Genomic DNA, 57,671 nt, shown 5'->3' with positions numbered 1-57,671 from the left:
GTCGCGGCCTGGGTCGCCATGACGGCAGCCACAGCCATGGCTATTCGGCGCAACGCCAGCGACGTTCTGCGCCGTTGACGGAGCACCCCGCCCCCCGCTCTTCGCTTCATCACTTCTCCCTTGCGGTAACACGCCTTACCCACTGAACATTCACATCACGGGTCACGTGATCGTAAAGGCGTGGACTGTCAGCGAACCGACGCGGCTCAACACGCAAGAAGGAAGCCCCGCAAGACTGTTACCTGCTCGTGTCCATCAGCGGCTTGACCTGCTCACATGTGGACCGGATAAACACCGGATCGACCGCGAGGTCACTCCCAGAAGTCACTGGACCACCGGGTGAACACGGGACATTCGGCCCAAACAGCAGGAGGCTCCACCCTCGAACTTCCTTGGAAAGCTCACAGGAAGCGATATCAATACGTAACCACACGACCCGCGGGAGGCATGGAAAAACGTGAGCATCGGCGTGTGGGCAATGTTGTCGCTCCCGCACTCGTGGCCGGACTCTTCCCCCTGAGTAACTTCCCGTCCTCCGGTCTGTCGCGTGTGCGGGAAGTTGTCGTTGGACGCCGTCGCACGGACGGGAGTGGGCGTGTGTGGTCGGTTGGGAACGCTGACGGTCACTTTCCGCGATCACGCCGGGCGCGCTTCTACCGTGAGGCAACGGGTCCGGTGAGGAGTCGGGCTCGTGCCCTGTGGTGGAAGGCAGGAGGGATGAGGATGCGGAGCAGCCAAGTCGGCGGTGCATATGAACCTCGCCTTTGGCAGTAGTGACTTGCTCCTCAGGGCTTCCCGGCGGTCGAGGCCGCTTTGACTGACTGGGCGTCGATCACGGTGGCCGCCCGCCAGGCCTCTGCCCATCTCACGGCGGATCCGCAGGGCAAGCTCATCGCCATCAGGCCGACGAACCTGTCAACGGCCATCCAGCGCGTCCGGCGGCAACTCGGCCGGCCGGACCTCTTCAACCGCCTCAGCAGAGACAGTCACGTCGCTCACCAGGTGCTACTTCCATGATCGGGAGTTACACCGAAGACCGTTCAGCCCCCCCTCCGCCGCCCTGCGACCGCGAAGACTTCCGCTGCGATGTCGGGCGCGCCATCCGCGCCTACACGCCGAAACGCGTCTCTCACTACAGAGCCATAGTGGTTCGCATACAACACGCTGAACGCCTGCGGATTCTGCACGAGCACTTCTCTAAATGGGCCATGCCCTCTTCTTGTCCGCCTGGCTCCTGCTTCTTACAGAGCGACTCGGACGAAGTTCCTTGCTGACTGTCGGACCGGTCACGTACGCCACCGATGACTGGCGCGTGGCGACGGGGCTCTTCAGGCCGACGAGCGCGCTCTCGTCCTGGTCCGCAAGGTGACGTTCCAACGCGCCGAGGCGGACCGCCTCCCGAGCCTCTCCCCCCGCACACCAGCACCAGAGTCGGCACGACAAGGCCCACACCCATACCGACCAGACCTTGTTCCCCTCCCGCGGCCACTCATTCCACGCGGTAGAAGGTCGGGTCCGGCAACGCTGCCCGAAACAGCGGGAGCCCCAGGGAGCACACGGAGCCGGCGAGCTCAGCCAAGAGGCACCGGCCGTATACCGCGAGACGGCCTCCGAGGCACACCCCCCTCAGGGCACTCACCCGTGCCCACAGGAAGACCGACGTGCTACCGCCGAGCCGATGAAGCAACAGGCATGAAACCGACGCCGGCGCCCCACGGCCTCTCCTCACGGCCAACCATCACCAGGACCGAGCCGAACATGAGAACTGTCCGAACCGGACAGCCTCGACAACGCTTCTCGTCCCATCGAAGACTGGTGGACCTCACCCATCACTCCAGGAGCAGCAAGCGCGCCTGGTGGAGTGTCACGCACGCCTGTCCACCGGTTGTCCACCGGGACCCTATGCGCCAACATGATCCATCCCCTCAAAGCAAGGAAAATGCCAGGTCAGGGCGTTAGGTCATCGACTTCCTACAGAAACCAAACCTCCGACCTACGCATTGCGATGCACCGGCGAGCAGTGCTCGATTTGCCCGAATTCCAAGGTCAAACTAAACGCGAAACCCCAGGTCAGAGGCCTGACCTGGGGTTCAAAAAAGAGCCGCCTTCGGGATTCGAACCCGAGACCTACGCATTACGAGTGTGGGGGCCAGGCGAGAGCGATCGGCCGCCTTCACGAACACTAACGACCCGACTTCCGCAAGCACGTGACGTACCATCGGATACTTCGCAGGCAGTCCTCGGCGAGAAGTCCCCGAGAAGTCCCCGACGCAGCTCAGGACGAGCTTGCCCACGACAAAGCTACAGGTCACGAGCATGATCAACAGCCGTCGACATATCCGTGAAGTACAAGGAGACGGCCCGGGGCGGGCTGGCGGTGAACATCATCGAGTGCTGAGGGGGCGGGCCCTGACCAGCACGTTCGTGTCTTTCAGGGCTGTCGGGCCTTCCCTGCTCACGTAACAGAGTCTCCACGCCCGTGAAGACAAGTCCCGGTGTGGACGGTGCAACCCTTTCCCCGGAGACGGTGTTTCTTCTGGTGATGGATGAGAAGGCCGAGCGGCAGCTGACGGAGCTCCTGGCTGTGGACCTCGACGACGGCTTCGCCGAGCTGGTCAGGGTTCACGAAAGGGCGGTGTACGCGTTTCTGCTTCGGGTCTCCGGCTCCGCGACCGAGGCCGACGATCTGGGGCAGGACGCGTTCCTGCGCGCCTACACGGCGTTACGCGAGTACGCCCCGGAGCGGCGTCGGGAGCTGAAGCCGCGTGCCTGGTTGATGACCATCGCGGCCAACGTATGGCGCAACCATGTGCGTACCTGTACGCGCCGTCCCACGGCGGCCTGGATGCCGGTGGAGGACGCCCTCGACGCGTGGACGGACCAGAGGCCGGGACCGGCGGAACACGCGGCGTTGGCCGACGACCAGCGGCGCCTGGTCGCGGTGCTGCTGGAACTGCCGCAACACCATCGGATCGCGGTGGTGCTCCGCCACATGGTCGGCATGAGCTACGCCGAAGTGGCAGAGGTGCAGGGGTGCGCGGTCGGGACCGCCAAGGCCCAGGTCTCCAGGGGCCTGAGCAGGCTTCGCCGACTGCTGGATCCGGAGACATCGGAGGAGTTGAAGGAGGTGACGACGTGAAACCGACCGACTCGGAGGCGATGCCTCCACGGGACCTGATCACCGACCTGACCAGGCTCGTCGCAGAGCCTCCCCAGGACTTCGCCACGCGCGTGCTGCAGCGCGCCGGTGTCCCGCGCGAAAGGTATGACACGTATGTCCGCCTGGACACGCCTGCCGGCGGTCTGTTCGTGGCGTCGGGCCCACGGGCGGTGACCGGCTCGGCGCTGGACTCGGCGGGTCTGACCGCGACGGCCTTCGAGACGCTGCACCGCGAACGGACCCATCGCTCGGCCGTGCGGTCGGGGAAGCCGTTTCCGGGGGTGGTCACGGCGCTGCGAACCGGGCGTGCGCGCAGACTGCCCATAGACCTGTCCGGTTTCACCCCGGTCGAGCAGGCGGTCCTGGAGGCCGTGCGGGCCGTTCCCGCCGGGCAGTTGCGTCCGATCAGCTGGATCGCCAGGGAGGCCGCCGTGCCGGCCGAGGTGGTCGCCGGCGCTCTGGCGATGAACCCGGCAGCCGTACTGATCCCCTCCCATCGTGTGACCTACGACAACGGCGCACCGTGCGACGGTGCGTTCCTTCCCGAACTGGGGGACGCGCTGCGCGCCGCGGAGGGAATCGACAGGGGCAAGACCGAGGAGCGGCTCCGCCAGGGAGTGATGTTCCTCGGCAGCGACACGACCCGTATCTACTGCCATCCCACGTGTGCGCACGCCCTCCGCATCACACCCCCCCACCAGGTGCCGTTCCGCACGGCGCGCGAAGCCGGCCGGGCCGGTTACCGCGCGTGCAAGAGCTGCCGGCCCGTCACCGTATGACGGTCTCCGACGGGAACGTCCAGGAAGAACATGGAGTTTCGCGATGCGCACCAACAGTGACCCCGCCGGTACCACCGCTGCCGTGACGGTCCACAGCACGCCGGTCGGCCCGCTCGTGCTGGCGGCGACGGACGACGCGCTCGTGCTGTGCTGTTACGGCCCGCCCGAGCACGCCCTGGAGCGCATGAGCAGGGCCGGTACCGACACGGTGCAGGAGAGCGAGGGCACAGCCGCCCAGCGGAAGGTGCTGGACGAGGCGCGAGGTCAGATCGACGCGTATCTCGGCGGTCGACGGCGTGACTTCACCGTGCCGATGGACCTGCGGCTCGCCACTCCGTTCAGTCGGCAGACCGTGCTGAAGCTGGACGAGTTCGTCCCGTACGGACGGACGGCGAGCTACGCGCAGCTCGCCGAGGCGCTCGACCGCCCGCGCGCCGCCCGGGCGGTCGGCACGGCCCTGGGCGCCAATCCGCTCTGTGTGGTGCTTCCCTGCCATCGGATCGTGGGCTCCACGGGCAGCCTCAACGGATACGCGGGAGGCCTGGAGGCCAAGCGATACCTGCTCGCCCTCGAAGCGCCCGAGGAGTGAGCGGTCCGTCCCCCTGACCGGTGGGCGTCGGCCGCAATCCCCCGTCGGCCGGCGCCCACCACCTTTCCCAGCCATCGGAAGTGGAGCACGTGAACGCGTACGAGACACCACAGCTGCCCGGCATCGTCGAGGAGGAACCGCCCGGCGCGCCCTGTCCGCCCGGCGTCTCCCCGCCCTTCTCCGAAGGCGCGCTCCCGGCGCTCAGCGGCCTCGACTGGGCCGCACTGAGCGATGAGCTGGACACGGAAGGGGTGGCCCTGACCCCGCCGTTGCTGACGGCCGAGCAGTGTGCGGCTCTTCGCGAGTGGTTCGACGACCCCACGCTGTTCCGCAGCACGGTGACGATGGCGAGGCACCGCTTCGGCGAGGGCCGGTACCGCTACTTCGCCCATCCGCTGCCCGAGCTGGTCCAGGGTCTGCGGCAGCAGCTCTATCCGCCCCTTGCCCGCGTCGCCAATGCATGGGCCGAGCGGCTGGGGGAGCCGGGTTTCCCCAGCAGTCACGGAGAACTCGTGGCGGCCTGCGCCGCCGCAGGACAGCAGCGCCCGACACCTCTGCTGCTCCAGTACGAGCGGGGCGGTTACAACTGTCTGCACCAGGACGTGTACGGCGAACTGACCTTTCCGTTGCAGGTGGCGATCATGCTGGACAGGCCGGACGAGGACTTCACGGGCGGTGAGAGCGTGTTCGTGGAGCAGCGGCCGCGGGCCCAGTCCCGCCCCATCGTGAAGCGGCCGGAGCAGGGCCAGGGATTGATCTTCGCGGTCAACAACCGTCCGGTTCGTTCGGTGCGGGGCTGGAGCCGGGTGATGCTGCGCCACGGTGTGAGTGCCGTGCACAGCGGGCGGCGCCATGTGCTGGGTGTGATCTTCCACGACGCCCGTTAGCCGGCCCGGTCGGCAGGTCGGCCGGCCCGCGTTGCCGTGTCGACGACGGGGGCGCCGGGATCAGCCGGTGAAACGTTCACGAAAACTGCCGGTAACTTCAGAGAAGGCCTGCCGGTCCTCGCATTTGCGCCGGTAGGCGTCGGCTTCCCGCACCCCGTTTCAGGGTGGGAGAACTGCCGCCCGGCCTGAAGAAGCGCCGAAGAACCACACCATCGCACCTTCGTACGATCGCCGTGCGAAGGTTCGAGAGCTCCTGCACCTCGGCCTCGCACCACGACCAACGGGCGATTCGGCGTGAGGAGCGGTGACTCACATGCAACAAGCGCACGACGGGGACGTCACGACAACAGGCCGAGGCCGTGACCAGGACGGTGCGGGTCTCGTGCCGACCAGGTCCCAGCACGGCTTGATCGCGGCCTCGCTGCAGTCCCTCGCCCAGGAAGTGAGGGACATCGCGGACCAGGCGTTCCACCTTCTGTCGGCGCCACCGGAGAGTCTGTCCGCAGACTCCGAGATCTTCTCGCGTATCGCGGGCAGGAACGTACCCCGCTGGCACTTCGCCATGCTGAACGACACCGATCGCAACGACGACCTCGTCGCCGCCCTCCAGGGGAGCATTCCGGCCGGGGCGAGCGTTCTGGACATCGGTTCGGGCAGCGGGCTGCTGGCGATGGCCGCGGCCCGGGCCGGTGCGGGAAAGGTGATCACCTGTGAGATGAACCCGCTGCTGGCCGAGGTCGCCCGGCAGGTGGTGGACGCGCACGGCCTTTCCGACACCATCACGGTGATCGGCAAGCCGTCGACCGCGTTGCAGGTGGGCCATGACCTCGACGACCGAGTGGACGTCCTGGTCTCGGAGATCGTCGACTGCGGCCTCATCGGCGAGGGCCTGCTGCCCTCCGTGCGGCACGCCCGGGAACACCTGCTGGCGCCCGGCGGGGTCATGCTCCCCTCCGCGGCGCGGCTGTACGGCCGGCTGGTCAGCAGCGAAGCCGTACAGCGGTTGAACCAGGTGACGACGGCAGGGGGGTTCGACGTCTCGCTCATGAACGTTCTCGCGACCCGCCGCCATTTCCCCGTCCGGCTGAGCACCTGGCCGCACCAGTTGCTGTCCGAGGCCACCAAGGTGCTGGAGTTCGACCTTGCGAGCGGTGACCTGGAGCCGGGCGAACGCCTGATCTCCCTGCCCGCGACCGCCGACGGGGAGGCACAGGCCCTGGTGGTCTGGTTCGAGCTGGACATGGGTGACGGCATCACCCTGCGCAACTCCCTGGAGGACACGCGGTCGCACTGGATGCAGGGATGGGTCCCGCTGGAGAAGCCGGTGCCGGTGAAGGCGAGGGACGCGGTGTCCCTGCGGCTTCGGTGGAGCGACTTCGTGCTCAGCGCGCACCTCTGATCCGCTCTGCCCCGGCCACGGCCGCAGGGCCGGTCTCCTGAACGCCGTTCGAAGAAGGAAAAGGAATCAAGCGATGAGCCAGGTCCCGAAGCATGTTCCGTTCGAACTCAGCGGCGACGAACTGCGCGATGCCGTCGTGCAGTACGCCACCAACCCCCTCTACCTCGACAACGAGGACTGGGAGAACCACGACAACCCCTATCGCCGCCAACTGCGGCCGCAGGTCCTGCCGCACCTGGACTTCGACAAGGTGCCGGGCCGGGAGAACATCCTCGACTACACGAGCCTGGCCGTGCAGCGACTGCTGACCTCCATCTACGAGGCCGACCTCGTCTTCTTCCCCAAGTCCGGGCTCGAGGGCAAGGAGGAGGACTTCAAGGCCTTCTACAGCCCCGCCAACCGGGCGCTGGGAGAAAGGATTCGCCCGGCCCTTGAGCGGTACGCCTTCGGTTTCCTCGACGACGAGGTCGAGACGTCCGGCAAGTGGACCCGGGCGAGCCTCGACACCTACCTGGACTCCCTCGACATGGGGGGCGGCGAGGAGCAGACGTCCGTGGAGGCGGCCATCACGGGGTCCAGCGACCCCGAGCGTGCCGCGCGCATGTGGCTGGTGCAGTTCGCGCCCGACTTCCTTTCCGAGGCGTCGCCGATGATGCGCAACGTCCTCGGCTACTACGGCCCGGCACAGTCCGAGTGGTTCAAGGTCGTCATCGACGAGTACGGGTACGGGGTCCACGAGACCAAACACAGCACCCTGTTCGAGCGCACCCTGGAGTCGGTCGGCCTGAAGTCCGACCTCCACCGGTACTGGATGTACTACCTCAACAGCAGCCTGCTGCTGAACAACTACTTCCACTACCTGGGCAAGAACCACGAACTGTTCTTCCGCTACGTGGGCGCGCTGTACTACACGGAGAGCTCGCTGGTCGACTTCTGCCGCCGTGCCGACCGGCTGCTGCAGGGCGTCTTCGGTGACACCGTGGACACCACGTACTTCACCGAGCACGTCCACATCGACCAGCACCACGGGCGGATGGCCCGGGAGAAGATCATCGCCCCGCTGATCGAGGCGCACGGCGAGGGCATCATCCCCGAGATCGTGCGCGGCATCGAGGAGTACCGGGTGCTCCTCGAGGTCGGCGACGCCGACTTCGCCGCGCAGATCGCGTGGATGGACGGCCAGCCGGAGTTCAAGAAACTGCACGGCCCCGTGTACGAGGCGCTGCAGGAGGGGCGGGTCCAGGCGCCGGTGGCGCACCTGGTCGAGCCGCGTGGCGAGCTCTCCAACACGCACTGCCACGAGGGCGACGAGCTGTGCCACATCGTGTCGGGTGTCATGCGCTTCGAGAGCGGCCTGGGCTCGTCGCTGTACCTGCGCGCCGGTGAGGGCGTCGTGATCCAGCGCAACAGGCTCCACGGCGCGAACATCGAGTCCGACGAGTGCGTCTACGAGATCCACTCAGTGGGGGACTACCGCAAGTGCCTGTCGTGACCTTCCCCGTTGGCGGCCGTGACAACTGCGTCGTTGTCGCGGGAGCGCCGTACGTGTACGCCACGGTGGGCGGCCGGGGGTTCGTGATGCGCGCGATGTGCCCCCACCGCGGCGGTCCCCTGCACCTGGCCGACGTGGCGCCGGACGCCACTCGGCTGGTGTGCCCGTGGCACGAGCGCAAGACGTCCGTGGCGCGCCTGCGCGCGGAGATTCCCGCGGTGCGGGTGGGCAACCTCGTCACCGCGGTCTTCCCCGAAAAGCCGCTCGCCCGGGGCTGGTCTCCCCCGCCGGACCCGGGCGCCGGGGTGACCCGGGAGCACCGGCCCCTCTCACCGGGCATCGCGCGTCCCCGTCAGGGCCGGGTGCCGTCGGCCGGGTGACGTCCTGCGCCCGAGGGACGACGGGCGTCGGCCCGGCGGTGCAACGGTCGCCGCCCGAGCGGTGTTCTACAGAGGCCGGTGCGTGCACCCCGGGCCGTCACGGACCGTGGGACGCGCTCCGGCCGGCCGAACGACAGATACGAGGAGTGCGGAACATGGCTTGGGACGGTGAGAAGCCGCTTCTGCTGCTGATCGGCAGCAGCGCCCGGCGCAGCAGGGAGTTCATACTGCAGGCGGTGAGCCGGCGCTACGCGCTGTGGCTTCTCCAGCCTGCCCCGACGACCTGGGAAGAGCCGTACGTCGTCGGCAGCACCGTGGTCGACAACACCCGTCCCGAGCCGCTGATCGAGGCCGCGCGCCGGGTGGCCGCCGAGCACGAGGTGGCCGGCGTGTTCTGCTACGACGAGGGCCTGGTCACCCCGGCCGCCCATGTCTCGCAGGCCCTCGGGCTGCCGGGCAACACCCCCGAGGCCGTCGCCGCGTGCCGGGACAAGAACGCCACCCGGACGGCGATGGAGGAGGCCGGGGTGGCCCAGCCGGCCTCGATCGGTGTGCGCTCCCTCAGTGAGGCCCGGGAGGCGGCGGAGAAGCTCGGCTTCCCGGTCGTCATCAAGCCCCGCGGACTTGCCGGCGGGATGGGCGTGCGCAAGGCCGAGGGACCCGAGGAGGTGGAGAGCGCCTACCGGGCCGCGTCCGGCGCCTCCTACCCGGGTGTCCCCGTGTTCGAGGTCTCGGTGCTCGTCGAGGAGTACGTCGACGGGCCGGAGATCAGCGTCGACGCCGTCTCCTTCGAGGGCGAGTGCGTCCCGCTGGCCGTGGCCCGGAAACAGGTGGGCCTGGCGCCGTTCTTCGAGGAGATCGGCCATGAGATCGACGCGGCCGACCCGTTGCTGACCGATCCGGGACTCCTGGACGCGCTGCGGCGCAGCCATGCCGCGCTGGGCTTCCGCACGGGCGTCAGCCACACCGAGTTCCGCCTCACCCCGAACGGCCTGCGGCTGATGGAGGTCAACGCCCGCCTGGGCGGTGACATGATCCCGTACCTCGGTCACCTGGCCACCGGCGTCGACATCGCGATGGCGGCGGCCGACGTGGCCGCGGGCCGCCGCCCCGACACCACCGCGGTCCACCGCAAGGTCGCGGCGATCACCTTCCTGTACCCCGAACAGGACATCGAGATCGAGTCGGTGACCGTGCACGAGGACCGCTTCTCGCCGGAGATCCACAGTGCGACCGTCATGGCCGACCCGGGCGCGGTGCTGCGTCTGCCGCCACGCGGCTACATCTCCCGCTACGCCCGGGTCATCGCGCTGTCGGACTCCGTGGCGGAAGCACGGGCCGCGCTGAGCCGCGCGCCGGAGATCGTCGAGCTCGTGGGCCGTCCGGTCGGGGAGCCGAACCGATGAGCACGACCGAACAGAGCTCCTCCGAACCTCCGAAGGCCGGCCGTCCCTCGATCGTCGAGACTCTCCGGGGCATCCCGGGGCCGATCTGGCTCGTGCTGGTCGGCATGCTGCTCAACCGGCTGGGCAACTTCCTGACGATCTACCTGGTGCTGTACCTCACCGACAAGGGGTTCAGCGCGACCGAAGCCGGCATCGCGCTCGGCGCCTACGGCGTCGGCTCCGTGGTCGGGGTGCTCCTGGGCGGTGCGGCGTCCGACCGGATCGGTTACGCGTGGACGATCATCGGGTCCATGGCGCTGGCCGGCCTGCTCACGCTGAGCCTGGTCTATCTGACCAGTCTGCCCGTGGTGATCGTGGTGGCCGCCGTCATCGGCCTGGTGGCGCAGGCCTACCGGCCGGCTTCCTCGGCGCTGCTGGTCGAGCGCACCCCCGAGGAACACCATGTGATGGTGTTCGCCGTCTACCGCATGGCGTTCAACCTCGGCACCACCGCCGGTCCGCTGCTCGGCGCCCTGCTGATCAGCTACTCCTACGACCTGATGTTCTACGTCGACGCGGTGACATCGGTCGGCTTCGCCGGGTTCGCCCTCTTCGCCCTGGTCCTGGGACGTTCCGACGCCGACACCGGGGCCGGGACCCTTGGAGTGGCGGAGGACGGCGTGGGCCGGTCCTACCTCACCGTGCTGCGGGACACCCGGTACCTGCTGTTCCTGCTGGCGCTGTTCCTCAACGCCGTCGTCTACATCCAGCACACGTCCGCGCTGCCCCTCCAGCTCAAGAGCGACGGCCACAGCGTGACCGTCTACTCCGCCCTGCTGTCGCTCAACGCGTTCATGGTCATCTGCCTGGAGCTCCTGTTCACCAAGTACGTGCAGCACCTGCCGGGCCGGGTCGCCGTGGCGCTCGGCATCGGCCTGGTGGGCGTGGGCATGAACCTGTACGTGGCCGGACCGGCCCTGGCCATGTACGTGGTGGCCACGGTGGTGTGGACGGTCGGCGAGATGATCGGCACCCCGACGGCCTCCGCATGGCCCGGCCGTGTCGCCCCCGAACACCTGCGGGGCCGTTACATCGCGGCCTCCGCGTTCCCCATGCAGATCGGTTACGCGATCGGGCCCGTGATCGGCGTCGCGGCCTGGCAGGCGTCGTCGGCGCTCGTGTGGTGGCTGTGCGGCGCGCTGACCGCGGTGGCCGTGATCGTCACGCTCATCGGCATGGCGGAGCCCCGACGTGACGGAGACACCGAGGGCGACGGGGCGGATGAGGAGACCGTGCCGCCGGTCGGGGAAGCGGCCGGGCGGACCGCCTCCTGACCGCCCGGCACTCTCCGACACCCGTCCGTCCTCCTGTCCCCAGACCGTGCCGCGCAATCGGGCACCCAGCGATCCGGAAGTGAGCGAGCAGCGCATGGCCTACGCAGATGGCATAGAGAAGTTCGTGGAGACGGTGAACAACGCTCTGCCGCCGGACTTCTACACCTATCCCGTCGAACAACAGCGTGTCCTGTACGACGGACTGACCGAGGCGCTCCCGATTCCCGTGCCGGACGGCGTCCGACACCGGGACGAGACCGTCACCCATGAGGGCCGTACGGCTCGGATCCGGATCTACGAACCCGCAGGACGCGGTGACGACGCCGTGCTGTTCTACATACGCGGCGGCGGCTTCGTCATCGGCTCCCTGCACAGCCACCACAGCCTGGTCGCCGAACTGGCCGACCGTACGGGCCTGGCAGTGGTCGCCCTGGACTTCGGCATGGCCCCGGAGAACCCGTTCCCCGGCCCGCTGGAGGACTGCTACGCGGGGCTGTGCGGCACCCTCGCGAACCTGACCGCGCTCGGCCTGGGGGGCATCGACCCGCAGAGCGCGGTGCTCTGCGGGGAGAGCTCCGGGGCCAACATGGCCGTGGTGCTGTCGATGATGGCGCGCGACCGGGGTGGCCCCCGGCTGCGCGGCCAGGCGGTGATCAGCCCGGTGCTGGACTTCACCCGCTGGCGGCACGGCGGCGAGGACGCACCGCTGCTGTCCGGTGGGGAGATGGAGTTCTACACGGCCTGCTACTGCCCCGAGGCCGCGCAGGCCGAACACCCGTATGTCTCGCCGCTCCTCGGGGGTGCCTTCGACGGCCTGCCGCCCGCCTACGTCGTCGGCTGCGAGATGGATTCCCTGTGCGTCGACGCCGAGAAATACACTGCCCTGCTGCGGGAGAACGGCACTCCCGTGACCTATGTCCGGGAAAAGGGCATGGTGCACGCTCCGGTGCGCGCCAGGCGGGTCAGCGAGCCGGCCGCGGAGTTCTTCGCGCGCTACTGCGCCGCCGTGGCCGAGCTGGCCGGCCGGGGAACGCGGCCGTGACGGGCCGTGACCTCCCGGCCGCGCCGGGAAGGGGTCCCTGCGTCGTCGTCGATCCCTACTCCTCCGGCGCGCTCTTCGCGGACGCGCTGGCCGCTCAGGGCGTACCGGTTGCGGCGGTGGTGACCTCCTCCCGCCCTCCGGAGGCGTACGCCTCCTCCTATCGGCCGCAGGACTTTCCCGACGTGGTCGTCTACGAGGGCGACCTCGACAGCGTCGTCCGCAAGGTACGGGCACTGGGGCCGCGGTGCGTCGTCGCAGGCTGCGAGTCCGGTGTCGAACTGGCCGAGCGGCTCGCCCCGCTGGTGCTGCCCGAGCTGTGCAACGTGCCCGAACTCGCCGAGGCGCGCAGGGACAAGAGCCGTATGGCGGCCGCCGTGGCGGCGGCCGGGCTGCCGGTCATCCCGCAGTTGTGCACCGCCGACGCGGCCGAGGCCGCGGCCTGGCTGGAGCGGGAGGGGCTGCTGGGCTCGGATCTCGTCATCAAGCCACCGAAGAGCGCCAGCACGGACGGCGTGATCAAGATCCCGGGCGGGGCGGACTGGCGCGCCGTGTTCGAGCGGCAGATCGGCCGGGTCAACCAGTTCGGGGAGATCGACGACCGCCTCATCGTGCAGAAGTTCGTCACGGGCACCGAGTACGTCGTGGACACCTTCAGCCATGACGGGAAGCACTCACTGGTCGACGTGTGCGCCTACCGCAAGGTCGACAACGGCCCGCACATGGCCGTGTACGACACGATGCGGTGGCTCCCTCCGGACGATCCGTCGGTGCCGGGCCTGACCGAGTACGTCTTCGACGTCCTGGACGCCGTCGGCTTCCGTTTCGGGTCGGCTCATGTGGAGGTCATGGGCACCGCGGACGGGCCGGTTCTCATCGAACTGGGTGCCCGCCCGCACGGTGGCGGCCAGCCGCGCTTCAATCGCAACGCCACCGGAGACAGCCAGATCGACCGGACCGTGCGCTGGCTGACCGGGGGCGAGCTGCCGCAGAGCTACGAACTGCTGACCCACCAGACGTGTGTGTTCCACATGGCCCCACGCTCGGGGACGGTCGGCAACACGGCGGTGCTGGACGAGATCCGTACCCTGCCCAGCCACCACTTCTCCGTGCAGAACCTGTCCGACGGCGACCACGTGCCCGTCACCAAGGACCTCGTCGACAGCCTCAACTTCGGGTTCGTGATCCTCTCGCACCCCGACGAGGAACAGATTCAGCGGGACTACCGGACCATTCGCGCGCTGGAACACCGCCTGGCCATCGGGGAGCGGCGATCAACACCGTCGCCTTCCTGACGAGTTCACTGGTGGTGATCATGGCGCCCGGTCCTGATCTGGCCCTGATGACCCGCCTGGTGCTGGACGGTCCGCAGCGCGCGGCGGCCGCCGCCGCTTTCGGAATGATCGCGGCGGGGGCCGCCCAGGCACTCCTGGGCGCGCTCGGTCTTGCCGCGTTCCTCGCCGCCCGGCCGGAGCTCTTCACCGCGTTCCGCTGGACGGGTGCGGCAGCGCTGCTCGTCTGGGCGTGCCTGGCCCTGCGGGCCGCCCTGCGTCCGGCGCCCCACGGCGGACCCGGCCCGATGCCCGCGACGGGGGACGACGCTGCACGGGCCGAACCCTCCGGGTCGCGGTCCCCGACGGGGCGGGCCTTCATCCAGGGCCTGCTGTGCACGGGGTCCAACCCCAAGGTGGGCATGTTCCTGATGGCCTTCCTGCCTCAGTTCGTGCCCCCGGGAGTGGATCCCGCGACGGGGGTGGTGGTCCTGGCTGCCTGCTATCTGTCCCTGGGACTGATCTGGCTCCTGATCTGGATGCGGCTCGTCCATCGGCTCGCCCGGCGCATGCACTCCGCGCGGGTGGTGCGCCTGACCCACGCGCTCACCGCCGCCGTCTTCGGCACGTTCGCGGTCCGCCTGGCGCTGGGCGGCTGATGTGGTGTCCTCCCCGGTCGCCGAGCGGTCATATGGCCTGAAGGTCCTGGGAGTCATGCCGTTCGGCCAGCGCCCGGGCGTAGCGGAGCATCGGTTCCGGAAGGGTGAACCGGCCGTGCGCGTACTCCTGGAGCAGGCTCGCGTCGGACAGCCGGCGCAGCATGCGCATGGCTTCCCGCGTGGTCGTCTTCGTCAGTTCCGCCGCGGTGTAGGGGGTGATGTGCCGCTCGTCCGCTGTGCCGAGAAGACGGAAGAAGCGGCGCGTGGCCTCCGGCAGCGACGTGTACGAGGGCTCGAAGGCCGCCTGGATCGACTGGAACAGGTCGTCGCCCTCGCCGCCCGGGAACAGCCCGGTGTCCTGCAGTTCCGCGCAATACCGGGCGATGCCCAGACGGGGATGCTCGGCCAGACGCGCCGCCACGATCCGGATCGCCAGCGGCAGGCCCCCGCAGTACCTGCCCAGCGCCATGGCGGCGAGCGGCTCGGCGTCGATCCGCCGGCGCCCCAGCAGCTTGGCGAGCAGTTCGTAGGTCGCCGTCCGGTCGAGTGCGTCCAGCCCGATCCGCCGCATCCCTTCCATGGCGACCAGTCCGGTGAGGGTGCTGCGGCTTGTGATGAGCACGGCGCAGCCCGCGGCCCCCGGTATCAGTGGCCGGATCTGGTGCTCCTCCCGCGCGTTGTCGAGGACGATCAGGACGCGCCGGCCGGACAGCTGGGTGCGGTACAGGTTCGCCGCCTCGTCGAGGGTGTCCGGGATCTGGCTGTCGGGAACGTCGAGCGCGCGCAGGAAGGAGGCCAGGGCCTCGCGTGGATCGAGCGGGCGACGGGTGTCGTAGCCGTGCAGGTCGACGTAGAGCTCCCCGTCCGGGAACCGGTCCCGCACCCGATGCGCCCAGCGCAGGGCCAGCGCGGTCTTGCCCACGCCCGGCAGGCCGGTGACCAGTACGCCGGGCACCTGGCGGGCTCCCTCCCCGTCCGGCAGGAGCAGCTGGTCCAACCGCCTGGTCTCCGCGACACGGCTCACCTGGTCCACCGGCTCGGCGGGCATCTGCGAGGGCCTTGGCATGGGCGAGAGGATGACCGAGGTCAGCCGCGCCGACGGCTGGGCCCGCTCACCGGCCCCCGCCGGCTGCGTCGGCTGCTTCGGCCCGGGCAGCTCCTGTTGCAGGACGCGCAGTTGCGCGCGGCGCAGCTCCTCGCCGGGCCCGATGCCCAGCTCTGCGTCGAGCCTGCGGGTCAGGTCGGCGAAGACCTCCAGTGCCTCGGACTGCTCACCACAACTGGCCAGTGCCAGCATGAGGCGCGCCTGGAGTCCCTCGTGGAGCGGTTCCTCCTCGGCGGCGGCGCGCAGCGCGAGGACGACCTGCTCCGGCTGCCGCAGTTCCATGGCGAGATCCGCGCTCAGCATGAGGATCTCCAGCCGTTGCCTGGCGGCCGCGACGGCCGCTGAGTGCTGGCTCAGCAGGGGTTCGTCGGCCAGGAGGGGGCCGCGCCAGCAGCGGTACGCGCGATCGGCCAGCTCGTAGGCGGCGGCCGTGGCTCCGGCGCTGTGCGCCTGCCGAGCCCTGGACGAGAGGTCCTGGAAGCGGGTCAGGTCGACCTGGTCACGGTCGACGGACAGGACGTAGCCGCCGGGAGTGCGGGAGAGACTGGAGGCGGCGGCGGACGTGGCACCGGAGCCAGGGGGGAGCAATGTCATCCGTGCCTGGCTGACGTAGGTGTGGATCAGGTTCTGGTACGACCGCGGTGGACGTTTCGGCCAGAGGGTCCGAGTGATCTCCTCAAAGCCGGCCGGTTCCGGATAGCGCAGGGCCAGCAAGGCCAGGAGACGTCGCACTTTTGGAGCGCGGATGTCCTTGCTGAGGTCGCCGTGCCGGATGGACAGCGTGCCCAGAACGCCGATGCGGAGCACCTTGTCCGCCGAGGGCACCGCCTCGGTCCCCGCTGCCAGCAGCCTGCGCACTTCCTCCGCGTCGAGCCCCAGCAGGCTCGCGAGACTCCGGACGGTGTGGGAGTGCGGACGCCGCACCCGGCCGTGCTCGATGTCACGCAGGGCCCGCACACTCATCCCGGACCGCGCCGCGAGCTCGCGCTGGGTGAGGCCATGGCGGTGCCTGAATGCACGTAGTCGTTCGCTCAGCGACAGTGTTCCACGGAGATGTAAGTAGTCACTCACCGCTGTTTTGTCTTCTCTGGGCCCTGTCATCGCGTCTCCCGGCACTACGAATCCTGTGTTGTTACGCAAAAATTCACTTGGGGTCGCGAAGAGAGGTGTGGCGATGCTTGCCCGGCGTCAAAGCGGCGCGCCGGTCGTGGCGTCACTCTGCGACGGGTGTGAGAAAACGGGTGCGGCGAATTTGCTATTCGCCTCCATGAATGGCGTGATTGCCGCACCTGGTAAGCCCCCGTGACGTGCTCCCCGTACCCCGTTCGGCCTTCGGCCAGAAAATAGTCTATGGGTGTAGATTCTTGCCGCGCAATCGGTTCCTGATCGATTGGCGAGAGCGCTGCGTTCCCCAGCCATGGCCGGGGAACGCCTCTTGCGCGCGGGGCCCGGACGTGTCCCGTCCGTTGCGGAATCGGCGGGAAGTCGGGGTGACCTGCAGGGGACGGCGGATAGGGGGCAGTGGTCGCGCACGCGCCACTGCGCCGGTCGATGGAGTGACGCAAGGTCGGCGCGCCCGCGGTGATGGCTGGAACCATACTTTCGGGGAAATGTTGAATTTCCGGCCACGGTGGCGAAATTATGGTCCGGACCTTCCGCGGATAGCTGTTCAGCGGGATCTTCGAGTGCTGCGGGACGCTTCCGCAACGGACGCGTCGACCCGATCAGCGCGCGTAGACAGTGTCGAAGGCCGTGCCGGGATCTGCTTCCAGCCCCCCGTCGGCCGGGTCGTCGACGAGTCCGGCGCGGGCCGCGGCCACCCCTGCCTGGAAGCGGCTGGAGGCGCCCAGCTTGTCCATGATGTTGGAGATGTGGCGGCGGAAGGTCCGGGAACCCACGCCGACACGGCGGGCTACGACCTCGTCCTTGAGTCCCTGCGCCATCAGGTTGATGATGCCGGCGTTGAGATCGGTCAGCGTCTCCCCGTACGACACGGTGTCGGCCTCGAAGTCCGTCCCGGACTGCCAGGCGAACTCGTACAGGCGATGCAGCAGCAGGATGATCGTCGGCTCGTAGACGGCGATGATGCTGGGTATGTCCTCCTCCTGCGCCTGGTGGGACACGAACGCCACGTCGTCACCGATGAGGACCAGATTGTCGAAGACCTGGTTGGTCGTACGGACCCGGGCACCCTCGTCGATCATCTGCCGCACCCGGGTCCTGGTGGTCGACCTGGCCCGGGCCGAGTGATGGCAGACCAGCCGGAACGGCACCCCGTTCGACGCCTTCGCCACCTCGCACGGCTGGAAGCTGTGGCGCGGCCCGCCGTCGAACCGCTGCATGGCCAGGACCTCCGAGGTGCACTGGCGGAGGGCGTCGGCCAGATGCAGCGCCGCCTGCTGCGAGTCGAGCAGGAGGACGACCTTGTCACGGGGCTGACCCGACCGGCGCAGGGTGCTGAAGATGCCCGAGAGGGCGTGCAGCCTCTGATGCATGCCGGCCAGTTCCCGCCGCTTGTCGTTGACCGCCTGCTGCAGGGGGATGACCAGTTCGTTCTGCGCGGCTTCCGGACAGATCGCCATGAAGCCGCCGGCCGTGTCGGAGTACCGGAGCAGCCGCAGCTCGCGCAGCAGGTCGAGGGCCCGCCTGACGTCGACCACCGGTATCCGCAGCGCGATCGCCACCTGGGACAGGGTGGCGGGCTCCCGGGCCAGGACGAACTCGTAGACGTGGGCGACCAGTTCGTCGTCCAGCTCGGTGTCGATGGAGGCGGGGCGGACGGGATCGACCAGGTCCAATATGCCGCCGACGGCGGAGTGCTGCGTCATACCCGGCTCCGCCCGGGAACGTGGTGGTGATCCGGATGCGCGATGTCATGTGTCATCGGAGGTACGACTCTTCTCTCGGAGTTACGCGTGGGGGCGGACAATGAGAGGCTTTGGAACGGGATTATTTTCGAACTTGTGTTCCATTTCAGATTCGTGTTGCGCCCGGGCGGCGGCCGTTTCGGTGCAGCGGTCCGCCGCCCCGGACGAGGGAAGTGGAGCAAGGGAGTGTCAGGACGAGGGCACGGCCGAGGTCAGTCGGCCGCCTGCGCCTGCCGCTGGGGCTCGGGAACGGGAGCTGCCGCAGGCTGTGCCTTCACCAGCCACAGGCCGGTACAGACCGCGGTGAGCAGGGAGGCGATCCCTGCGGTGAGGAAGGCGCTGTTGAGGCCGGCCTCGAAGGACGCGCCGCCGGATTCGCGGGAGGTGACGATGGCGCCGAGCACCGCCACACCGAGCACCGCGCCGATCTGTCGGGCGGTGCTGCTGATGCCCGACGCGAGACCGCCCTCCTGCGGACTGACCGACTGAATGGCGGCGCCGGTCAGCGGGGACATGGCCAGGGCGAATCCGGCGCCGGTGATCGCCAGCCGCCACCACACGTTCCCGTAGCCGGTGTCCGCGTGCACGAAGCCCAGCGTCAGCAACCCCAGGCCGGACAGCACCAGGCCGGTGGTCACCACGACACGGAAGCCGTACTTCGCGGCCAGCCGACCCGCGTACGGGCTGACGAGCGCCATGCCGAGCGAGATGGGCAGGGTCTGCAGACCGGAGGCCAGGATCGAGGCGCCCTGCACGGTGACGAAGAACTGCGAGAAGAAGAAGACCGAGCCCATGAGCGCGAACCCGACCATTACCATCGCCCCGTTGGACACCGTGAACAAGGGGTTCCGGAACAACCGTAGGGCCATCATCGGCGTCGCGACGCGCCCTTCCACGACGATGAAGGCGACGATCAGCACCACCGCGACGGCGAGGCTCGCCAGGATGATCCCCGAGGTCCAGCCCTTGGAGCCGCCCTCGATCAGGCCGTAGGTCAGCGCCCCGACCCCCAGGATGGACAGGACCGTTCCCACGATGTCGATGGCCGGGGCGTGGGGGTTGCGGGACTCCTTGAGGGTGGGCAGCGCGGCCAGTACCAGGATCAGGCCGATGGGCACGTTGACGAGGAAGATGGCGCGCCAGTCGAACGCGTCCACCAGGATGCCGCCGGCCAGCGGTCCCGCCGCCAGGCCGATACCGCTGATACCGGCCCACAAGCCGATCGCCTTCACCCGTTCCTGCGGCACGGGATAGGCGCCGGCGAGCAGAGCCAGCGAGCCGGGGCTCAGCGCCGCGGCGCCGATGCCCTGCAGCACCCGCCCGGTGATCAGCCAGTCGAGCGACGGCGCGACGGCGCACACCACGGACGCAAGGGTGAACACCACCACGCCGGAGAGATAGACGCGCTTACGGCCGAACCGGTCGGCGAAAACACCACCGGTGAGCAACAGCATGGCGACCAGCAGGACATAGGCGTCGACGATCCATTGCAGACCGGACAGGCTGGTGTCCAATCGGTCCTGCATATCGGGGAGTGCCACACCCACGATGGTGCTGTCGAGCAGCACCATGAACTGCCCTGCGCAGGCCATGGCGAGCACTACCGACCGACTTGTACGAACTTCTGCGGGCACGGGGGAACCCCTTCATCCCTACCGATTTCGATGAATCCCGCCGGTGGACGGGACCAGTGGCGGCACTAGCGGCCTGACATTGCCATTTCCACCCGCGGACCGAAGTCCCGGTGCGGCACCAGCAATTCGCCGACCAGCTGCGCCAGAGAGGAAGCCTGTTCCGGATTGAGCCGGGGGTCGCAAGCGGTGCGGTAGTTCGCGGCCAGAAAGGCGTCGTCCACGCGCGTCGCGACACATTCGGTGACGTCGTCACCGCTCACTTCCAGGTGTATTCCCCCTGGCGTGAATCCCGTGTCGTTGCAGGCGGCGAAGAACGCGCGTATCTCCTCCTCGATCGAGGTGACCACACGCGTCTTCACACCGGCCGGACTGACGACGGTGTTGCCGTGCATCGGGTCGCACACGACCCGGTCGACCCAGCCCTCCGCCAGGATTCGGCTCAACATGGCGTAGACAAGGTCGTACGCCCGGTGGCGGCCCATTCGGAAGATGAAAGTCAGCCGTCCCGGGATGTTGTCCGGGTTGAGAACGGCGTGCAGGCCCGTCAGCACAGTCGGGGTGGCGCCCGGCCCGATCTTCACGGCGATCGGGTTGGATATCTCGGCGGCGAAGTCGACATGGGGCCCGGTCAGGGATCGGGTGCGCTCGCCGATCCAGAGCAGATGAGCCGAATGGCCGTAGAGTCTGCCGTCGTCCGCGCTGCGGCGGGTCAGTGGCTGCTCGTAGTCGAGGAGAAGAGCCTCGTGGGAGCTGAACACCGCTGAGTTCGCCAATTGGGAGAGGGTCCTGCCGGACTCTTCGTAAGCACGGATCAGGTTGCGGGGATCGGGGGTTCGCCCGTCCACCGTGAAGTCCGCGCCGTTCACGGCGTCGCCGAGATAGGACGGCAGAGAGACGCCGCCGCGACGTTCCGTCGGTGCGGAACGCGGCTTCGCGTACTGGCCGGCGATCCGCCCGACGGTCACCACCGGGCGGCCGGACCTCGCCTCGATCGTGTCGGACAGGGCCTGCAGCAGCGCCGCTCTTCCCGCCACCGAGGCCCGGGTGTTGTCCTGAAACGTTTCGGCGCAGTCGCCGGCCTGGAGCAGAAAGGTCGGTTCTGCCAGCCGGGCTCGTAATCGGCGAATGTCGTGGGCCGATACCAGAGGTGCGGCGCGGGCCAGGGTGCCGCGGGCCCGCCGCACCTCTGACATCTCGGGCCAGCCCGGTTGATGATCGCGCTTGTACGTGGCTGATAAATCGCCAAAATCCATGAACCATATCCCCCGTAAAGTCACGCAGACCGAGCGTGGCACTACCTGCTCAGGTCGCTCCGCTGAGCACGGGCTCCGCGGAGCCCTCGGCGGCGCTGAGACGCAGGATCACGTCGAGCAATTCCGGAAAGCGGTCTTGGAGCTCGTCCGTACGCAGCCAGATCCGTCGACATCGGCCGTCCACGGCCATCCTGACGACCCCGGTCTCCCGCAGAGTCCGCCAGTGATTGGTCAGCGTCGACTTCGGCACGTTCAGATCCGCGACTGCGCAGGTCAGCCCGGGATTGGCAGCGGCTCGCCGCACCAACTGCAGGCGAACGGGATCGCCGAGCGCATCCAAGACCGACGCCAGGGTCAGTGTCTCGGGGGCCGGCTCGGGTAGCAGTCGCATGTCGATGACGCTAGCACACAGTTCGATAGTTCGGGATAGTCGAACTACCGACTCTCTGCACTGTTCACCCTCGCGTCACAGAAGGCCACGCTCTTTCGCCAGACCGTGTTCACGGCACGTCGCGGAGGCCAGCGCGTCCAGACGCGCCTGCCAGATCGGCGCGCGCCGAGCCCGCCCGGCCGCCGTCGGCGCTCCGGTCCACTGCCGTACCGGACGGATTCCGTGCAGTGCGTTGACCGCCCACGTCTCGAGTCCCGACAGGTCCGAGGGACGGGGACACGCGTAGGCGACAGGGGTCCCGGAGGTGGCCGCGATCCGCAGGAGGGTCGCCCGGGTGACGCTCGGGAGCAGATCGAGTCGGGTCGTGTCGGGCGCGTAGAGGGTGTCGCCGTGCCACCACAGCAGGCTGGTCGTCGTCCCCTCGATCAGCCTGCCGTCGCCGTCCAGCAGGAGCGCCTCGTCGGCGCCCCGCTCCTGGGCCGCCGACCGCACCTGCGCCAGCCAGTCCAGGTCGGGGCCCTTCACGGTCGGACACCGGCGCGCGTCGACGCCGTCGTACACCCAGAGCCGGACGGTCGCGCCGCGAGCCGGGGCCGGCCGGAGCCACAGCTGGAAGACCGGCTCACCGTCGAGGTCGGTGAGCTCCAGCCGGGGAAACCAGCGGCCGGTGGCCGGGATCCGACGCACCGCGGCGCGCACGAAGGCGCGGGCGCGGCCCCGCGGTACGGAGAACAGTGCGGCGCAGGCGGTGACGAAGCGGTCGGCGTGCGCGTCGAGCGACACGGACCTGCCGTCCTCCACCAGCCAGGAGTCGACGACGGCCACGCGTCCGCCCGACGCCACGGTGGAGAAGACGTCGGCCCCGGACCAGCGCCAGCGTCGGTCGGCGGTCACAGGGGAGGCCGACCGCTGTACGAGGGCAGTGGCGGCAGGGCCCGCAGCGAGGCACTGGCCTTGAGGAGCATCTCGTCGAGTTCGGCCTCCGGGCCGGAGTCGAGGACGATGGCACCACCGGCGCCGATGCTCAGCTCATCGAGGTACCGGACGGCCGTGCGGATCACGATGTTGAGATCGGCCGTGCCGTTCAGCCCGAGGTATCCGAGCGCACCCGAGTAGATCCCGCGCGCCTCCGTCTCCAGCTCGTCGATGATCTCCATGGTGCGCAGCTTCGGCGCGCCGGTCATCGAGCCGCCCGGGAAGCAGTGGCGCACGCACTCCACCGCACTGATCTCCGGGCGCAGCACTCCCCTGACTGTGGACACCAGTTGATGCACGGTGGCGTACGACTCCACCGCCATGAAGCTCGGCACGCCGACACTGCCGACCTCACAGACGCGCCCCAGATCGTTGCGCAGCAGGTCGACGATCATCAGGTTCTCCGCGCGGGTCTTGGCACTGCCGGCGAGTTCCGCGGCCAGCTCCGCGTCCTGAACGGGATCGGAGCCTCGGGGTGCCGTCCCCTTGATGGGCTTCGTCTCCACGACCCGCTCGGCGTTGATCTTGAGGAAGCGCTCGGGGGACGAGCTGAAGACCGTGATCTCGCCGAGCCGCAGCAAGGCCGCGTAGGGCGCCGGGTTGGACGCGCGCAGCCTGCGGTAGTACGCCAGATCGTCGCCGTCGAAGGGGAGCCTGGCCTTGTTCGTCAGGCAGATCTCGTAGCTCTCGCCGGCGACGAGCTGCCGCTGGCACTCCTCGATGTCCCGGACGTAGCCCTCGGTGTCCCGGGACAGCGACGGGCGCGGATCGACGGTGTCGTCGGCCGCCCGGGCCGCGGCCGAGTCCTCGTTCCCCTCCACGATGCCGGGCCGGCCGAGCAGTGAGACCAGGGTGGCGGCGGTGGAGTCGATCCATTCCTGCGCGGACTTCCTGGTCAGTGGGTCACGGCGGTGCAGCGCGACCACATGGGTGAGCTCGCGCTCGTGGTCGACGGCGATCAGACGGTCCGCGAACATCCAGGCCGCGTCGGGGGTTTCGGCGTGGTGCCGGTTGACGGAGCCGAGGTCGCCCTTCAACTCGTAGCCGAAATAGCCGACATAACCGCCGGCGAAGTCGAACGGCAGCCCCGGGTCGGTCAGTCGGCGCTCGGCGAGGCGGCGCTCCAGGACGTCGAAGACGGTGCCGTCCTCCGTGTGCGTGCCGGCCTCGTCCCGCACCCGCACGGCCCGGTCGGCGAGTCGGTAGGTCAGTACCTCGCTGAGCGGACCCGAGGCGTCACCGAGGAACGAGAACCGGGACAGTCCCGGCTCGACCCGGCTGCTGTCCAGCCAGAAGGCGTACTCCGACCGCCCGAACAGCTCCGTGTAGGCCGCCTCGGTGTCCACGACACCGGGGACCGTCACTTCGAGCAGGTCATACGCGTCCCCGGTCCCGTCGGCCGCGGACCTCGGCCCGGCGGACACCGGCGGTTGCCGCGGAGTACCGAAGGCGGTGCGGGAAGCACTGCCGCCGGCTTCGTCCGCGCAGGCGAGGGTGATGTCCCGGAAGTTGGCCAGGAGTTCGCGGCCGTACTCCGAGGCGATGGACTCGGGGTGGAACTGGACTCCCCACTGGGGGCGCGTGCGGTGCCGTATCGCCATGACGACCCCGTCCTCCGCCCACGCCGTGGCCTCGATCGCCTCGGGCAGCGGCTCCTGGGCGCACAGCGAGTGGTAGCGCACGGCGGTGAAGTCCTGCGGAATGCCGTCGAACAGATCGTCGCCCGTGTGGCGGACCCTGGTGAGATGACCGTGGAGCGGCAGCGGTGCGCGGCCGACCGTCGCCCCGGCGCCGTGGGCGATCGCCTGATGACCGAGACAGACGCCGAGCACCGGCAGTTCCGCCCTGGCCAGGAGCTCCCTGACATACCCCAGATCGCGTGCGGATTCCGGGGTTCCGGGACCTGGCGAAATCACGAGGTTGTCGAACCGCCTCAGGTCGAGCGTGGTCACCACCGGATCGTCGTTCTTCAGAACAACCGGCTCACGCCCGTTCACCTCGGCCATCAGCTGGAAGAGATTGAACGTGTACGAGTCGTAATTGTCGATGATCAGGCTGCGCATCGGAATACTTCCAGACGGGTCGTCGGAATGCTTCGTCGGCATGGTCACCTGTGGGCGGAAACGGCGAATCGGGCGTCCCAGGCGGCACGGTGCTCTTCGCGGGGGTCCGTCCCGACACGGCAGGAGGTGTCGAAAATCATGACCTGACGCTGCTCTTCGTCGTAGCGGGGCCAGCCGGGATCGCCGGTCGTGGCGAATCGGATCCAACCGTCGCGCAGGGCGCGGCCGAGTTCGGCGGGGGCGTCCGGACCGACCTGCGGCGCGAAGGCGGGATCGTCGAGCTGGTCGAAGAGGAACGGCACCTCCAGGAAGTGGGCCGCGCCGTAACAGCCGTCGAAGGCCGGGGATTGCTGCCAGGCGAATTCATAGGCGTAGGTGTTGCCGCCGGAACGGGCGTGCAACTCGGTGAGTTCGATGGTGGGGCCGCGCCAGACCCAGTTGCTCACCGTCTCGGTGAGCTGTTCCCCGAACGACAGGTGCCCGTAAAGGGAATCGGCGGCGCCCCGGCATGCCTCGGGCACGTCGTACGCCTTCTGGGCGTCGAGGAGATCCCGTTCGGTGCCGGAGGTGAACTGCCCGTTGCGCATCAGGAAGTAGCGGGCCTCGTCGCGATTGGTGCCGATCAGGAGGTCGACGGAGGACGGAATGCGCTCGCTCATCGCGGAGTCGGTGAACAGGCTGTCGTCCACGACCGGCATGTAGGGGCTGAACCAGTAGGTGTACGGGTGCCAGCGGCCGGCGTCCCGGAAGCGGACGTCCAGGGCGCGCTGGCGGCGGCCCAGCAGTTCCTTGAGCGGGATGTCGCGCAGGTCGGCGTCGACGTTCAGATCGGCGAGGACCCGTGCGGCGACCGCGCGCCCTTCGTCGGCCTCGACGACCAGCGAGGGGCACGGGCTCTGCAGGACGGCCCGGTGGATGAGTCCCTCGGCGGCGACGGTCCTGGCGATCGCCGCGATGATGGCGCTGCCGGAGGAATTGCCGAAAACGGTGACGGCGTCCGGGTCGCCGCCGAAAACGGCGATGTTCTCGCGCACCCACCGCAGTGCGGCAACGACGTCCTGCATTCCCGCGTTCGGAATGCCGCCCGGCACCGAGAGAAATCCGTCGACTCCCAGGCGATAGTTCATCGCGACCATGACGACGCCTTCGCGCGCGAAGACCGACCCGTCCGCGCGCGGTGTGGCGGCACTGCCGGATATGTAACCGCCGGCATGGATCCAGACCATGACCGGCAGCCGGGCCGCCCCCGGGTCGGGCGTGTAGACATTGACGCTCAGGCAGTCCGTTCCCCACGGGTAGAGGGGCGTGGCGTCCACCAGCGAATAGGTGTTGGGCTGCGGCGCGCACGGGCCGAACTCGAAGGCCTCGCGCACTCCGTCCCACGGTTTCGGGGGCTGCGGCATCCTGAAGCGATTCTCGCCGTAGGGCTCTGCCGCGTACGGAATTCCCTTGAACGACACGACGCCGTCGTGGTACTTGCCCGCGACGACACCCGAAGTCGTCTTCACCAGAGCAGGTTTCGTCACGTTCTCCTGTGCGGTCAAAGCGCTGATTCCTTTCCGGACACGTTCTCCCGGCACCGGGTTCTCGCGGAAATAGCCGCCATACCGATCGGCGTCGATCACCCTAACCGCACATCCGGGCCGGACAGCGGCGTCCGAAGAAGCGGAGGGTGGCCACATGTGGCCACCCTCTTCCGGTTGTTGCGGTTTTGAAAGGCCGACATCTAGCGTCTGCCGCGACTGAAGTTGCACGTCTACCCGAGACGAGGAATCGGTAATGGGGGAACGTACCCAGGTACTGGTGATCGGTGGCGGACCGGCGGGCAGTACGGCCGCCGGACTCCTGGCCCGGCAGGGCATCCAGGTGACCCTGCTGGAGAGTTCGACCTTCCCGCGGTATCACATCGGCGAGTCGATCTTGCCTTCGGTGCTTCCGGTACTCGACCTGCTCGGCGTCCGGGAGAAGATCGACAACCACGGCTTCGTCCGGAAGGACGGCGCGTACTTCGAGTGGGGGCCGGAGAACTGGGACCTCAACTTCAACCACCTGACCGGTGCCGGGGGGTACAGCTACCAGGTGGTGCGGTCCGAGTTCGACCAGATCCTGCTGGACAACGCCGCCGAACTGGGCGTGGACGTGCGGCAGGGCGTGAAGGTCACCGAGATCGAGTTCGAGGAGGGCCGGCCGGTCGGCGCCCGCTGGGCCGGCACCGGGGACCGGTCGGTCACCGGCCGGATCGGCTTCGACTTCCTGGTGGACGCGTCCGGCCGGGCCGGCGTCATGGCCACCAAGTACCTGAAGAACCGTCGGTACCAGGAAGCCTTCAAGAACGTCGCGATGTGGTCCTACTGGCGCGGGGTCAAGCCGTTGGAGAAGGGCCCGGCCGGCGCGATCGCGGTCTGCTCGGTGCCCTACGGCTGGTTCTGGGCGATCCCGCTGCACGACGGCACTCATTCGATCGGCCTGGTGGCCAAGCGGACCGCGTTCGCCGAGGAGCGGGAGCGGCTCGGCGGGACGGAGCAGGTCTACTTCGACGCCCTCGCCCAGTGCCCGCGCATCGCCGACATGGTGGAGGGCGCCGAACGGCAGCCGGAGTTCAAGATCGAGCAGGACTACTCGTACATCTCGGAGCGGTTCACCGGCCCGGGTTACCTGATGATCGGCGACGCGGCCTGCTTCCTGGACCCGCTGCTGTCCACGGGGGTGCACCTGGCCACGTTCAGCGCGCTGCTGGCGGCCGCGTCCGTCTCCGCCGTCGTCTCGGGCGACCTGTCCGAGGACGAGGCCACCGCGTTCTTCGCCAGGGCGTACCGGCAGGCGTACGAGCGGCTGCTGGTGGTGGTGTCCTTCTTCTACAAGTCCTACAACCGCGAGTCGCAGTTCTTCGAGGCGGACAAACTCACCCGGCGCGAGCGGCACATGCTCAACCTGTACGAGTCGTTCCTGCACATCGTCACGGGTGTCGAGGACCTGGACGACACCCAGGACGGGAGCGGGGCGCTGGACAAGGTGGCCGAACGCATCCAGTCCCAGGGCGATCTCGACGCCCAGGGCGGCATCCTCGCCGGCCACAACGAGGCGATGAACTCGATGCCCGCCTCGCCGGACAAGGCCGTGGGCGGGCTGTACCTCGAACTGCAGCCGAGGCTGCGGATCCGGCGGCTGGCCGAGCAGGCCGTCGAGGCGGAGTGACCTCCGGGCAGAGCGTCACACTGCTGCTGGTGCTGGCCCTGGTGCTGGTGGCGGCCAAGACGCTCGGCTCACTGCTGGCCCGCCTGGGCCAGCCCGCGGTGATCGGCGAGATCCTGGCCGGCATCCTGCTCGGCCCGACCCTGCTGCCCGACGCGGTGCAACGCACGCTGTTCCCGGCCGACATCCATCTGGTCCTGAGCGCGCTGGGCAGTCTCGGGGTCGCCCTGTTCCTGTTCCTGATCGGCCAGGAACTCGCCCTGCATCCACCGCGCAGGCAGACCAAGGTCGTCCTGGCCGCCACGGCCGGCTCGATCGCGGTGCCCTTCGGTCTCGCGTGTCTGCTGGCCGTGACCGTGGTCGAACCGTCCGCCGGAGGCTCGCTGGGCTACACCCTGTTCCTGGGCACCGCGATGTCGGTGACCGCCTTTCCGGTGCTGGCCCGTATCGTCCGGGACCGCGATCTGCTGGGCACTCCGGTGGCCGGTATCGCGCTGGCCAGCGCCGCGATCGGAGACCTGCTCGCCTGGTCGATGCTGGCCGTGACGGTCATGGTGGCCTCCGGCCACAGCCAGTGGCGGCTGCCGCTGATGATCCCGCTGCTGGCCCTGATGTTCGCGGCGGTACGGCCGCTGCTGGCGAGGTGGGCCGATCGGCGGGCGCGGCTCGGGCGGACCCGGGAGCCCTACGAGGTGGCGCTGGCCGGACTGCTCGCCTGTGGCGCGGCGACCGAGTGGCTGGGCCTGCACTTCATCTTCGGTGCGTTCCTGTTCGGCCTGGTCATGCCCTCGGGGCCGGGCGGGCTGCGGGAGCCGGCCGGCCGACAGCTCGGGCTGGTGACCGAATACCTGTTGCTGCCGGTCTACTTCGTGGTCGCGGGCGCGAAGGTCGACCTGTCCCGGCTGGGTACGTCGGGGCTCGCCGAGTTCAGCGCGATCATGCTGGTCGCGGTGGGCGGCAAGTATCTCGGCGCGGCAGGTGCGGCGCGGTGGTCCGGACTGGACTGGAGGCGTTGCCTGGTGCTGGCCACCCTGGTCAACACCAGAGGACTCACCGAGCTGATCATCCTCACCGCCGGGCTCCAACTCGGCCTGCTGGATCAGCGTCTGTACTCGCTGATGGTGCTGATGGCGGTGCTGACCACGGTGATGGCAGGCCCCGTGCTCCGCGCTCTGTACCCCCCACGACTGGCCGCCAGGGACCGCGCCCGGGCGGCGGCCGGGGAGCCGCTGCCCGAGCGGTCACCGGTCACCACCGGACCGGCGGCGGTGGCCGAGCCGCATCAATGATCTCGAATGGAGTGGCACTTTCATGGTCAGCGAGCTGATCAATTCCGACAAACGATTCCTGGAGATCCTCGACCGGCTGACCACCAAGTCGATCGACGACTACTACAACCCCTACCGCCTGTTCGAGTGGCCGGAGAGCCTGCCGGACGAGATGTGGTGGATGAGCCCGGAGCTGACCACCGTCCACGGCACCGCCCTGGCCGAGCGACTGACCGAGCAACAGCTGTACGCGCTCTCCAAGTACGAGAGCCTCAACTTCTACAGCCTGAACGTGCACGGCATCCGGGAACTGCTCATCGAGGTCACCCGCCGCATTCACACCCGGGGGTTCGAGACGCCGTCGGAGTTCTTCCACCACTTCATCGGTGAGGAGAACGAGCACATGTGGTTCTTCGCCGAGTTCTGCCTGCGCTACGGCAGGAAGATCTACCGGCAGCCGGCCGGGGCGAGTGCGGAGATACCGAAGTCGGACGTGGAGAGCCTGCTGGTCTTCGCCCGCATCCTGATCTTCGAGGAACTGGTGGACCACTTCAACTCCCGGATGGCGCAGGACGACCGGCTGCACGAGACCATCCGGGCCATCAACCGGATCCACCATCAGGACGAGTCCCGGCACATCGCGTTCGGCCGCGAGCTGGTCACCGCGCTGTTCGCCGACGTGAAGCGCACCGCGACCGAGCAGGAGCTGGCCGACATCGCCGGCTATCTCCGCCGGTATCTGACGTACAGCTTCGAGTCGCTCTTCAATCCGCACGTCTACCGGGACGCCGGCCTCGCCGACCCGCTGGCCGTGCGCGAGGAGCTGCTGGCCGCCCCCGGGCGGGCCGCATTCGAGCACAGCGTCTTCCGCAAGACCTCGAAGTTCCTCGAGAAGATCGGGATCGTCCGATGACCGCCGACTCCGCGCCGGCCACGCCCACCGACGCCCTGGGGATCCTCGGCCCGGACCAGACCGATCTGCTGCGCGCGCTGGACGGCGTGTTCACCGGCTGGGCCCGGTCCGCCGGTGCCCGGGAGATCCTTCCGCCACCGGTGTACCCCGTGGCGGACCTGGAGAAGTTCGACGTCTACACGAACTTCCCCCAACTTGCGCTGGTCGCGGCCCCGTTGGAGCTGGCTGGCGGCCCGCCGAAACCGCTGGACGGCCGGTTCGCCCCGGCCGACGTACAGGAGCTCCGGCTCGGGCTGCCGCACGCCACCTGCTTCGGCGCCTACCTGTTCCACGAGGACACCGAACTCGGCGAGGACACCCTGGTCACCCTGGTCAACCGGTGTTTCCGCAACGAGGACCACTACGTCCCGCTGCGCCGGCTGGTCAGTTTCCAGATGCGCGAGATCGTGGCCCTCGGCTCCTACGGGCACACCCAGCAGGTGCTGGACTCCTTCACCGAACGGATCACCGCGTTCGGCACGGCGCTGGGACTGGAACTGGACCGGGTGGCCGCGTCCGACCCGTTCTTCGAGAACGGCGGGGCACGGGCCCTGATGTCCAGAATCAGCCCGGTCAAGCACGAGTTCCAGGCCGGTGGCCTGGCCGTCGCGTCGGTCAACACGCACCGCAACTTCTTCGGTGAACGCTGCCGCATCAGGCTCGCCGACTCCTCCGGCTTCGCCTTCACCAGCTGTGTGGCCTTCGGGCTCGAACGCTGGGTGGCCGTTCTGCTGGACGCGCACGGCAGCGCGACCGGGGCGCTTGCGGCGGTCCGGGACGCGGCCGCGCAGGGCCTGTGATGCCGGTCGGCCGGGTCGGCATCGACATGGTCCCCTTCGGCCGGGTCCGGGACATGGTGCGCGACGGACTTCTGCTCACCCGGGTCCTGACCGCCGAGGAGATCCGGCTGTCCCACACCTCGGGCGAACCCGATGTCCCGGGCATCGCGGGGCGGCTGGCCGCGAAGGAGGCGGTGTTCAAACTGTTCCACTCGCACGACCAGACCCTGCCGTGGCGCGGCATCGAGATCATCACCGCCGACGGCGGCCGGCCGGTCGTACGGCTGACCGGCCGGGCCGCCGAACTCGCCCGGCAGGCCGGCATCGAGGACATCTCGGTGAGCATCACCCACGACGACCCCTGTGCCGTGGCGGTGGCGTTCACGGCCTGCGATCCCGACAACAGGAGTGCACATGGCAGTGACCGGCAGCATTGACGAAGTCCGCAACTGGATCCTGAAGCGGCATCCGGAACGGCAGACCATCGACGCCGAGGAAAACCTCATCCAGACCCGCCTGGTCGACTCGCTGACCTTCGTCGAGCTGGTCTACGTGATCGAGAACGCCACCGACGTGGAGATCGACTTCGACAACATCGACATCCAGGACTTCCAGACCCTCGCCGCCATCGAGAAGGCGTTCTTCGTCGCGGCCTGACCGCATCAGATCAGGAAGGAAGTACTTCATGGAAGCCGTCTCGTACACGGCCCAGTGGACGGCCGCGGCACGGGCGTTGGAGACCGAACGCGGCGCCCGGGCCATCTTCGAGGACCCCTTCGCCCGGGCGCTGGCCGCGCCGCGCGGATTCGAGCTGCTGGAGAAGAACCAGGGCAGCGGGCTGACCCCGTTCATCGCGATCCGCACCCGCTACCTGGACGAGAGCATCGCGCAGATCCTCGCCGACGAGGACATCCGGCAGATCGTCTTCGTGGCCGCCGGTATGGACACCCGCCCGTTCCGCCTCACCTGGCCGGACGAGGCGACGGTGTACGAAGTCGACTTCCCCGCGCTGCTGGCGGAGAAGCGCCGACGGCTGGCCGAGCTGGGCGCGCAGCCGCGGGTGAACCGCCGGGAGGTGGCCGCGGACCTGCGCCGGGAGTGGTTGCCGGAGCTGGAACACGCCGGGTTCGACCCCGGCCGGCCCACCTTGTGGATCGTCGAGGGCCTGCTGTTCTTCCTCACCCCGGACCAGGCGACCGGCCTGCTGCGCTCCCTCGGCTCGGCCTCGGCGCCGGGCAGCTGGCTGGGGGTGGACTTCGTCAGCCAGGCGCTGCTGCGCAGCCCGTTCTCCAGGGAGTTCCGCCGCTGCCTGGAGGAGGACGGCACGCCCTGGCTGTTCGGCACCGACGAGCCGGAGGAGTACCTGGCCTCGGTCGGCTGGAAGGCACGTGACGTCAGGGAGCCCGGCGAACCGAGCACCGCGCACGAGGACTGGCAGTTCCAGGTGCAGCCCCGGGAGCGCAGGGGCCCCTCGCGCAGCTGGCTGGTGCGAGCCGAGTTCGTGGGCGGCTGAGAGCGCGGCCCGTTCGGGGTGCCCGAGCGGCTCTGTCAGCCAAGGAAATCCGGGTCGGAGGGAGAGGTCAACTGTGGCGACCGATGATCGGGAATGGTGGGCGGCAGCGGGCGGTTACGTCGCCGAACTGCTCTCCGTTCTCGCGCAGGAACCGGAAAAACCGGTGCTGCACTACCGCGATTCCTGGATCACCGGGGGTGCGCACCTGCGCTCGGTGACCGGGATCCACCGGACCCTGCACGCAGCCGGAGTGGGACACGGCACGGTCGTCGGCGTACTGACCGCGTCGAACAGCCCGGACATCCTGGCGGTCCGGCACGCGGCCCATCTGCTCAGGGCGGCGGTCGGACATCTGCGGACGACCAATCCGGGGTCCAGTGCGGCGATGCTCGCGTTCGACGACCAGCTGGAGATCCTCCGGACCACCGGCGCGGCGGTCCTCTACACCGACCAGGACAGCGCCGACCGGGCGGGCGAGCTCGCGCGGCGGGCCGGTATCCCGCTGATCGGAGCCGGCGTTCCAGGTGCGCGGCAGGTCGTGCCCGGGGACGACCCGGGACCGGCCGATCCCGGGCCGTGGTCGCCGGAGGACCTGGCGGCCATCGCGTTCACCAGCGGCAGCACGGGCCGGCCCAAGGGAATCAGGAAGTCGCGCCGTTCCTGGGACAGCGTGGTGTACGGCACGATCGCGCAGGGCCGGGAGGCCGAGCAGATCACGGCGCTGATCGGCACGCCGCTGAGCCAGACGGTCTCCCAGCTGGCCGATGCCGCGCTGATCGACCGGGGCCGGCTGGTACTCCTGGAGGAGTTCGCGCCGGACCCCTGGATCCGGGCAGTCCGCGAGCACTCGGTGACCCGGACCTTCATGGCCACGAGTCATCTGTACCGGGTCCTCGACCGCCTGGAGGAACTGGGGCTGGGCGACGCGCCGGCGGCCGGGCTGGCCGGCATGCGCCGGCTGGACTACGCCGGAAGCCCGGCGGCGCCGGCCCGGCTCACCGAGGCCGTGAAGGTGTTCGGCGCCGGCAGCCTGTTCCAGCAGTACGGCACCTCCGAGACCGCCCGGATCAGCTGCCTGGCGGGCGAGGACCACGCCGACCCCGAGCTGCTGGCGACCGTGGGGCGTCCGTTTCCCGGTGTCGAGATCGGCATCTGCGATCTGGAGACCGGCTCCCCGCTCGGTGACGGAGAGGTCGGCGAGGTGCGGGTCCGGTCCCCGCACGTCATGGACGGCTATCTCGACGAGGCACTGACCGCGCGGGTGCTCCGCGACGGCTGGTACCACACCGGTGACATCGGATACCGCGACGAGCGGGGCTTTCTCCGTCTGATGGACCGGCTCGCCGACATGGCCAAGATCGACGGGGTGAAGGTGTACCCCACGGTGGTCGAGCGCGCGATGCTCACGATTCCGGGGATCGCCCAGGCGGTCGTCTACGGCTTCCTGGGCAGGGACGGCCTGGAACATCTGCACGCGGCGATCACCCTGCGCCCGGGCGCCTCGGTGAGCATCGACGAGCTGCGCGGACATCTCGGCAACATCCTCTCGCCGGCGCATGTCCCCGAACAGGTGCTCGTCCTCGACGAGGTTCCCCTGAACGCCGCCGGAAAGCCCGACAAACCACGTCTGCGACTGGAACACACGTCGCACGCCTGATCAGACAGATTCACATCCCACCATGGAGCCGGAGAACCATGCCCACGCATCTGGAACACTTCACGAGCACATCCGCACCGACCCGGAACCCGTCGCGCGAGTTTCTCGAGATCGGCAGGCGCGCCGGCCGCTACCCGAGCGCCGTGGCCCGCATACCCGGCGGCGACACCGAGGTGAGCGTCTGGTGCAGCAACGACTACCTCGGCATGGGACAGCACCCGCTGGTGCTGGCCGCGGTGCGCGACGGGGTGTCCGAGTTCGGTGCGGGGTCCGGCGGTTCGCGCAACATCGGCGGTACGAACCACCGCCACGTCGAACTGGAGCATGAGCTCGCCGACTGGCACGGCAAGCAAGCGGCACTGCTGTTCACCTCCGGCTTCACCGCCAACGACGGTGCGCTGACGGTGCTCGCGGGCACCCCGGACAACACCGTCGTGTTCTCGGACGAGCTGAACCACGCCTCGATCATCGACGGGCTGCGGCACAGCGGCGCCACGAAGCGAATATTCCGGCACAACGACGTCGAGCATCTGGCGCGCCTGCTCACCGAGACCGACCCGGAGCTGCCGAAGCTGATCGTGCTGGAGTCGGTCTACTCGATGTCCGGCGATGTCGCCCCGCTCGCCGAGATCGCCGACCTCGCCAAGCGTTTCGGCGCCACCACGTTCCTCGACGAGGTGCACGCGATCGGCATGTACGGTCCGCAGGGTGCCGGAATCGCGGCGCGCGAGGGCCTCGCCGAACGGTTCGACGTCGTCATGGGCACGCTCGCCAAGGGGCTCGGCTCGGTGGGCGGCTACATCGCCGGTCCGCGCGATCTCGTCGACTACGTCAGGGCCACCTCGCGGGCGTTCGTCTTCACCACCTCACTGCCCCCGGCCACCGCCGCGGGTGCGCTCGCCGCCGTACGGCACCTGCGGGGCTCGGAGACGGAGCGGCAGCGACTCGCCGAGAACGCCCAGCTGCTGCACCGGCTGCTCGACGAGGCCGACATTCCCTTCAAGTCCGCCGAATCGCACATCGTCTCGGCGGTCGTCGGCGACGACGCCCTGTGCAAGCGGGCCTCGGCGCAACTGCTCGACCGGCACCGCATCTATGTGCAGGCCATCAACGCACCCAGTGTGCGCGAGGGTGAGGAGTTGCTGCGGATCGCTCCGTCGGCGACACACACCACGGCGGACGTGAAGATGTTCGCGGACGCGCTCTCCGGGATCTGGCACGACCTCGGCATCCCGACCGCCACCCAGCGCAGGGAGCCGTCCGCGGCCGTGAAGGAACCGGTGTGACCCGACCGCTGGCCGCAGTGCTCGCCGACACCGCGGCACGGCGGCCGGACACGCCTGCGGTGGTCTTCGGATCCACCACCGTCACCTACCGGCAGTTGTGGGAACGGGCGCGCGGCTGTGCCGCCGAGTTGCGCCGGCACGGGATCGGCCCGGGCGACCGGGTCGCCCTGCTGCTGCCGAACAGTCCGTGGTTCCCCGTGGTCTACTACGGCGTCCTCGCCCTGGGGGCCACCGTGGTGCCGATGAACACGCAACTACGCTCCGGCGAGATCGAGTTCGTCCTCGCCGACAGCGGTGCTCGGGCCCTGGTAGGTGCCGGGCCGGCGGTGGAGGAGGGGGCGAAGGCGGCGGCCTCCGCCGACGTCCCGCTGTTCACCGTCGGCGTCGAGGACTCCCCGGGGACACGGCTGGACCCGCACGAGCCGGCGCCCCCGGTCCCCGGGCACTTCCCCAACCCGCCCCACGACACTGCCGCGATCCTCTACACCTCCGGTACCACCGGCCGCCCCAAGGGGGCCATGCTCACGCACCGCAACGTCATCACCAACATCGAGGTGACGGCCGTGTCCCCCTTCGCCGTCCGTCCCGACGACGTACTGCTGTGCCCCCTTCCGCTGTCCCACACCTTCGGCCAGACCTGCGTCATGGGTGTGGCGTTCCACGTCGGCGCGACCGTCGTCCTGATGCCGGGATTCACCGCGGACACCGCGCTCGACCTGATGGCCGGGTGCGGCTGCACCGTGTTCATGGGCGTGCCGACGATGTACCACGCCCTGTTGGAGGCGGTCGCCAACGGCGCGCCCGCACCCCGGCTGCACCGTGCGTACAGCGGCGGCTCGGCGCTGCCGGTGCCGGTGCTGGAACGGGTCCAGGAGGTGTTCGGCTGCCAGGTGTACGAGGGGTACGGGCTGACCGAGACCTCCCCGTGCGTCGCCTACAACCACCCGGGGTCGGTCACCCGGGCCGGCACCGTCGGCACCCCGATCGCCGGCGTCGAGGTCGGTATCGCACGGGCCGGCCTCGAGAACTCCATCGAGTTGCTGCCTGCGGGCGACGTGGGCGAGGTCGTCGTACGCGGCCACAACGTGATGTCCGGGTATCTCGGCCTGCCCGCGGAAACGGCGGCGGTGCTCGTCGACGGCTGGTTCCGCTCCGGCGATCTGGGCGTGCTGGAGACGGACGGACATCTGCGCCTGGTCGACCGCAAGAAGGACGTCATCCTCCGCGGCGGCTACAACGTCTATCCCCGCGAGATCGAGGAGGTGCTGCTACGGCATCCCGCCGTGGCCCAGACAGCCGTGATCGGCCTGCCGCACGCCCGCCTGGGCGAGGAGGTCTGCGCGGTGGTCGTGCCGCGCCCGGACTTTCCCGGGACCCCGGCCCTGGCCACCGACATCATCACCTGGACCCGCGACCGACTGGCGGCCTACAAAAACCCACGCCGAGTGGAATTCACGAACTCCCTCACCACGGGCCCGACCGGCAAGGTACTCAAGCGCCTTCTGGTGGAGCGCTATTCGTGATGGGGGCGTCCGGTCCGCCGGAAGTCGCCGTCGGGAAATTCGTCACGAGCGCAACCAATCCGCCTGGCCTGCGGGAACGGATTACGTCCGGACATGTCCCGACGGTGGAGGCCCTCGGTGAAAGAAGCTGTGCATATCGTCAGAAACCCCTCGAAGGGGCCCGACCTCGAGGAACTCGTGGGGCGGGTGGCGCTGGGGGACGAGGATGCGTTCGCCCATGTGTACGACATCGTCGCGGGCCCGGTGCTGGGTGTCGTGCGGGCCGTGCTGCGGGATCACGCCCAGTCCGAGGAGGTGGCGCAGGAGGTCCTCGTGGAGGTGTGGCGGACGGCTCCCCGCTACCGGCCGGACCGCGGGACCGCGGTGAACTGGATCCTCACGCTGGCGCACCGCCGGGCGGTGGACCGGGTGCGTTCCGTGGACGCCGCGATGGCCCGGGACCACAAGGCCGCCCTGCTCGACAGGGTGCCGGAGTACGACGAGGTGGCCGAGCATGTGGAGGCACGCCTGGAGCGGGAGCAGGTGCGGCGCTGTCTGCGCACCCTGACCGATCTCCAGCGCCAGTCCGTCACCCTCGCCTACTACCGGGGCCTGACCTACCGCGAGGTGGCCGAGGCGCTGGGGCTCCCGCTGGGGACCGTGAAGACCCGACTGCGCGACGGGCTGATCCGGCTGCGCGACTGCCTGGGGGTGACCGCGTGACCACCATCGACCTGCACCGGCTGACCGGCGCCTACGCCCTGCACGCCCTGTCGGACGAGGAGAACGTCTCCTTCGAACGTCACCTCGCGGGCTGCGAGCCCTGCGCGCAGGAGACGGCCGAGCTGAGCGCGACCGCGGCCCGGCTGGGCCTGGCGGTCGCCGCGCCCGTCCCCCCGGCACTGCGCGAGCACGTGCTGCGCCGGATCAGCACCGTCCGCCAGGAACCACCCGGCACGAGCGTCCGGGTCTCGCCGGTGCGTGCCGGGCTGAAGGCCCGGCTGCTGTCCCGGTGGGCGCTCGCGGCCTGTCTCGCCGCGGCCGCGGCGCTCGGCGGGACGACCGTGTGGCAGCACCAGCAGGCTGCGGACGCCCGTGCCGAGGCACGTCAGGCGGCCCGGAGTGCCGACGAGATCGCCGCCGTGCTCGCGGCGCCGGACGCCCGGACACGGGCCGCCGATCTGGCCGCGGGTGCCACCGGGACGGTCGTCGTCTCCCAGAGCAGGGACAAGGCCGTCTTCGTCGTCTCGGGCATGGACCGGCCGCCCCGCGGAAAGGTGTACGAGCTCTGGTTCGACGACGCGGGGACCATGCGGTCCGCCGGGCTGATGGACCCCGACCGCGGCAACCAGACCGTTCTGATGCGGGGCGACGTCGACGGGGCGTCGGGCATGGGCATCACCGTCGAACCCGCCGGCGGCTCGAAACACCCCACGTCCACGCCGATCGCCCTGATGGCGTTCCCCGGCTGAGCACCGACGGCCCGGGCCTCAGAGGAGACCCGTGACCGTCACGGTGACCCGGGGCCGGGGCTCGCCGGGGGCCAGGACGCCCAGTCGGTCTCCGACGGCGTCGCGGACCCCGCGGGCCACGTCCACGGTCCGCGCCTGCCGGAGCGCCACGACGTGGATCTCGACGTGCCAGGGTCCCTCGCCGTCGGGCCGGGTCAGGCGCACCCCGGCGGCGGTCCCGGACGCGGTCCCGCCGACGTGCGGCACGGACCGCGGCAGCGCGGAACGCAACCGGTCGGCCAGGCCGGGCCGGAGGAAGGCCACGCCCGGCACCTCCGTCACGGCGGAGGCGAGTTCCGGGACGAGCTCGCCGTACGGGAGCTTCGAGGTGTGGTCGGTCATGGCGTACGCCCTTCCCGGTCGTCGTCGGCCGTCGGGGGGAGGAGGTCGGTGACCCTGACGTGCACGGCCGCCGTGGCCATGCCCAGGGCGCGGTCGGCCACCTGCCGCACATGTTCCCGCACCCGCTCGGTGAGGTCGGGCAGCGGGACGCCGACCGGGGCGTGGATGTCGAGGCGGACCTCGACCGTGCCGTCCTCGCGGACGTCGAGGAGGCGGCAGGAGCCGGCGCGGACGCCCGGGACCGTCTCCGCCGCGGAGCGCAGGGTCCTGGCCGCGACGGCCTCCATGATCCACAGGTCCTCGGCGGGTTCGCCGAGCGGCAGCGGGCGGCCCGGACGCAGTTCGAGGCGGACGACGTCCATGATCCGCCGGGTCAGCGGCTCGGTGTCGTAGGAGTCGGCCGCAGCGGTCTCCGTGCGCAACCCCCGTACCGCGGACTCCAGTTCGTCGAGCCCGCGCACCGCCTCCCGGCAGTGCGGGCAGGTTCGCGGGTGGGCGTCGCCTGCCTCGTCCCCCCGGGACCGGTCGTCGCCGGCCTGGTCCTCCCAGTCGGCCCAGGCTCGGGACAACAGGCGTCCGCAGGGCAGGAGTTCGTCGTCGTCCTCGTGGGTGGACATGCCGTGCGGCGGTTCGATCGGATCGGTCATCGCCAGGCCCCCAGTGCTTGTGTCAGACAACGGCGTGCACGGAAGACGCGGGCCCGGACGGCGTCCTGGCTGATGCCCACCGCTTCCGCGACGAACTCGTAGGACCGTCCGTCCAGTTCCCGCAGCACCCAGCAGGCGCGCTGTTCGGCGGAGAGCAGGTCGAGTGCCTCGCGCAGTTCGCGCACCGCGTCCCGGCCCTCGGTGATCCGGGACGGTGACGTGCTGTGTTCGGCCGCGGCCACGTCCCCGACCGCCTCCAGCGGTGCCGTGGGCCGGCGTGAACGCAGCACGTTCAGGCACCGGTTGGTGACGATCCGGTACATCCACGTCCCGAAGGAGGAGCGCCCCTGGAACTCGGGCAGCCTCCGCCAGGCGCTGAGGAAGGCGTCCTGGACGGCGTCCTCCGCCTCGGTCCGGGTGCCGAGCAGCCGGGTGGCGAGCTGGATCAGCGAGGGCGCGTGGCGTTGCACGAGCACGGCGAACGCGTCCTCGTCCCCCTCCGCGGCACGGACCACCAGCAGGGCGTCGTCCGTGTCGGGCCGGGTGTCGGGTGGTGCACCCACCACTGGGTCGCTCCTCTCGTCCGGTCTCCCGGAAGCCGGTCTTCCACAGGTTGGACACCGCCGCGCGACCGCTGTGACGCGGGACTTCGGGCCGTGAAAGAGAAAGACCTTTTTAACGGTGATCCGTAGCCGGAACGGGCGCGGATTGGTGGGAAAAGAAACTTCATCCGATCGTGGCGGCCACCAATCCGACGGCATTTCAGAACCGGATTCCCCACGTGACCGAGAACAAGAAACCATCCCGCCGACTGCGGCTGCCGCTGGGCGCGCTCAGCGGCCTGCTGGCCGGCTGTGCCGCCCTCGCGGTCGCCGAGGCCTGCGCGGGGGCGGTCCGCCCGCAGTCCGGTCCCGTCGTCGCGGTCGGCGGCGCCGCGATCGACGCCACGCCCGCCGCGGTGAAGGACTGGGCGATCCGGAATTTCGGCACCGACGACAAACTGGTTCTCCAGCTGGGAATTCTCGCGGTTCTCGGTCTCTTCGCGCTGTTCCTCGGAATTGCAGGACTGCGGTTCCGCCGTACCGCCGCGGCCGGTGTGCTGCTGTTCGGGGCCGTGGGGGCGCTCGCGGCGACGCGACGGCCCGATTCGGTGGGCCTGACGGACGCGGTGCCCTCGGTGGCCGGGGCGGTCGCCGGGGCCGTGCTCCTGTACGTGCTCCTTAGCCGCCTCGCACCCCGCGCGGAGCCCGATGCGCCCCCGTCGGGCACGCCTGGTGGGGACTGGGACCGCCGGGGCTTCGTGATCGCGGCGAGCACGGCAGCCGTGGCCTCGGCGGGAGCCGGTCTGCTGGGCCGGACCCTGGCGGGTGCCGACGGCCGGGGCGCCGTGGCCTCCCGCCGGAACGCGGTGCTCCCCGCTCCCGCGTCCCCCGCCCGGGCCGTACCGAAGGGCGCCGGACCGCGGATCCCCGGCCTCAGCCCGTTCATCACGCCCAACGCGGACTTCTACCGTGTCGACACCGCCCTGGTGGTGCCCCGGGTGGACGCGACGACCTGGCGCCTGCGCGTGCACGGCACGGGCGTGACCCGCCCGCTCACGCTCTCCTACGACGATCTGCTGCGCCGTCCGCTGGTCGAGCGGGACATCACGCTGACCTGCGTCTCCAACGAGGTCGGCGGGCCGTACGTCGGCAACGCCCGCTGGATCGGCGTACGTCTGGCCGATCTGCTGGCCGAGTGCGGGGTACGGCCGCCGTCGAAGGGCGGCCCGGCCGACCAGTTGGTCGCGCGTTCCGTGGACGGCATGACGATCGGCAGCCCGGTCGAGGACGTGATGGACGGCCGCGACGCCCTGCTCGCGCTCGGCATGAACGGCGAGCCGCTGCCCTTCGCGCACGGCTTCCCGGTCCGCATGGTGGTGCCCGGCCTGTACGGCTTCGTGTCCGCCTGCAAGTGGATCGAGGACATCGAGCTCACCACCTTCGACGCCTACGACCCCTACTGGGTCAAGCGCGGCTGGGCCCGCAAGGCTCCGGTCAAGACGGAGTCCCGTATCGACACCCCCAAGCCGTTCGCCCGGCCCAAGGCCGGCACCGTCATGGTGGCCGGCGTCGCCTGGGCCCAGCACCGGGGCATCGACAAGGTCGAGGTCCGCGTGGACGACGGGCCCTGGCAGGAAGCCCGGCTGGCCGCCCAGGACACGACCGACACCTGGCGCCAGTGGACCTTTCCCTGGCAGGCGACCAGGGGCGGCCACACCCTCACCGTCCGGGCCACCGACCGCACCGGCGCGGTGCAGACCGAGAGACGCACCCGCACGATCCCCGACGGCGCGAGCGGATGGCACTCCGTGGTCGTGACCGTCGACTGACCCCCCAAGACCACCTCTTCCCTTTCCCCGAGAAGGCAGCATCCGCTGCCGTCACCCACAGGAGAAACATCGTGAACACCCGTATCCGTCGCATCGCCCTGACCGTGACCGCCGCGGCCGTCCTGCCGCTCGCGCTGAGCGCCTGCTCCGACAGCGGCAGCGACTCCGCCAAGGCCGACTCCTCCACCAAGGCGTCCGCCTCCGCCTCGGACGACTCGATGGCCGGCTCCGGCAGCACCGCCTCCGCGGACCAGCCCTTCGGCACCGCCTGTTCCGCGGTGCCCACCAGCGGTGCCGGTTCCTTCGACGGCATGGCCCAGGACCCGGTCGCCACCGCCGCCTCCAACAACCCGGCGCTGTCCACGCTGGTGGCCGCGGTGAAGAAGGCCGGGCTGGTCGACACCCTCAACAACGCCCAGAACATCACCGTGTTCGCGCCGACCAACGACGCCTTCGCGAAGATCCCCAAGGCCACCCTGGACAAGGTCCTCAACGACAAGGCCCAGCTCACGAAGATCCTCACGTACCACGTCGTCGGCCAGAAGCTCACCCCCAAGGACCTGGAGAACGGCTCCTTCGACACCCTGGAGAAGTCGAAGCTCACCACCTCCGGCTCCGGCGAGTCCTACACCGTCAACGACTCCGCGAAGGTCGTCTGCGGCAACGTCAAGACCGCCAACGCCAACGTCTACATCATCGACAGCGTTCTGATGCCCACCAGCTGACGGGGCGTCGTCGGTGGGGTGTCACACCTGTGGCACCCCACCGACGCGTTCACGGACCCGCGTCACAACCGCGCCCGGGCCGGGTCGGAAGAAGTGAGAGCCCATCGAGAACCGAGCCGAGAGGAAGCTGTGATGACCACGCAGACCGCGCCTGCCGCCAAGGACCTGTCCGCCCCGCAGAGCGCCCCCGCCGCCAGGGACCTGTCCACCCCGCGGACCGGCGGGCAGCACCGCACCACCGCGGTGTCCGGCGGCGCGACCGGGGCCGACCAGCCCGCGCCCGACCGGGGCCGGACGTCGATCGCCGATGTCGTCGTCGTGAAGGTGGCGGGCATCGCGGCCCGGGAGATCCCGGGCGTGCACGACATGGGCGGCGGCCTCTCCCGCACCATCGGCGCCGTGCGCGACCGGGTGCCCGGTGGCCGCGCCAACGTCGGACGCGGCGTCAAGGTCGAGGTGGGCGAACGGCAGACGGCCGTCGACCTGGACCTGGTCGTCGAGTACGGCGTCTCCGTCATGGACGTGGCCCGGGACGTCCGGGAGAACGTGATCGACGCGGTGGAGCGGATCACCGGCCTGGAGGTGGTCGAGGTCAACATCACCGTCAACGACGTCCACCTGCCCGACGAGGACGAGTCCGAGAACAGCGCCGGCTCCCGCGTGGAGTGACGGCGCGCGGGCACCGGAGCAGACGGGGACCGATACGGGGTGAGAGGCAGAGGGACGTGAACACACCAGTGGTGGGAATGGCCGCGGGCATGGCGTTGGCGTTCGCCGGGTTCTTCGGCGGGTTCGGCGCCTTCCTGCTCGTGGCCGCGCTCGGCGGCCTGGGCTGGGCCCTGGGCCGGTGGATCGAGGGCGGCGGCAGCGTCCGGGACGTACGGGACGCGTTCGAGCGGAGCCGCCGATGACCGCCGCGGCCGAGCGGGGCACCACCACCGTCTCCGAGCGCGCGGTCCAAAGGATCGCCGGGCGGGCGGCCGCCGAGTACCTGCCGCACGGAGACGGCGTCCGGGCCACCGGGAGCACGGCCTCCGTGCGCGGCAGGAGGGCGGAGCTGTCCCTCGCGGTGACACTGCCCTACCCGGCGCCCCTCGCCGACACCGTGCGGGACGTCCGGCGCCATGTGGTCGAGCGGACCGGGCAGTTGACGGGACTGGACGTGGCAGCGGCCCGGCTCGCGGTGACCTCCCTCAGCGTGCCCCGGGTGCCGGTCCCCCCGGCCCCGGAGCACGACGGGGCCCGTACGCCCCGCCGTCGGTGGTCCCAGCGCCGGGTGCCGGTGGCCCTGCTCTCCGCGGTGGCCGCCGTGTGCTGGGGTGCGCTCGCCCTCGACCTGGTGCGGGTGCACACCGCGCACCGGGCGGCGGCCGCCTGGCGCACCTCCGCGCTGCACTGGCTGTCCGGTCACGCCCCCGGCGACCCGGCCGTCGTCGCCGCCGGCGCGGCGGTCGCTCTGCTGGGTGTCTGGCTGATCCTGCTCGCCGTGACGCCCGGCCGTCGCCGTCAGTCCACGCTGCGGGTCCCCGCGGCCCGGGTGGACGCGGCGGTGGACCGCTCCGCGGTGGAGTCCCTGGTCCGCGAGGCGGTGGGGGACGTGGCGGGAGTCGGCGCGGTACGGGTGCGGGCACGGACGGGCCGCGTCACCGTGCGGGCCGGGCTCTGCTTCGGCGATCGCGCGGCCACCGGGGACGCCGTCACGTCCGCGGCCCGAGCCGCCCTGACCGCGTGCGGCCTGCGCCGTACGCCCCGGTTGCGTGTGCGGGTCGTCCCCGAACCGGTCTGGCGCCCACCGCTCGATGCGGGGCAGGAGGCGCCGGAACCCGTCGCCGCCCCGTCCGGCCGCGCGGAAGGTGACCGGTGATGGCACGCGCCCGTACGACCGTCAACCGAACCGTCCTCGCCGGCTCCGGGCTCGTCCTGCTCCTCGTGGGCGCATGGCTCGCCCTCGCGGACCGGGCGCCGTCCTGGTGGCCGGCCGTGGACACCGGCGCCCTGTGGCCGACCGGGACCCGCCTCGCACGGCTGCGGGCCGAGGACTGGTGGACCCCCGCCGTCCTGGCCACGGCGATCCTCCTGACCGTGCTCCTCGCGTACGTCTGCCTCGCACAGCTGCGTCCGGGCCCGGCCCGGCAGCTGGCCCTGCCCTCCCCCGGCGGCACGGTCCGCCCCCGGGCCCTCGCCGAGGCACTGACCGCCCGCGCCGCCGCGGTGCCCGGGGTCGCCCGCGCCCGGGCCCGCGTGCTGCCCCGCCGCCGGCAGCGGCTGGACGTCGGCCTGCGGGTCTGGCTGCACCCGGGCACTCCCCCGGACGCCGTGCTGCCCTCGCTGCACGCCGTGACCGCCGAGGCCGAGCGGGCGACCGCGCCGTACACCGCGTACACCCGGATCCGGCTGAGCACGCCCTCGCACCGGAGGTCCCGTGTCCGCTGAGGCGTGGACCGGCCGGCTGCGCCGGATCGGCCGGGTGCCGCGCCCGCCGGCCGGCTGGTGGCCCGCGCTGCGCCGCACACCGGTCTCGCTGTGGGACGACGACATCTCGGACTACGCGGCGGCCCTGACGTACTACGCGATCCTGGCGGTGCTGCCCGCGATGCTGGTCACCGTGCTGGCGTTCGGCATGATCAGCCCGGACACCGCCGAGGAGTTCGTCACCCATGTGACGGCCTACGCGCCCGCGGACTCCGGGGCCTCGCTGCACGCCGTGCTCAGCCGGGTGCTCGGCGCCGACCGGACGACGTGGCCGCTGCTCGCGGCGGGATCGGCCAGTGCCCTGTGGTCCGCCTCCAGTTACCTCGCCGTCTTCCGCCGCGCCCTGCACCGCATGCACCGGGTCGAGGACCGGCGCTCCCCCTGGCGCAAGGCGCACCGGATCCTGCTCACCGCCTTCGGGCTGCTCGGTCTGCTGCTGGTCGGCTCGCTCACCCTGCTGCTGACGGGCCCGCTCGCGGAGGCCGTGGGCCGGACCCTCGGCCTGGACACCACGGCGGCCTGGGCGTGGCGCCTGCTGCGCTGGCCGGTGCTGCTGTGCCTGGTCGCCCTGCTGGTCGTGATCCTCTTCCACACCGGGCCTTCCGCGGCCCGCCTGCGCGAACGCAGTCTGCCCGGCGGGGTGCTCGCGGCCGCCCTGTGGCTGACGGTCTCCGCCGGCTTCTCGGCGTACGCCGGCACGCTGGGCGCCTACAGCAGGCTGTACGGCTCCCTCGCCGGTGTGATCGTCTTCCTGGTGTGGCTGTGGCTGTCGAACCTCGCCCTGCTCACCGGGGCGCAGTTCGCCGCCGAGCTCGCGGCTCGTGCCGGGAGCAGTGCTCAGAGCACCGCTCAGAGCACCGGGAAGTCGCCCGTCCCGTAGCACTCCCGGGGCAGCGGGTCCGGTACGGCACCGGGGTCCAGGAGGTGGGCGACGACGGCCGCGGTGGTGCGGTGCCAGAGGCGGTGGTGGCGCAGCATCGCGTGGTCGCCGCCGGCGATGACGGCCATCCCGGCCCGCGCGGCGGTGGCCTGGGCGCGGTGGACGCAGTCGGCCGTGGCGGCGGGCGAGGTGACGCGGTCCCGTGCGCCGTGCAGGGCGACGATCCGCCGGCCTGCCGTCTGAGCGACCGGCTCCCCCGTCGGCCACCACGGCGCGAGCGCGCACACACCGGTGACCTGGGGATGTCCGGCGGCGTGCAGGGCGGCCCGGCCGCCCATGGAGTGGCCGAGCAGCACGGTGGGCACGGGGCCGGCCAGCGCGCTGAGTTCGTCCAGGGCCCGCAGGGTGTCCCGGCCGGCGTCGGCGCGGGTGCCGTTCCAGCCGCGCAGGCGGTAGCGGACCCGGGCGACCAGGACGTCCTCGTGGGGCAGTGCGGCGGTCACCGCCCGCAGCACCGGGTCCATCCGCAGGGCGGCGAGCTGCCGGGGGTGGGTGGGGTTCTCGCTCGTCTCCTGTCCACCGTGCAGGACGAGCACGGCGGCCCGGGGCTTGGGCGGACACCGCCGGGGCAGCAGGGCGGGCGTGGTCCGGGCAGAGGTGTCGATGTCGTCCTGCGGCACGATCAGAGGCTCCTTGTCGCCGTGGGTCGCACGGGTGCATCCTGCCCCGCCCGGCCCGTCACCGTCGCCCCCGTCCGGCGGCCCGCTTCGGGGGCCGGGGGAAGAAGCCGCTGGTGCGGGCCCGGTACTCGGCGTAGCCGGGCCGGTCGACCATGTGCCGTTCGAGCAGCCGCTTTCCGCTGCCCCTGGTCAGCAGCAGGCTCATCACCACCGGCGACACCACGGTCACGGCGGCCGCCGCCGGGGCGTCGGGGACCAGCAGGAACAGGCCCCACCAGACGCAGAAGTCGCCGAAGTAGTTGGGGTGCCGGGTCCACGCCCACAACCCCCGGTCCATGATCCGGCCGCGCTGGGCGGGATCGGCCTTGAACCGGGCGAGCTGGGCGTCACCGACCGCCTCGAAGCACACCCCGACCACCCACAGCGCGACTCCCGCCCAGGCCAGGGGCGACGGCCGGCCGGGAACGTACTGCGCGGCCTGCACCGGCAGGGACACCAGCCACACCAGGGCGCCCTGGAGCAGGTAGACCATGCGCAGGGCGTAGGCGTTGCGGTTGCCGGGTGCCTTCGCGAGCATCGCCTCGTAGCGCGGGTCCTCGCCGTGGCCCCGGCCCCGGCGGGCGATGTGCACCGCGAGGCGCAGCCCCCAGGCCGCCGTCAGCCCGGTCGCCAGCAGCCGTCGTACGGGATCGCCGTGCCCGGCGGAGGCGACGAGGGTCGTGAGGGCCACGGCGGTGAAGCCGATCCCCCAGGCCACGTCGACGATCCGGTGCACGCCCAGGCGCACGGCCACGGCGAAGGTGACGAGCATGACGGCCAGGGCCGCCGCGGCCGCCCAGGCCAGGCCGGTCGCGAAGGCGCTCCACGGGAAGCCGTTCACAGGTCCGCGTACCAGGCGTGGGAGCCGGCCTCCATACCGGACGCGCCGCCGGGTCCGGGCCGTACGGCGAGGATCTGGTCGACGCCCATCCGGCCCTCCTCGAAGGCCAGCGCCCCGCCGGCCAGGTAGAGCCGCCAGACCCGTGCGGTCTCCGTACCGGCCAGCCGTACGAACGCGTCCCAGCGCTTCTCCAGGGTGCGGTGCCAGGCGGCGATCGTACGGACGTAGTGCTCGCGCAGCGATTCCGTGTGCCGTACCTCCAGACCGCCCTCCTCCAGCAGGGCCACGGTCTCGCCGAGGGGCCGCATGTGCATGTCGGGGGCGATGTACGCCTCGATGAACGCCCCGCCGCCAGGGGCGCCCGGACCTCGTGACATCTGCTGCACCAGCACCCGCCCGCACGGCCGGACGAGCCGGTGCAGGGCGGCCGCGAAGGCGGGGTACTCGGCGTCGCCGACGTGCTCGCCCATCTCGATCGTGGAGACGGCGTCGTACCCGCCGCCCCGGATGTCCCGGTAGTCCTGGCAGAGCACCTCCACCCGATCGGTGAGCCCGCGCTCGCGCACCCGGTCGCGGACGTACGCCGCCTGCTCCCGGGCCAGTGTGACGGCGGTGACCTGGGCCCCGTGCCGCTGCGCCGCGTGCAGGGTGAGCGAGCCCCAGCCGCAGCCGATGTCCAGCAGCCGGGCGCCGGGCTCCAGGGCCAGCTTGCGGCAGACCAGCTCCAGTTTGGCCCGCTGGGCGTCGGCGGCGGTGAACCCCGGCCCGTCGCTCGCCCAGTAGCCGCAGGAGTAGGCCATGGTCTCGTCGAGGAGGAGGCCGTAGAACTCGTTGGAGAGGTCGTAGTGGTGGCTGATCGCGGCCCGGTCGCGGGCCCGGCTGTGCAGGCCGCCGCGCAGGCGGGCCTGGGAGGCGGGCGCGGGCGGCGGGGGCCCCACGACACCGAGGCGTAGGGCGGTGACGAGGGCGCGGGCCCGGTCGGCGGACGTCAGCCGGGGCGGGCGCAGGCCCCGCTCCCGCTGCGCCGCCCACATCGTCCGCAGGCCCTCGGCGAGGTCGCCCTCGACGTCGAGCTCACCGGTGACGTAGGCCTGCGCGAGGCCCAGCTCGCCGGGCTGCCACAGCAGTCGGCGCAGCGCGCGGCGGGAGCGCAGCACCACCACGGGTGCGTCGGCCGGTCCGGCCTCGCTGCCGTCCCAGGCGCGCAGGCGCAGCGGCAGGGGGCCGCCGAGCGCGTCCTCGACGAGGGCGGTGAGCAGAGGGGCGGCACCGGGCCGGGCGAGGGTGCTCATCGGGCGGGGTTCTCCTTGGTGAACAGGTACTGCTGGACGTCGAGGTAGCCGGACCGGAATCCGGCCTCGGAGTAGGCCAGGTAGAAGGTCCACAGGCGGCGGAAGGTCTCGTCGAAGCCGAGGGCGGCGACCTCGTCGGCGCGTTCGGTGAACCGCTCCCGCCACAGGCGCAGCGTCTCGGCGTAGTGGGCGCCGAAGGCGTCGCGGCGGGCGAGGCGCAGCGCGGTGTGGTCGCGGGCGGTCTGCTCGATCGCCTCGGTGGACGGGATGAGGCCGCCGGGGAAGACGTACTTGTGGATCCAGGTGAAGGTGTCCCGGGAGGCCAGCATCCGCTCGTGCGGCATGGTGATCGCCTGGAGCGCCACCCGGCCGCCCGGGGCGAGCCGGGCGTCGAGCGTGCGGAAGTACACCGGCCAGAACTCGGCGCCGACCGCCTCGATCATCTCCACGCTGACCACGGCGTCGTACTCCCCGCTCGCTTCCCGGTAGTCGCACAGCTCGATCGAGACACGGTCCTCGAGTCCCGCCGCGCGCGCCCGCTCCAGTGCCAGGGAGCGCTGTTCCGCGGAGAGGGTGAGCGAGGTGACACGGGCGCCCCGGGCGGCGGCCCGCAGCGCCAGCTCGCCCCAGCCGGTGCCGATCTCCAGCAGCCGGGTGCCCGCGCCGACGTCGGCCAGGTCGAGCAGCCGGTCGATCTTGCGGTGCTGGGCGGCCGCCAGGAGGTCCCGGCTCGCCGGGAAGCCACGGAAGACGGCCGAGGAGTAGCTGAGGGTGTCGTCGAGGAAGAGGGCGAACAGGTCGTTGGAGAGGTCGTAGTGGCGGCTGATGTTGGCGCGGGAGCCGTCGGGGGTGTTGCGCTCCTCCTGCGGGTGTCTGGGGGCCCACAGTCCGCGCAGGCGTTGCAGCGGGGCCGGGATCAGGTCGGCCGCGTGCGCGGCGAGCACGGTGAGGGCGGCGACCAGGTCCGGGGCGTCCCACTCGCCGGCCATGTACGACTCGCCGAACCCGACCAGGCCGCCGGTGCCGATCCGGGCGTGGAAGGCGGCCGGGTCGTGCACGTGGAGGAGCGGGCCGCCGAGACCGATGTCACCGGAGCCGGCGAGGCGGGCGCGCAGGGGAAGTCCGCGCAGGGCCCGGCGGACGAGCGCGGCGGTCACGGTGTCCCGGGGCCGGGAGGGGCGGGGCACGGTGACGATGTCGGGCCAGCGGCCCGCGTCGGCCGGCGCGTCGTGGGCGACTGTGGTCATGTCTGGTTCTCCGGGGTGTGCTGCTCGGGTCGGGGCTGGACGGCCAGGCCCCGCAGGTAGAGGCGGATGCCGTGGAAGCGGATGGCCGCCGACACGGCGAGGGTGGACCAGGGGTGGCGCAGCGCCAGGCGCAGCACGTTCGGGACGGTCACCGCGCGCCGGGTGCCGTGGACGGTGGCCGTCAGGGTGCGGCCGTCTTCCCGGTCCAGGTGCACGGTCAGGTCGAGCCGGGGTCCCGGATGCGGCAGCCGCATGCGGTAGCGGCCGTCCACGGGCAGGAACGGCGAGACGTAGAACTCCTTGTCGGCCCGGGCCGTCCCGCCCCGGTCCGGGTGCAGGAGGTAGGCGTGCCGGCCGCCGTAGGTGTTGTGGACCTCGGCGACCACGCAGCGGGGATCGCCGTCGGGGCCGTGGCACCAGTAGAGGGTGATCGGGTTGAACACGTACCCGAGGACCCGGGCGTGGGTGAGCATCACCACCGGCCCGCCCTCCAGGTCGACGCCGTGTCCGGCGAGATAGGCGTCGAGGGCCGCGCGCAGGGTGGGCCCCTCGCCGGTGAAGTGGTCACGGGGGTCGAAGCGGGCCAACGGCCTTATGAGAAGCGGCAGTCGAGGCGGGCGGTCGGGGTCGACGAGCCACAGGTAGGTGCGGTGGCGCAGCAGGTACCGCCACGGGGTGGCCCGCACATGGCGGATCGTGCAGGCGTAGAGGGCCGGTACGGCGTTCACCAGCGCGCTCCCAGCGCGGCGGCGGCCTCGACTCCGGAGCGGCAGCCGTCCTCGTGGAACCCCCAGCCGTGGTAGGCGCCCGCGAACACGCAGACGGCACCGGCCAGTTCGTGCAGCCGCCGCTGGGCGGCCACCGACTCCGGGGTGTAGACGGGGTGTTCGTAGACCATGCGGGCCAGCACCCGGTCCGGGTCGACGCGGTCCTCGCCGCCGAGGGTGACGACGAACGACTCGGTGGCGTCGAGGCGTTGCAGCCGGTTCATGTCGTAGCTGACCCGGACGCGGTCGGCGCCGGCCGTGCAGGACGGCATGAGGTAGTTCCAGGAGGCGCGGGCGCCGCGGGCGCGGGGCAGCAGCCGGGTGTCGGTGTGCAGCAGGGTGGCGTTGCGCGAGTAGCGGAACGCGCCGAGCACCTCCCGCTCCCGCTCGGTGGGATCGGCGAGCAGGCGCAGCGCCTGGTCCGGGTGGACCGCGACGACCACGGAGTCGTAGGACTCGGTGGTGCCGTCGGCGGCGGTCACCTCGGCGCCGTCGGCGTGGCGGCGCACGGCCCGGACCGGGGTGCCGGTGCGGATCTCGGCGATCTGCTTGGCGATCCGGTCGACGTACTCCCGCGAACCGCCGGTGACCGTGCGCCACACCGGCGAGCCGCCGACGGACAGCATTCCGTGGTGCTCCAGGAAGCGGAACAGGTAGGCGGCCGGGTAGCGCTGGGCGGTGACGGCGTCGCAGGACCACACGGCCGACACCACGGGGGTCATGAAGTGGGCGCGGAAGTAGGCGGAGAAGCCCTCCCGGTCCAGGAACTCCCCCAGGGTGAGGTCCTGTTCGTCGCCGTGGGCGAGCAGCCCGCGGGCGGCCCGGTGGAAGGCGGGCACCTCGGCGAGCAGCCGCAGGTAGGAGCCGCTGAGGACGCTGCGGGGCCGGGCGAGGAGTCCGGCGGGGCCGCGGGCGCCGGCGTACTCCAGTCCGCAGCCCTCGCAGCGGACCGACATGCTCATCTCCGACTCCTGCGTGGGGACGCCGAGTTCGTCGAAGAGCCGGAGCAGGTGGGGGTAGGTGCGGCGGTTGTGCACGATGAACCCGGAGTCCACCCGGTGCACCCGCCCGTCGTACGACGACGTCACCTCATGCGTGTGCGCGTGCCCGCCGAGCCGGTCGTCGGCCTCGTAGAGCACGACGTGTCGCGTCCGCCCCAGGACGTACGCGGCGGTCAGCCCCGCCACCCCGGAGCCCACGACGGCCGTCCGCCTCATCCGCTTTCCTCCCGCGCTCGCGATCAGTCCGCGCGTAATCCGGAGCAGGTCGGGGTGCGGATTGGCGGGAGGGGGGATCGGATGGGGAGGAGTGTCCGGGGGGCGACCGTCAGGCGAGCCGCCAGGCGGACCGCAGGGCCAGACGGGCCACCGACGCGTCGACCTCGCCGATCGGCGGCTTCCCGTCGAACTCGCGCATCCGCTCGACGAACCCGGCCGGCAGAGTCACGCCATGGCGTCCCACGTAGTGCCTGAGGTCACCGCGCCAGACCCAGGAGCCGTCGGTGAGGAGTGACGAGCAGCCCACGAGGTTCTCGCCACAGCCCAGGAGGCACGGCTCGGTCTCGGTGAATGCGGCGACCACGGTGCCGGCCGCGAGATAGGTGACGGCGAAGGCCGCGGTCGCCTGCCAGTCCGGGGAGTCCGAGCGGGTCAGCTCGTGGATTCCGGGAAGATCGACCGGCTCCGCGAAGAACTCCTGGACGAATCCGACTCTCAGCACGGGGGACATCCTGCCCGGCACGAGCGACCGCCCGTGCGGCCGGGTCGCGGCTGCGCGGGCGGTCGGTGAGGGCAGGTCGGTCAGAGGTGCTGTTCCGTCGCCCTGATGCGGTCGTACTCCTCCTGGCGCTCGTCCTTGATGTACGCCGGGATCGGGAAGTCCCACCAGCCGGGGACCCAGGGGCCGGCGGCGTCGCGGTCCGTGGGAACCTCGATCACGGCGGGGGCGCCGGACCGGACCGCCTTGCGCAGGGTCGGCTCCAGGGAGTCGGAGTCGTTGACCTTGTACGACTCGATGCCGAAGGCCCGGCCCATGGCCGCGAAGTCGGGGCTGTACGGCGAGCCGTCGGGGTGCGAGAACTCGGTGCCGATGTGGCGCGAGGTCTGCTTGCGCTGGCCGCCGCGGATCGACATGTAGCCCGCGTTGTTCTGGACCACGAAGATCACCGGGGCGCCGGCGGTGACGCTCAGGGCGATCTCCTGGGAGGTCATCAGGAAGTCGCCGTCGCCGAGGACGCACACGACCGGGCTCTCCGGCCGGGCGAGCTTGGCGCCGACCGCGGCCGGGATCGCCCAGCCCATCGAGGAGAAGCCGCCGGAGGTGAGGTGGGTGCGGGGTTCGTAGACGGGGAACGTCTGCTTGACCGCGCCCTGGGTGTTGCCCGAGCCGGCGACGATGATCGCGTCGCGCGGCAGCACGTTGCGCAGGGCGCCGAGCGGGCGCTGGGAGGTGAACGGGAAACGGTCGCTGTCGCGGCGGCCGGCAAGCTTCTCCTCCCAGTCCCGCTTGAGGCGGGCGAGTTCCGCAAGGTACTCGGACCGGTCGATGCCCTTCGACGGGAGGGAGTCGACGATCGCGGCCACGGCCCGCTGCGCGTCGGCGACGATGCCCACCTCGGCGGGGTAGTTCTTGCCGATCTCGTGCGGGTCGATGTCGATGTGGATGAGCTTCGCGGGCGGGATGGAGAAGCTGATGCCCTTGGCGTAGCTGGAGGCCGACCAGTCGGTGAAGCGGCAGCCGACCGAGATCACGACATCGGCGGAGCTCGCGATCGCGTTGCCGGTCATCGTGCCGGTCTGGCCGACGCTGCCCGCGAACAGCTCGTGGTCCTCGGGGAAGGCACTCTTGCCGTTCCACGTGGTGACGACCGGGATCTGCCACTTCTCGGCGAGCGCGAGGACCACGTCGGAGGCCTCGGAGGTGATCGCGCCGCCGCCGACCACGATGACCGGGCGGGTGGCCGCGCGCAGCACGTCCACGGCACGGTCGATGGCCTCCGGGTCGGGGTGCTGGCGGCCCACCGGGATACGCCGCTCCAGGTCGTGGAGCTCGACGTTCGCGGCCTCGGCCTGTACGTCCATGGGGACTTCGAGGTGTACCGGGCCCGGCCGCCCGGTCAGCATGGAGTTGAAACAGCGGTGCAGGACGAAGGGGAGCTCCTCGACCCGGGTGACGACCCAGTGCCGCTTGCTGACGGCCTCGGCCACCTTGGGGAAGTCGTTGGCCGTGTAGCGGTCGAGTTCCTGGAGCAGACCGTGGCCGCGCATGTGGGTCGGCGGGCCGCCTGTGACGACGAGCACGCTGGTGGAGTCCGTGAACGCGGTGCCCATGCCGATGACGGTGTTGCTGGCTCCGGCGCCGATGGAGGTGACCGCGGCCTGCGGGCGGCCGGTGACGCGGTAGTAGCCGTCGGCGAGGTGGACGGCGCTCTGCTCGTGGAAGGTCTGGATGAAGGGGATCCGGGACTCGTCGTCGAGGAAGGCGTCGGTCAGTGACCAGATGCCGTGGCCGGGGATGCCGGCGACGACGTCGACCCCGTAGTTGCGCAGGGTCCGCGCGACGATCTGGCCTCCGGTGAGGACGGGCATGGTGGGTTTCCTTTCGGCGGCAGCTCAGTCGGAGGTGCGGGCGGCCCAGGCGAAGCCCTGGGTGCACAGGCGGGTGACGTCCGGGTTCTGGAGGTCGTCGAGGTCGTGTCCGACCGCGCTGTAGAAGACGCGGCCCTCGCCCCAGGTCCGGGTCCAGGCCTGGGGGATGGTCTTTCCCTCCAGCCAGGACAGGTGCTCGCCGGTGAAGGTGGACTCGGCGAGGACGTGGTTGTTGGGGTCGACCGACATGTAGTACTGCTCGGAGGCGACCCGGAAGTCCCGCACCCCGGCGGTGATCGGGTGGCCGGGGTCCGTGATCGTGACCTCGTAGGGGTACTTCACGCCTTCGCCGGCGGGGTGTTCGAGGAAGCTGCCGCCGAGGAGCCAGTGGTACTTGAGGCTGGTGCGGAACGCGGCGGCCGCGCCGTGCCAGGCGGCGATCCCGGTGCCGCTCTCCACCGCGCCCAGCAGGTTCGACTCCTGGGCTGCGGTCAGGCCCTCGGACAGCAGGGCGTTGTTCCAGTTGAGCGCGATCAGGTCGTAGCCGGTGAGGTCGGCGTCGAGGGAGAAGATGTCGTTGGTCTCCTCCACGTCGAAGCCGAGGTTCTTGAAGATCGGCAGGGCCCATTCCTCGGCCACCTGGTAGGGCTTGTGGCCGGGCCAGCCGCCGTACAGATACAGAACGCGGGTCATGCGGTGCTCCCTGAGGTCGTACGGGCAAGGGCTTCGGCCCGGCTGCGCAGCCGCTCGGCCACCTCGATGGCGTCGCCTTCCGGCGCGGTGGACTTGCGCTCCGGCTTCGCGGTCAACAGGTACACCAGGCCCACGGCCGAGACGATGAGGAAGCCGATGAGGGCGATCCAGCGGTCCACGAAGGAGGTTCCGGCGCCGCCGGTGGGCCAGGAGAGCAGCACCATCCCGAGCACGCCGTAGGTCAGGGCGGCCACGGTCACCGGGAAGCCCCAGCGGCCCAGCGTCCAGGCTCCGGCGGGGCGCCAGCCCTTCAGTCGCATCCGCAGGGCGGCCAGTACGACCATCATGAAGGCCGCGTATCCGGCCAGCATCTGGAACGCCGCGATCTTGGTGAGGGAGTCCGGCGAGTAGTAGACGAACACGAAGAGCAGCAGGGGGAGGACGTTGACCGCCAGCAGCGCGTTCAGCGGGACACGGTGGGTGCGGGAGATCTTCGAGAAGACGCGGGAGCCCGGGAACATGTCGTCACGGGCGAAGGAGAACACGATCCGGCTCGCGGCGGCCTGCTGGCTCATCACACCCGCGATGAACGAGGTCATGATCACCGTGAGGACGGCCTTGGTGCCGACGGTGCCGACCGAGCTCTGGAGGATCGAGGGGATCGGGTTGGTGTCCTTGCCGGAGAGGATCGAGGCGAGGTCCGGCGCCGCGAGGGCGTACCCGACGAAGGCGAACAGCGCGGCCACCCCACCGACGGCGACGGTCAGCTGCATGGCCCGCGGGATGCTGCGGGAGGGGTTGGGGACCTCTTCGGCGATCTCGCCGCACGCCTCGAAGCCGTAGAAGAGGAAGAGCCCGACGAGCGAGGCGGCGATGAAGGCCAGGACGTAGTCGTCGTGGGTGGAGCTGCTGGTCTCGAAGAAGATCGAGACAGAGTTGTGCCGCTCGAAGATCAGCAGGTAGAAGCCCACGGCGACGATGCCGATCAGTTCCGCGGCGAGGCCGATCTTGGAGATCAGGGCCAGGGTCCTGGTGCCGAAGCAGTTGCAGATCAGGCAGACGACGGTCACCGCGACGGCGATGCACAGACGCTGGGCGGGAGTGGAGCTGATGGCGGGCTGGTCGGCGGTTCCGGCGAAGAGGCTCGCGGCGAAGTCCGAACTGAACAGTGCGGTGCTGGTGATGCCGATGGTGATGCAACAGATGTACGTCCAGGCGTTGAACCAGGCGTAGCGCCCGTTCCACAGCCGTCTCACCCACTGGTACAGGCCGCCCGCGAGCGGGAACTGCGAGACGACCTCGCCGAAGACCAGTGCGACGAGGAACTGCCCGGCGCCGACGATGCCGATCCAGAAGACGGACGGCCCGCCGGCGGTCGCCAGGCCGACGGCGAAGAGGGCCACGACGCCCACGAGGGGCGAGAGGTAGACGAAGCCGAGGGCGAAGTTCCCCCACAGGCTGACCTTGCGGTCGAACTTCTGCTCGTAGCCGAGTACGGCGAGCATTTCCGCGTCGGCGGCCGAGGACACGGGGTTGAACGCCCCGTCGGGTCGGCCTACGGGGGTGGATGCGGGCGCTGAGTGCGCGTCGTTGTCGGTGGCTGACATGTCGATCTCCGTGGGTCTAGGGGGAGGTGCGGGAGGTGCTCCTTGTCGGACGGCTGCCGGGCCGCTTCATCGCGTCGGCGTAAGTCGCGATCCGTCATCGCGGATCAGCTCTGCTCGAAGGTGTGGTCGGTCCAGTCCAGCGGGGCCGATCCGTAGCGCGCGGCGCGGACGTCTCCCGAGCGCGCGTGTCCCTCGAAGTTCTCGGTGCGTGAGGCCCTGCCGCAGATCTCGCCGAGCCGGGCGCTGGAGGCGGGGTCCCGGACCTCCTGGTAGGTCACGGTCTTCAGGTACTTGCCGACCCAGAGGCCGCCGGTGTAGCGGGCCGCGCCGAGGGTGGGCAGCACGTGGTTGGTGCCGATGACCTTGTCGCCGTAGGCGACGCAGGTCTTGTCCCCGAGGAACAGGGCGCCGTAGTTGCGCATGCGGTGCAGCGCCTCGCGGGGTTCGGCGGTGAGGATCTGGACGTGCTCGCTCGCGTACTCGTCGGCGAGTGCGTACGCGGCGTCGAGGGTGGGGACGACGATCACCTCGCCGTGGTCGCGCCAGGCACGGCCGGCGACCTCCCCGGTGGACAGGCCGGGCAGCAGCTTGTCCACCCAGGCGATGGTCCGGCGGCCCACCTCCTCGGAGGTGGTGATCAGGACGGCCGGAGAGTCGGGGCCGTGCTCGGCCTGGGACAGCAGGTCGGTGGCGACCACGAACGGGTCCGCGGTGCCGTCGGCGACGATCAGCACCTCCGTCGGTCCGGCGAAGAGGTCGATGCCGACCTCGCCGAACAGCTGGCGCTTGGCCTCCGCCACATACGCGTTGCCGGGGCCGGCGAGCATGTCGACGGCGTCGATCGTCTCGGTGCCCAGCGCGAGGGCCGCCACGGCCTGGACACCGCCCATGACGTAGATCTCGTCGGCCCCGGCCAGGTGCATCGCGGCGACGCTGACGGGCGGCGGGGCACCCCGGTCCGGCGGGGTGGTCGCGGCGACCCGCTCGACACCGGCGACCTTGGCCGTCAGGACGGTCATGTGGGCCGAGGCGGTGAGGGGGTAGCGGCCGCCGGGGACATAGGCTCCGGCCGCGCCGATGGGGAGGTTGCGCTGCCCCAGGTACACGCCGGGCAGCGTCTCCACCTCGAAGTCGGTGAGGGAGTCCCGCTGCGCCTGGG

General features: G+C 70.5%; 54 protein-coding genes (2 of these 54 cut by a window edge). 31 read left to right on the top strand and 23 right to left on the bottom strand.

The annotated features are described in order from the left end of the window. On the bottom strand, positions 1 to 110 hold the beginning of the coding sequence (locus H295_RS44055) for a DNRLRE domain-containing protein (RefSeq protein WP_106961014.1). 6,154 nt of this gene lie to the left of the window's left edge; 110 of the gene's 6,264 nt are visible here — the first part of the coding sequence; its start codon is at positions 108 to 110; its stop codon lies beyond the left edge, outside the window. Between the two features lie 2,432 nt (positions 111 to 2,542). Between H295_RS44055 and H295_RS0134375 the strand changes: the two genes are divergently transcribed. The 12 genes from H295_RS0134375 (at position 2,543) to H295_RS44040 (ending at position 14,374) form a co-directional block, all read left to right on the top strand. Then, positions 2,543 to 3,139, top strand: coding sequence for an RNA polymerase sigma factor (locus H295_RS0134375; protein WP_043218474.1), 597 nt, complete (start codon positions 2,543 to 2,545; stop codon positions 3,137 to 3,139). Beyond that, positions 3,136 to 3,939, top strand: coding sequence for an Ada metal-binding domain-containing protein (locus tag H295_RS0134370; protein ID WP_020139896.1), 804 nt, complete (start codon positions 3,136 to 3,138; stop codon positions 3,937 to 3,939). The genes H295_RS0134375 and H295_RS0134370 overlap by 4 nt, the downstream gene beginning before the upstream one ends. Positions 3,940 to 3,982: 43 nt before the next feature. Continuing rightward, positions 3,983 to 4,528 (top strand): methylated-DNA--[protein]-cysteine S-methyltransferase, encoded by a 546-nt coding sequence (locus tag H295_RS0134365; RefSeq protein ID WP_020139895.1) that lies wholly within the window; start codon positions 3,983 to 3,985, stop codon positions 4,526 to 4,528. An 80-nt stretch (positions 4,529 to 4,608) separates the two neighbouring features. Then, positions 4,609 to 5,415 carry a 2OG-Fe(II) oxygenase gene (locus H295_RS0134360; protein ID WP_234021748.1) on the top strand — a complete coding sequence of 269 codons (807 nt, stop codon included), beginning with the start codon at positions 4,609 to 4,611 and terminating at the stop codon, positions 5,413 to 5,415. Positions 5,416 to 5,797: 382 nt separating this feature from the next. Beyond that, positions 5,798 to 6,814: a 50S ribosomal protein L11 methyltransferase gene (locus H295_RS0134355; RefSeq protein WP_020139893.1), complete on the top strand. Its 1,017-nt coding sequence runs from the start codon at positions 5,798 to 5,800 to the stop codon at positions 6,812 to 6,814. A 73-nt stretch (positions 6,815 to 6,887) separates the two neighbouring features. Continuing rightward, complete coding sequence (locus tag H295_RS0134350) at positions 6,888 to 8,306, top strand: iron-containing redox enzyme family protein (protein WP_020139892.1); 1,419 nt, start codon at positions 6,888 to 6,890, stop codon at positions 8,304 to 8,306. Continuing rightward, positions 8,303 to 8,686 carry a Rieske 2Fe-2S domain-containing protein gene (locus H295_RS44050; RefSeq protein ID WP_158691098.1) on the top strand — a complete coding sequence of 128 codons (384 nt, stop codon included), beginning with the start codon at positions 8,303 to 8,305 and terminating at the stop codon, positions 8,684 to 8,686. The genes H295_RS0134350 and H295_RS44050 overlap by 4 nt, the downstream gene beginning before the upstream one ends. 155 nt (positions 8,687 to 8,841) lie before the next feature. After that, on the top strand, positions 8,842 to 10,092 hold the full coding sequence (locus tag H295_RS0134340) for an ATP-grasp domain-containing protein (protein ID WP_020139890.1): 1,251 nt from the start codon (positions 8,842 to 8,844) through the stop codon (positions 10,090 to 10,092). Then, entirely contained in the window at positions 10,089 to 11,405 is a 1,317-nt protein-coding gene (locus H295_RS44045; RefSeq protein WP_020139889.1) for an MDR family MFS transporter, read from the top strand. Before H295_RS0134340 ends, H295_RS44045 begins: the two co-directional genes overlap by 4 nt. 94 nt (positions 11,406 to 11,499) lie before the next feature. Then, positions 11,500 to 12,447: an alpha/beta hydrolase gene (locus tag H295_RS0134330; RefSeq protein ID WP_020139888.1), complete on the top strand. Its 948-nt coding sequence runs from the start codon at positions 11,500 to 11,502 to the stop codon at positions 12,445 to 12,447. Beyond that, a complete protein-coding gene (locus tag H295_RS0134325) occupies positions 12,444 to 13,739 on the top strand; it encodes an ATP-grasp domain-containing protein (RefSeq protein WP_020139887.1) in 1,296 nt (431 codons plus the stop codon). Before H295_RS0134330 ends, H295_RS0134325 begins: the two co-directional genes overlap by 4 nt. 20 nt (positions 13,740 to 13,759) lie before the next feature. Then, on the top strand, positions 13,760 to 14,374 hold the full coding sequence (locus tag H295_RS44040; protein ID WP_158691097.1) for a LysE family translocator: 615 nt from the start codon (positions 13,760 to 13,762) through the stop codon (positions 14,372 to 14,374). 28 nt (positions 14,375 to 14,402) lie between these two features. Here H295_RS44040 and H295_RS44035 read toward each other — a convergent pair whose 3' ends face one another. The 8 genes from H295_RS44035 to H295_RS0134280 all read right to left on the bottom strand — a co-directional run bounded on the left by H295_RS44035 (position 14,403) and on the right by H295_RS0134280 (position 26,416). Continuing rightward, positions 14,403 to 16,580 (bottom strand): BTAD domain-containing putative transcriptional regulator, encoded by a 2,178-nt coding sequence (locus tag H295_RS44035; protein WP_078616832.1) that lies wholly within the window; start codon positions 16,578 to 16,580, stop codon positions 14,403 to 14,405. A gap of 623 nt (positions 16,581 to 17,203) precedes the next feature. Further along, complete coding sequence (locus H295_RS44030) at positions 17,204 to 18,307, bottom strand: helix-turn-helix domain-containing protein (RefSeq protein ID WP_020139884.1); 1,104 nt, start codon at positions 18,305 to 18,307, stop codon at positions 17,204 to 17,206. Positions 18,308 to 18,558: 251 nt separating this feature from the next. After that, the gene (locus H295_RS0134305; RefSeq protein WP_020139883.1) at positions 18,559 to 19,938 is read right to left on the bottom strand and encodes a DHA2 family efflux MFS transporter permease subunit; all 1,380 of its coding nucleotides are present in this window, start codon (positions 19,936 to 19,938) and stop codon (positions 18,559 to 18,561) included. Between the two features lie 107 nt (positions 19,939 to 20,045). Then, a complete protein-coding gene (locus tag H295_RS44025; protein ID WP_063741202.1) occupies positions 20,046 to 21,233 on the bottom strand; it encodes a 3-deoxy-7-phosphoheptulonate synthase in 1,188 nt (395 codons plus the stop codon). Between the two features lie 49 nt (positions 21,234 to 21,282). Next, complete coding sequence (locus tag H295_RS0134295) at positions 21,283 to 21,624, bottom strand: ArsR/SmtB family transcription factor (protein WP_020139881.1); 342 nt, start codon at positions 21,622 to 21,624, stop codon at positions 21,283 to 21,285. Positions 21,625 to 21,699: 75 nt separating this feature from the next. Next, positions 21,700 to 22,518 (bottom strand): aminotransferase class IV, encoded by an 819-nt coding sequence (locus H295_RS44020; protein WP_020139880.1) that lies wholly within the window; start codon positions 22,516 to 22,518, stop codon positions 21,700 to 21,702. Then, on the bottom strand, positions 22,515 to 24,662 hold the full coding sequence (gene pabB, locus H295_RS44015) for an aminodeoxychorismate synthase component I (RefSeq protein WP_020139879.1): 2,148 nt from the start codon (positions 24,660 to 24,662) through the stop codon (positions 22,515 to 22,517). The genes H295_RS44020 and pabB overlap by 4 nt, the downstream gene beginning before the upstream one ends. 44 nt (positions 24,663 to 24,706) lie before the next feature. Then, a complete protein-coding gene (locus tag H295_RS0134280) occupies positions 24,707 to 26,416 on the bottom strand; it encodes a carboxylesterase/lipase family protein (protein ID WP_158691095.1) in 1,710 nt (569 codons plus the stop codon). 25 nt (positions 26,417 to 26,441) lie between these two features. On the opposite strand from H295_RS0134280, the gene H295_RS0134275 reads away from it, so the two are divergent. The 12 genes from H295_RS0134275 to H295_RS0134220 all read left to right on the top strand — a co-directional run bounded on the left by H295_RS0134275 (position 26,442) and on the right by H295_RS0134220 (position 38,283). Next, entirely contained in the window at positions 26,442 to 27,857 is a 1,416-nt protein-coding gene (locus tag H295_RS0134275; protein WP_020139877.1) for an NAD(P)/FAD-dependent oxidoreductase, read from the top strand. Further along, positions 27,854 to 29,143: a cation:proton antiporter gene (locus H295_RS44010; RefSeq protein ID WP_020139876.1), complete on the top strand. Its 1,290-nt coding sequence runs from the start codon at positions 27,854 to 27,856 to the stop codon at positions 29,141 to 29,143. The genes H295_RS0134275 and H295_RS44010 overlap by 4 nt, the downstream gene beginning before the upstream one ends. A gap of 22 nt (positions 29,144 to 29,165) precedes the next feature. Continuing rightward, on the top strand, positions 29,166 to 30,035 hold the full coding sequence (locus H295_RS0134265) for a diiron oxygenase (protein WP_020139875.1): 870 nt from the start codon (positions 29,166 to 29,168) through the stop codon (positions 30,033 to 30,035). Continuing rightward, entirely contained in the window at positions 30,032 to 30,874 is an 843-nt protein-coding gene (locus H295_RS0134260; RefSeq protein WP_020139874.1) for a hypothetical protein, read from the top strand. Before H295_RS0134265 ends, H295_RS0134260 begins: the two co-directional genes overlap by 4 nt. Continuing rightward, positions 30,874 to 31,290, top strand: a complete 417-nt coding sequence (locus H295_RS0134255; RefSeq protein WP_020139873.1) for a holo-ACP synthase — start codon at positions 30,874 to 30,876, stop codon at positions 31,288 to 31,290. Before H295_RS0134260 ends, H295_RS0134255 begins: the two co-directional genes overlap by 1 nt. Further along, a complete protein-coding gene (locus H295_RS0134250) occupies positions 31,274 to 31,510 on the top strand; it encodes a phosphopantetheine-binding protein (RefSeq protein ID WP_020139872.1) in 237 nt (78 codons plus the stop codon). The genes H295_RS0134255 and H295_RS0134250 overlap by 17 nt, the downstream gene beginning before the upstream one ends. Positions 31,511 to 31,538: 28 nt before the next feature. Continuing rightward, a complete protein-coding gene (locus H295_RS0134245) occupies positions 31,539 to 32,366 on the top strand; it encodes a class I SAM-dependent methyltransferase (protein ID WP_020139871.1) in 828 nt (275 codons plus the stop codon). A gap of 73 nt (positions 32,367 to 32,439) precedes the next feature. Further along, the gene (locus tag H295_RS0134240) at positions 32,440 to 34,023 is read left to right on the top strand and encodes an AMP-binding protein (protein ID WP_020139870.1); all 1,584 of its coding nucleotides are present in this window, start codon (positions 32,440 to 32,442) and stop codon (positions 34,021 to 34,023) included. 38 nt (positions 34,024 to 34,061) lie between these two features. After that, a complete protein-coding gene (hemA, locus tag H295_RS0134235) occupies positions 34,062 to 35,309 on the top strand; it encodes a 5-aminolevulinate synthase (RefSeq protein ID WP_020139869.1) in 1,248 nt (415 codons plus the stop codon). After that, positions 35,306 to 36,832: a long-chain-fatty-acid--CoA ligase gene (locus H295_RS0134230; protein ID WP_020139868.1), complete on the top strand. Its 1,527-nt coding sequence runs from the start codon at positions 35,306 to 35,308 to the stop codon at positions 36,830 to 36,832. Before hemA ends, H295_RS0134230 begins: the two co-directional genes overlap by 4 nt. 117 nt (positions 36,833 to 36,949) lie before the next feature. Next, a complete protein-coding gene (locus H295_RS0134225; RefSeq protein ID WP_028810007.1) occupies positions 36,950 to 37,534 on the top strand; it encodes a sigma-70 family RNA polymerase sigma factor in 585 nt (194 codons plus the stop codon). Beyond that, positions 37,531 to 38,283: an anti-sigma factor gene (locus H295_RS0134220; RefSeq protein WP_020139866.1), complete on the top strand. Its 753-nt coding sequence runs from the start codon at positions 37,531 to 37,533 to the stop codon at positions 38,281 to 38,283. The genes H295_RS0134225 and H295_RS0134220 overlap by 4 nt, the downstream gene beginning before the upstream one ends. Positions 38,284 to 38,301: 18 nt before the next feature. Here H295_RS0134220 and H295_RS0134215 read toward each other — a convergent pair whose 3' ends face one another. The 3 genes from H295_RS0134215 to H295_RS0134205 are packed head-to-tail and all read right to left on the bottom strand — an operon-like array spanning position 38,302 to position 39,877. After that, entirely contained in the window at positions 38,302 to 38,664 is a 363-nt protein-coding gene (locus H295_RS0134215) for an Asp23/Gls24 family envelope stress response protein (RefSeq protein WP_020139865.1), read from the bottom strand. Beyond that, positions 38,661 to 39,311, bottom strand: coding sequence for an Asp23/Gls24 family envelope stress response protein (locus H295_RS0134210; RefSeq protein ID WP_020139864.1), 651 nt, complete (start codon positions 39,309 to 39,311; stop codon positions 38,661 to 38,663). Before H295_RS0134210 ends, H295_RS0134215 begins: the two co-directional genes overlap by 4 nt. After that, complete coding sequence (locus tag H295_RS0134205) at positions 39,308 to 39,877, bottom strand: sigma-70 family RNA polymerase sigma factor (protein WP_020139863.1); 570 nt, start codon at positions 39,875 to 39,877, stop codon at positions 39,308 to 39,310. The genes H295_RS0134210 and H295_RS0134205 overlap by 4 nt, the downstream gene beginning before the upstream one ends. A gap of 215 nt (positions 39,878 to 40,092) precedes the next feature. On the opposite strand from H295_RS0134205, the gene H295_RS0134200 reads away from it, so the two are divergent. The 7 genes from H295_RS0134200 (at position 40,093) to H295_RS0134170 (ending at position 45,759) form a co-directional block, all read left to right on the top strand. Further along, a complete protein-coding gene (locus H295_RS0134200) occupies positions 40,093 to 41,682 on the top strand; it encodes a sulfite oxidase (protein WP_020139862.1) in 1,590 nt (529 codons plus the stop codon). 71 nt (positions 41,683 to 41,753) lie between these two features. Then, a complete protein-coding gene (locus H295_RS0134195) occupies positions 41,754 to 42,407 on the top strand; it encodes a fasciclin domain-containing protein (RefSeq protein ID WP_020139861.1) in 654 nt (217 codons plus the stop codon). A gap of 132 nt (positions 42,408 to 42,539) precedes the next feature. Continuing rightward, positions 42,540 to 43,076: an Asp23/Gls24 family envelope stress response protein gene (locus H295_RS0134190; protein ID WP_020139860.1), complete on the top strand. Its 537-nt coding sequence runs from the start codon at positions 42,540 to 42,542 to the stop codon at positions 43,074 to 43,076. A gap of 56 nt (positions 43,077 to 43,132) precedes the next feature. After that, the gene (locus H295_RS47320) at positions 43,133 to 43,318 is read left to right on the top strand and encodes a hypothetical protein (protein WP_132837562.1); all 186 of its coding nucleotides are present in this window, start codon (positions 43,133 to 43,135) and stop codon (positions 43,316 to 43,318) included. Beyond that, entirely contained in the window at positions 43,315 to 44,271 is a 957-nt protein-coding gene (locus H295_RS0134180; protein WP_020139858.1) for a DUF6286 domain-containing Asp23/Gls24 family envelope stress response protein, read from the top strand. The genes H295_RS47320 and H295_RS0134180 overlap by 4 nt, the downstream gene beginning before the upstream one ends. Then, complete coding sequence (locus H295_RS0134175; protein ID WP_020139857.1) at positions 44,271 to 44,840, top strand: hypothetical protein; 570 nt, start codon at positions 44,271 to 44,273, stop codon at positions 44,838 to 44,840. The genes H295_RS0134180 and H295_RS0134175 overlap by 1 nt, the downstream gene beginning before the upstream one ends. Further along, a complete protein-coding gene (locus H295_RS0134170; RefSeq protein WP_020139856.1) occupies positions 44,830 to 45,759 on the top strand; it encodes a YihY/virulence factor BrkB family protein in 930 nt (309 codons plus the stop codon). Before H295_RS0134175 ends, H295_RS0134170 begins: the two co-directional genes overlap by 11 nt. On the opposite strand, the gene H295_RS0134165 is transcribed toward H295_RS0134170, so the two are convergent. From H295_RS0134165 to hisD, 11 genes are all read right to left on the bottom strand, one after another. Continuing rightward, positions 45,729 to 46,439, bottom strand: coding sequence for an alpha/beta hydrolase (locus H295_RS0134165; protein WP_020139855.1), 711 nt, complete (start codon positions 46,437 to 46,439; stop codon positions 45,729 to 45,731). The two genes, H295_RS0134170 and H295_RS0134165, sit on opposite strands and share 31 nt — an antisense overlap. A 58-nt stretch (positions 46,440 to 46,497) precedes the next feature. Further along, positions 46,498 to 47,319 (bottom strand): DUF1295 domain-containing protein, encoded by an 822-nt coding sequence (locus H295_RS0134160; protein WP_020139854.1) that lies wholly within the window; start codon positions 47,317 to 47,319, stop codon positions 46,498 to 46,500. Next, entirely contained in the window at positions 47,316 to 48,611 is a 1,296-nt protein-coding gene (locus tag H295_RS0134155; protein WP_020139853.1) for an SAM-dependent methyltransferase, read from the bottom strand. Before H295_RS0134155 ends, H295_RS0134160 begins: the two co-directional genes overlap by 4 nt. Beyond that, a complete protein-coding gene (locus H295_RS0134150) occupies positions 48,608 to 49,858 on the bottom strand; it encodes an SAM-dependent methyltransferase (protein WP_020139852.1) in 1,251 nt (416 codons plus the stop codon). The genes H295_RS0134155 and H295_RS0134150 overlap by 4 nt, the downstream gene beginning before the upstream one ends. Then, on the bottom strand, positions 49,855 to 50,586 hold the full coding sequence (locus H295_RS0134145; protein ID WP_020139851.1) for a DUF1365 domain-containing protein: 732 nt from the start codon (positions 50,584 to 50,586) through the stop codon (positions 49,855 to 49,857). Before H295_RS0134145 ends, H295_RS0134150 begins: the two co-directional genes overlap by 4 nt. Beyond that, a complete protein-coding gene (locus H295_RS0134140; protein WP_020139850.1) occupies positions 50,583 to 51,842 on the bottom strand; it encodes an NAD(P)/FAD-dependent oxidoreductase in 1,260 nt (419 codons plus the stop codon). The genes H295_RS0134145 and H295_RS0134140 overlap by 4 nt, the downstream gene beginning before the upstream one ends. A gap of 109 nt (positions 51,843 to 51,951) precedes the next feature. Then, a complete protein-coding gene (locus H295_RS0134135) occupies positions 51,952 to 52,353 on the bottom strand; it encodes a hypothetical protein (RefSeq protein ID WP_234021747.1) in 402 nt (133 codons plus the stop codon). Between the two features lie 71 nt (positions 52,354 to 52,424). Next, positions 52,425 to 54,212 carry a thiamine pyrophosphate-binding protein gene (locus H295_RS0134130; RefSeq protein WP_020139848.1) on the bottom strand — a complete coding sequence of 596 codons (1,788 nt, stop codon included), beginning with the start codon at positions 54,210 to 54,212 and terminating at the stop codon, positions 52,425 to 52,427. Positions 54,213 to 54,236: 24 nt separating this feature from the next. After that, positions 54,237 to 54,905 (bottom strand): ThuA domain-containing protein, encoded by a 669-nt coding sequence (locus H295_RS0134125; RefSeq protein WP_020139847.1) that lies wholly within the window; start codon positions 54,903 to 54,905, stop codon positions 54,237 to 54,239. Beyond that, positions 54,902 to 56,512, bottom strand: a complete 1,611-nt coding sequence (locus H295_RS0134120) for an APC family permease (RefSeq protein ID WP_020139846.1) — start codon at positions 56,510 to 56,512, stop codon at positions 54,902 to 54,904. The genes H295_RS0134125 and H295_RS0134120 overlap by 4 nt, the downstream gene beginning before the upstream one ends. Before the next feature lie 104 nt (positions 56,513 to 56,616). Then, positions 56,617 to 57,671 carry the 3' portion of a histidinol dehydrogenase gene (gene hisD, locus H295_RS0134115; RefSeq protein WP_020139845.1) on the bottom strand. Its footprint extends 271 nt past the window's final position, so only the last 1,055 of its 1,326 coding nucleotides appear in the window; its start codon lies off the right edge, out of view; it ends in the stop codon at positions 56,617 to 56,619.

Origin of the sequence: Streptomyces sp. 351MFTsu5.1 (genome assembly GCF_000383655.1) — a bacterium.
GTDB classification, from domain to species: Bacteria; Actinomycetota; Actinomycetes; order Streptomycetales; family Streptomycetaceae; genus Streptomyces; species Streptomyces griseorubiginosus.
This window is presented reverse-complemented; position numbering and strand designations above follow the sequence as displayed.

Bases quoted from the DNA above. Each gene is read 5' to 3' on its own strand.
- H295_RS0134350 (WP_020139892.1), top strand. From the start codon at position 6,888: ATGAGCCAGGTCCCGAAGCATGTTCCGTTCGAACTCAGCGGCGACGAA.
- H295_RS0134275 (WP_020139877.1), top strand. From the start codon at position 26,442: ATGGGGGAACGTACCCAGGTACTGGTGATCGGTGGCGGACCGGCGGGC.
- H295_RS0134365 (WP_020139895.1), top strand. From the start codon at position 3,983: ATGCGCACCAACAGTGACCCCGCCGGTACCACCGCTGCCGTGACGGTC.
- H295_RS0134155 (WP_020139853.1), bottom strand. From the start codon at position 48,611: ATGAGCACCCTCGCCCGGCCCGGTGCCGCCCCTCTGCTCACCGCCCTC.
- H295_RS0134180 (WP_020139858.1), top strand. From the start codon at position 43,315: ATGACCGCCGCGGCCGAGCGGGGCACCACCACCGTCTCCGAGCGCGCG.
- H295_RS0134125 (WP_020139847.1), bottom strand. From the start codon at position 54,905: ATGACCCGCGTTCTGTATCTGTACGGCGGCTGGCCCGGCCACAAGCCC.
- H295_RS0134135 (WP_234021747.1), bottom strand. From the start codon at position 52,353: ATGTCCCCCGTGCTGAGAGTCGGATTCGTCCAGGAGTTCTTCGCGGAG.
- hemA (WP_020139869.1), top strand. From the start codon at position 34,062: ATGCCCACGCATCTGGAACACTTCACGAGCACATCCGCACCGACCCGG.
- H295_RS0134120 (WP_020139846.1), bottom strand. From the start codon at position 56,512: ATGTCAGCCACCGACAACGACGCGCACTCAGCGCCCGCATCCACCCCC.
- H295_RS44035 (WP_078616832.1), bottom strand. From the start codon at position 16,580: ATGACAGGGCCCAGAGAAGACAAAACAGCGGTGAGTGACTACTTACAT.
- H295_RS0134330 (WP_020139888.1), top strand. From the start codon at position 11,500: ATGGCCTACGCAGATGGCATAGAGAAGTTCGTGGAGACGGTGAACAAC.
- H295_RS0134375 (WP_043218474.1), top strand. From the start codon at position 2,543: ATGGATGAGAAGGCCGAGCGGCAGCTGACGGAGCTCCTGGCTGTGGAC.
- H295_RS0134245 (WP_020139871.1), top strand. From the start codon at position 31,539: ATGGAAGCCGTCTCGTACACGGCCCAGTGGACGGCCGCGGCACGGGCG.
- H295_RS44040 (WP_158691097.1), top strand. From the start codon at position 13,760: ATGGCGCCCGGTCCTGATCTGGCCCTGATGACCCGCCTGGTGCTGGAC.
- H295_RS0134255 (WP_020139873.1), top strand. From the start codon at position 30,874: ATGCCGGTCGGCCGGGTCGGCATCGACATGGTCCCCTTCGGCCGGGTC.
- H295_RS0134175 (WP_020139857.1), top strand. From the start codon at position 44,271: ATGGCACGCGCCCGTACGACCGTCAACCGAACCGTCCTCGCCGGCTCC.
- H295_RS0134305 (WP_020139883.1), bottom strand. From the start codon at position 19,938: ATGGCCTGCGCAGGGCAGTTCATGGTGCTGCTCGACAGCACCATCGTG.
- H295_RS0134260 (WP_020139874.1), top strand. From the start codon at position 30,032: ATGACCGCCGACTCCGCGCCGGCCACGCCCACCGACGCCCTGGGGATC.
- H295_RS0134130 (WP_020139848.1), bottom strand. From the start codon at position 54,212: ATGCCCGTCCTCACCGGAGGCCAGATCGTCGCGCGGACCCTGCGCAAC.
- H295_RS0134190 (WP_020139860.1), top strand. From the start codon at position 42,540: ATGACCACGCAGACCGCGCCTGCCGCCAAGGACCTGTCCGCCCCGCAG.
- H295_RS44045 (WP_020139889.1), top strand. From the start codon at position 10,089: ATGAGCACGACCGAACAGAGCTCCTCCGAACCTCCGAAGGCCGGCCGT.
- H295_RS0134295 (WP_020139881.1), bottom strand. From the start codon at position 21,624: ATGCGACTGCTACCCGAGCCGGCCCCCGAGACACTGACCCTGGCGTCG.
- H295_RS0134210 (WP_020139864.1), bottom strand. From the start codon at position 39,311: ATGACCGATCCGATCGAACCGCCGCACGGCATGTCCACCCACGAGGAC.
- pabB (WP_020139879.1), bottom strand. From the start codon at position 24,662: ATGCGCAGCCTGATCATCGACAATTACGACTCGTACACGTTCAATCTC.
- H295_RS44030 (WP_020139884.1), bottom strand. From the start codon at position 18,307: ATGACGCAGCACTCCGCCGTCGGCGGCATATTGGACCTGGTCGATCCC.
- H295_RS0134215 (WP_020139865.1), bottom strand. From the start codon at position 38,664: ATGACCGACCACACCTCGAAGCTCCCGTACGGCGAGCTCGTCCCGGAA.
- H295_RS0134140 (WP_020139850.1), bottom strand. From the start codon at position 51,842: ATGAGGCGGACGGCCGTCGTGGGCTCCGGGGTGGCGGGGCTGACCGCC.
- H295_RS0134150 (WP_020139852.1), bottom strand. From the start codon at position 49,858: ATGACCACAGTCGCCCACGACGCGCCGGCCGACGCGGGCCGCTGGCCC.
- H295_RS0134265 (WP_020139875.1), top strand. From the start codon at position 29,166: ATGGTCAGCGAGCTGATCAATTCCGACAAACGATTCCTGGAGATCCTC.
- H295_RS44025 (WP_063741202.1), bottom strand. From the start codon at position 21,233: ATGGATTTTGGCGATTTATCAGCCACGTACAAGCGCGATCATCAACCG.
- H295_RS0134340 (WP_020139890.1), top strand. From the start codon at position 8,842: ATGGCTTGGGACGGTGAGAAGCCGCTTCTGCTGCTGATCGGCAGCAGC.